Below are 57,671 nucleotides of genomic sequence, written 5' to 3' on the forward strand. Positions count from 1 at the left end.
GCTGAAGAAGTCGATTTGTTGTATGAGGCAGTTGCAACAATTGGTAAGCAAATGACCAATTTTGCATTCACCTATGTGAAGGATTGGGGGCTGGCTGAAGATCTCGTGCAAGAAGCGTTTATCAAAGCGTATAAAAATTTTCACACGTTCAATGGTGAATCTGCTTTAAAGACTTGGCTCTACAGCATCCTTGCGAATCAATGTAAGGATTATCTTAGATCCTCTTATTTTAAGAATGTTTTTTTATCAAATATTTTCCCCATACGTAAAAGTGGTGACGAGTATGACAAGATCGGCACTAATGAAGAGTTATCCCAAAATGTTTTAAAACTTCCAGTAAAATATCGTGAAGTCATTATCCTACATTATTATGAAGAATTAAAAATTAGTGAGATTTCCAGCTTGTTAGATTTAAAGGAATCAACTGTGAAGACAAGACTGCAAAGGGCGAGAGCGAAATTGAAATACGAAATGGGAGGAGGCTCTCTTCATGCATGACGAGTTTGAACAACTAAAACCTAATCTTGATAATTCACTGTTCAACAAAAATCCTTTCAACAAAGATAGCGAACAAAAAATTATTAACAAATTGAATGAACTTCACAATCAAAAACATCAAAAAAGGAAAAGAATTGCTTTTAAACCAACCATCGCTCTTGTAGCACTGTTATCAATCTGTTCCTTCCTTATCTTTTTAGTGATACAGGGAGAGGGAGGGAGTAATCAACCCACATCCACAAAGCAGCCACAATCAGAACAATACCAAGCTCCGACGACTAATGACGAAGATTCTGATGACCAATCAGTTGAAAGTGTTGTTAAGAAAATAGATGAGGAAGAAGTTGTGGATGAAGAACCTCCACCTGAGAAAGGTCTAAATGGCAAAGAAGAATTATATCAATTGATGCTAAATAATCAAAGTGTATTCAAAACGGTTAATGCAACTTATAAAATTCAACACAATGGAACAGTGAACCCCATAACCTACCATTTAGCCGCCAGGGTTAGAGACAATCCCGCTTTCTATATCCATGAGCTGAGCAAGGATGGCTTAGATGAGGAACGTCTATATAAAGATAATCAAATTGTTTCGTTATACCATCTAACAAAGGAGTTCAGTGTAACCAAAAATATTGAATATTTACCTACTGAAATCTTGGATTTTGAATATGTATTCCCTAAAAATGAAGCGATTAGTTATTTAGAAGATTTCAGTCAATGGGCAATTAAGGAGCGTACTCAGTATTTGAATTTAGATACCGTAGTAATTGAAGGGGAGCTAGGGAGAAGTGGGCACCTATTCAATATATGGGTGCATGAACCATCGGGTATCTGGTTGAAATTTAGAATTTCTGATGAACAAGGTACAATTTTAAGAGACATGGAGATGGAAAAGTTAAAATTAAATACACAACTAGAACACGATACATTTACACTGTCCATACCTTCCGATTACTTTGGGGAAGGACAAGAGCATAACGGGGATGAAAGCGTAAAGGATTTATACAAAGCATATGAAAAAATAGGGGACCAATATCAAGACAAAAATGAAGTACAGGATGTAGAGATGTTTGGTGAATTTAAATATGTAAGATTGACGTTAAAAGCAGACTCGGAATTCGTGACCATAGATCAGTATCATAAATATGGTGCAGATATCCTGGATCAATTAGATGAATTGGATCCACCATATGTCGATGATCACCGCTTAGGATTAGTTTTGAAAACGAAAGACGGTAGTAAAAAGATTGATGGTTATTATGACTCTGATAAGGAAGAATTCATCATCGTTGAATCCAATGAATGAACCTTTTTAAACAAGCGTTTGATTTAAATTGAAACCCTACTATTTTCAACCACTAACAGGATTCAATCAAACGCTTGATTGACATATTGAAATAAATGTCGAAGTCAAAATCAAAGTTAAATAGGCTCCTTTCACTCCCTGTAATGTTTTTGTAACAATTGAAACAAAAGTGAAACTTTTCAAGTTAATGATTCGTCTAATTTATATAAGGAATTTTTTGGAGGGATTTTCTTGAAATCATTGTTTCTAAGTTTCGTAATTCTTACATTGGGATGGAACATTGGATCGGGTGTAGATCTCCATCAAGAAAAACTTGAACATTCTACGAAAGACGATTTGTTACAAGTTCATACGCTACAAAAAAATATTAATACCACAACAATTTCGGCTGAAAAGAGATTTGAAAATCCAGAAGTAGTAGTTGAAGAGAATACAGGTGAAGTAGAAACAAAAATAGTAGAAAATGAACCAAAAGAAGAAAAGAAAACAGAAGTAAAAGTTATTAAGAAACAAGAAAAGGTTAAGTCAGAAACCAAGGAAGACAAGATTAAGAACCAAGAAGTGGCCGAACCGAGTAAAGAAGAACTTATCCATACCGCTCGTACCTTTATGGATGAACTGCTTCAACCTTATGACGAAAGCAATAATAAGGTGAAGAACTTCAATACGAAACAAGAATTAGTGAGTCATGTGAGTAGTTATGCGACAGAAGCTGTAGCTGTACCGTATGTAAATATGTATTTTGAGGAAAAGGAAGATGGTCTCTATATCATACCGATGTGTCTTAATCCTTGGATTACGGATCAACAACCATTTACGATGACAAAAATTGATGATAAGCAATATAAGCTTAGTCAGTCCAATTCATCCGATATGCATGGTAGTTACACGATACACTTAACATTCAAACAAATGAATGAAAAATGGATCATGGTCTCAGAAGATGTTAAATATTAACCGTATATGATTCAGGATAAAGGGCTTAATCAAACACAATTTGATTAAGCTTTTTCTATTGGTTGTACATTAGTTTGTCCTCATCACCTTACAATTCGGCTAATGAGTTTGACCCATCCAAAGATAGAGATCCAAAGAGGAACGCTTAGCGAAATACCCCATAAAAGCCCGGTAAAGAGATTTCCTTCTTCTTTCATAGAATACACATCCTCAAGTAGCATATTAGAAACCAGTATATCCACACTCAATAAGAAATATCCCAGAAATGAAGTGTACCCGGTACCGATTACAACTGCAGTCATACCAAGGGTTTAAAATCGGTACATGGTACGACAATCAAATATTTCCATGTGATAAGTTTTCTGAATTCACTAGAAATTACATTCGATATGCGTTATCCTCTTTATTAACGGAATAAAAAAGGACATTGTCCGTAAATATAATTCAAGCCTTTAATATTCATCACCCGCACACGTAACAATGTCCTGAAACTTAAGAGGAGGAATTGCATTGCCGTCAACTAACCCAAACCATGCAAACGAAAATGAAACCGCTAACAAAGGGTTCATGCTTCGCTTTCTGGATCGGGTGGAAGTGCTCGGAAACAAACTTCCACACCCGTTCATGCTATTTGTTTACTTAGCACTTGGAATCATCGTCCTTTCCGGTGTCATCAGTCTGTTCGACGTGACGGTCGACCACCCGGGTACAGGGGAAACAGTCGCCATCAAGAGTCTGTTGACCGGTGAAGGACTGAAATACATTCTCACATCTATGCTCACGAACTTTACCGAATTCAAACCACTCGGACTCGTTCTCGGTATGATGCTCGGTATTGGACTTGCCCAAAAAGTAGGGCTTATCCAAACGTTCATGAAAAAGACGATCATCAATGCACCGCCTAAGCTGGTCACATATGCGATCGTCCTAACGGGTATCTTAGGAAATCTGGCCTCCGACGCAGCATTTATTATTGTGCCACCCATTGCAGCAATGGTCTTCCTAACACTTGGTAGACACCCGATTGCAGGACTAGCTGCTGGTTTCGCCGGTGTTGGTGCTGGTTTTACCGCAAACTTCCTGATTACAGGTACAGATGCCCTGCTTTCTGGTATTTCAACTGAAGTATCCAAAAACATCGGGGATGGAATCACTGTAACACCTGTCGATAACTATATTTTCATGTGTTTCTCAGTTTTGATGCTCATGTCAGTGGGTACCTGGGTAACGGAAAAAATCGTAGAGCCGAAGCTTGGAAAATATGAAGGTCCTGCGAATGGAAAAGAGCTTGAAAAAATCCAACCCATTGAATCCCGTGGTCTACGAAATGCTGGTATTGTTGCCCTAATCTATATAGGACTACTCGCATTGGCGATCTTTTTACCAGGGTCAGCACTTCGTAATGAAGAAGGCGGACTGATCCCGTCACCATTCTTAGATGGAATCGTCCCGATTATTCTATTCTTTTTCATAGCATTATCGGTTGCGTATGGCGTTACAGTTAAGAAGATCCAATCGGCAAATGATGTGCCGAAGTACATGGGTGAATCCATGAAAGACATGTCCGGTTTCATCATCCTGATCTTTGCAGCTGCCCAATTCATCGCTTACTTCGACTGGACGAATATCGGTGTCTGGATTGCCGTTTCAGGTGCCGAATTCCTACAAAGCATCAATATGACAGGATTACCAGTTATCATCGGATTCATCTTCCTGACAGCCATCCTGAATCTATTAATTTTCAGTGGTTCAGCTCAATGGGCATTGATGGCGCCAGTATTCATTCCGATGTTTGCGCTGCTTGACTATCATCCAGCGTTCACGCAAATGGCGTATCGTATAGCCGATTCATCTACAAACATCATTACGCCATTGAACCCATATGTACCGATGATCCTGGCATTTATGAAGGATTATGACAAGAAAGCAGGATTCGGAACATTGTTTTCTGTCATGCTTCCGTACACGGTCGTATTCTTGACAATCTGGACAATCTTATTCGTTATCTGGAATCTACTTGGATTGCCAATCGGACCTGGCATCCACATGAAACTATAGTCACAAGACATGGGGGTAATATCATATGATTGATTTTAAAAGACAAGGTGAGCGAGTGGAGGAAGAGATCATCTCAATGCGCCGTCACCTGCATGAAAATCCGGAACTGAGCGAAGAGGAATTCGAAACCTCTCAGTTCATCCAACGAAAGCTTGATGAATACGGAATCCCATATAAAAAAGGTTATGCCAAAACTGGTGTACTCGGCATCATTAAAGGCGGTAAACCAGGAGGTGTCGTCGCTCTCCGTGCTGATATTGACGCGCTGCCGATCCATGAAAAAACCGAATCATCCTATGTTTCGAAAAAGGAGGGCGTCATGCACGCCTGTGGACACGATGCCCATACTTCAATGCTCCTCGGGACTGGAAAACTCCTGAACGAACAAAAAGCAGACATCAAAGGAACGATTTTATTAGTCTTCCAACCCGCAGAGGAAAATGCACCGACGGGAGGCTCCCAGCCAATGATGGACGATGGTATTTTCGATGAATACAAACCAGACGTTATTTTCGGACAGCACGTATGGCCAGACCTTCCGAAAGGCCAAATCGGAATCCGTGATGGTGCGATGATGGGTGCATCGGATCGCTTCATCGTGACCATCAATGGGACAGGCGGACATGCGAGTATGCCACACCAAACGAATGATGCGATTACGATGGCATCCGCAGTGGTCAGTCAATTACAGACAGTCGTCAGTCGGAACGTTGATCCTCTAGAAGCGGCTGTATTGACCGTTGGAAAAATTGAAGGTGGATATCGTTACAACGTCGTCGCTGATAAAGTGACGATCGATGGCACAATTCGGACCCTGAATCCAGAAGTGCGAAGTAGAGTACAAGAGCGATTCAATAAAATAGTTGAAGGAGTTACTGCTGGAATGGGCGGTTCAGCTGAAATCGAGCATATAGAAGGCTATCCTGCGACTGTCAATACACCGGAATGGGCACAACAAGTCCGTGCGACGGCGCAAAACCTGTTAGGGGAAGAGTCAACTCCAGTACTCAATTCCTCCCTTGGCGGAGAAGATTTCAGCCGGTTTCTTCTGAAGTATCCGGGAGCGTTCTTCTGGTTAGGAACAATGCCGAAGAACGGCCAACCAAAACCGTTGCACGATCCTTACTTCGAGCTTGATGAAGACGCACTTGCTGGTGGAGCGGAAATGATGGCACAAGTGGCAACTGATACATTGGAAAAGTTGGAGAAATGAATATGAAAATGGAATCTTTCATTGAACAGAATAAGGATCAATGGATTGATTGGAGACGTCAATTCCACCAATACCCGGAAGTCGGCTGGACCGAATACGTGACCACCTATCGGATCGCCAAAGTATTAACAGAACTCGGCTATATCACTCATATCGGAAAAGAGGCACTTGTCAGTGATGAAAGGATGGGAGTCCCTTCTGAAGATGTCCTTCGAAAGGAAGAAGAGCGGGCACGAGCTGAAGGGGTTCCCGAATCCTTTATGGAAAGAATGAAAGGCGGTCACACTGGAGTGGTCGCTACATTCGATACAGGTAAAAAGGGGCCTCATATCGCCATGCGATATGACATCGATGCCCTGCCAATCAAGGAATCTGACAAAAAGCAGCATCAGCCGGCTCAAAAAGGTTTCAACTCTCAAAGAGAAGGTCAAATGCATGCCTGTGGTCACGACGGCCATACAACAATCGGCCTTGGAATCGCAACATTTTTAAAGCAGAATTCAGAAGGACTTACCGGGCGATACACGCTATTGTTCCAACCTGCTGAGGAAGGCTCACGTGGAGCAAAATCAATGGTAGAAATGGGCTGGCTGGACGATGTCGACTACTTCTTATCCGGTCATATTGGCATCCATAGCGGCCGATCCATCGGTCAAGTCTCCGCAACGACAAGTGAATTTTTAGCAACGACCAAATGCGATGTCACCTTCAAAGGACTTTCTGCACATGCGGGAAAAGAGCCTGAAAAAGGTCGCAACGCTCTACTTGCTGCTTCAAGCGCAGCACTACATCTACATGGCATCCCTAGGCATGGAGATGGAAAGACCAGAATCAATGTCGGGACATTGAACGCTGGGACGGGTCGAAATATCGTTCCAGATCATGCCGCTATGCAACTCGAAACACGAGGCGCTATAACGGAATTGAACGAGTATATGATGAAGGAAGCTGAGCGAATCATCCTTGCAAGTTCCGCGATGTATGGTGTGGAAGCAAACATCCAAATTGTCGGACAAGGAATCGATGCCGCAAGTGACGAATCTTTTATCCCGATATTGGAGCATATCGTTAAAGAAAGTCCGATAATCCAGTCGGTGATTCCTCGTGACGTGATTGGAGCATCAGAAGACGTCGCCTACATGATGGAACGTGTACAACAAATAGGGGGACAAGCGACATATCTCATTTTCGGAACGCCCCTTGCGAATGGACATCATCATTCAGAATTCGACTACCTAGAGGATGTTCTTGCCGTAGCGGTCGATACGCTCGCAAGAACCATCGTCCATTTACAAGAAAAAGAGGTGTAACATATGGAGAAAGAATCGTGGCTGATGACCACATTGAAACAACTCAATCTGACAGACAGCATGGAACAGGAAGAAGGCTTCAGCCGCCTCGGCTACAGTGAAGAGGAATGGAAATCAATCGCTGTGTTCGAAGAAAAAGCGATATCGATCGGGCTTGAGGTCCGACGTGATGAAGCCGGCAACAGTATCGCACGTTGGAACGCTAACGATGATAAACCTGCCCTTGCCATGGGATCCCATTTGGATACAGTGAAAAATGGGGGAGGATACGACGGAGTTGCGGGTGTGCTTTGCGGATTGGCAGCTGTCAAAGAACTGAAGGAAGAAGGCTTCCAGCCCGCATTCCCAATAGAAGTGATCTGCTTCGCTTCAGAAGAATCTTCTCGATTCGGCGTCTCTACAATCGGCAGTAAAGCGATGACCGGTCAGTTAAATAAGGGTCAGCTTGCTGAGGTAAAAGATGACGATGGAATTTCAATAAAAGAAGCGGTTGAAAGTTGCGGTCTTTCATGGAAAAATATCACCGACGCTGAACGTCCGAAAGAGGCGCTTCGTCAATTTATTGAGCTTCATATCGAACAAGGTACGCGTGTTGAAGAAGCAGGCAAGTCCTTTGGAATTGCAACTGCCATCGCATGTCCAACACGTTTGATGATTGAAATCGAAGGACAATCCAGCCACACTGGATCGACCCCGATGGATAAACGAAAAGACGCTCTGGTAGCTGCTGCCCCAATCATCTCGTTCATCTCGCAACGAGCTCGTCAGCTTTCAGATGAAAACGAAGTACCCGTCGTTGCAACGGCTAGTATGGCGAATGTCTATCCGAACAAAATGACCAGTATACCCGGTCGGGTTGAACTTGGCGTAGACATCCGTAGTGTCAGTGATGAATTGAAAAGAGGCCTGGCTGATGAAATACAGCTCGAACTTGAAAAAATGACTACGCAATACCAGGTGAAAATCAATACACGCACACTTGTAGACGATGACTCCGTATTCCTTAATCCATCTGTAACGGAATCAATAAAGGAAACCGGTGAACAAATCGGTTATCATGGTTTGATGATGGAAAGCGGTGCCGGTCATGATGTTATGAACATGGCATCCCGTTGGCCGACTGGACTCGTATTCATCCCTTGCCGAGACGGTCTGAGTCATCATCCAGATGAATTCGCTTCAGAAAGTGACTTGAACATGGGTGTCGAGATATTAAAACAATACATGAAGAATGAAGCGAGTAACCCTTCTTGATGAAGGGTTTTTTCGTACATCCATAAATTTTTGGTATAGTTAGAAGTAGAGATTGTGAGACGGAGGATATTTATGAAATTACGGTTAGGCATTCTAGGTCCAGAGGATTCAATAGGACGGATTAAAGAATTTGCAGAACAAATGAATGAATTTGAAATCGCCTATTTTCCTTACGAGCACGCTTCGGAATCAGCTGGTCTGATTGAAGGAAATGAAAAGGAGATCGACCATTGGTTTCTTTCTGGACCCGCATTGTACCGATATTTGATTCGGAATGAACTTCTCAATGCTGATAATACGAGCTATCCAGATTTGTATGGTGCCAGCTTGATGGGGACAATTGTTGAGGCAATCACCACGTTGGACAAGCCGATTCGAAGGGTGAGTCTGGATACGATCCGTGTTTCAGAACTGGAGAGTGTCAAAACGGATTTCAATCTATCCAATTTAGAATTCCACCTTTACCAGGGAGAAGAATTTTTACCGGCAACAGAGGTCATTGAATACCACGAAAGCCTATATAGAGAAGGGAAGATTGATGCAGTTCTCACTTGTATCAAAACCGTTTACCTATCCATGAAAGATAAGGGCATACCATGCTTCCGCGTCATCCCATCAAGATTAGGAATCGAACTCGAACTCCGATTTGTAAAAGAGCACGCACAAGCCATTTGGTACCGCAAATCGTCTCTCGGAATCGTCGGTGTTGAAGTAGGTACATCTGATGAGCAGCAGAACAATCAATTTTATTCCTATAAACTGAAGCAGCAGATGCTGGATTTGAAGCGCCTCATGCTCGATTATTCGGAAAAAGTTCAAGGTTCATTCGTGGAAGTCGGTGATGCACTGTATTTCATTTATACGACAAGAGGCGAACTGGAACTAAAGTTGAATGAATACAACCCATCGCAGGTTGTACAAAACCTGAAAGAACAATCAGGATTGAACCTTCAAATGGGGATTGGGTATGGAATGACCGCGTGGGAAGCGGAACAGAATGTACGCCATGCACTTCACCTATCAGGAGACCATGAAAATCAAACAGTTGTCCTCGTGAACGAAGAGAAGGAAATCACATTGCTTCAAAATGAAGAACGGCTTTCGTATCAGCAACGATTATCCGGGTCAGTTTGGGAGGAGAAGTTGAAGGACGCGAAAATCAGTCCGTCCGTCATCTCGAAGATTGCTTCCTACTACAAGTATTATGAAAAAGATTTCGTGACGGCAAACGAAATCGCCCAATGGCTCAAAAGCACCGACCGGAATGCCCGCCGGATCCTCGCTGAACTAGAACGGCTAAAACTTGCTACTATTAAAGGCGAAGAACAAGTCGGACGAGGACGCCCTAGAAAAGTGTATGAACTGAACATTTAGAAAAGCCCTTACTAGAGGGCTTTTCTTATATCAATCAAACGTTTGATTGACAAAACGTAAAATATGTCGTCTGTCTTTTCTTAGATCATTGACTCATAGAGATTTCTTGGTCTGCATAAGTGAGTACAATTCCATCTGGGTTTAATGTTATTTTGAAATTCCCGCTGTTACCCCATCCATCTTCGTCATAGCTATGAGAAACGCTGTTTTTATCGAAGTTAAGAGTAACAGGACCAATTGATGCCAACCGCACACATTTGCTTGAACATATATCTAATGAAATATCTGCAGAAATCCCCCTGACATTTTCTACTTTCAAAAAGAAAATACCATTAGAATCTTTCCATTGCCCGCTATAATCTTTAAGGCTAGAATAATTGGTTTTCACAGGCTTACTTGTGCTTTCTGTGTTATCTTCAACACTATCATTTTCTGCATGGCTCCCTGTGTTTTCTTGTTCAGGAACAGATACAAAACTTACTAAACCATTGCTTCTATCAATTTTGAGAACACTACCTTTTATGTACATTTGGTTATTGTTGATAACAGAGAACTCAAAATAACGAGGGTCTATCTGTTCATCTGCTTTTTTAATCTCTACACCATTTAATTTGGTATATTTTTCAACTTCTTCCCAAGTCAGTTCGAATGGTTCATTTGCAGCTTCTTCAATTTCAATATCGTCCAGATACCATTGTGCCTCTTTACTGTTATATAAAGCTGTCAAACGGATTAATCTACCCGTCTTATATGCTTCGTTTGCAAACTCTAGAGTTTCTACTTTAAACCTTGATCTGCCTTCCTCAAATGTTTTAAGTCTTACTTTAGGTTGTAATTCATTAGGTGGACCGTTTTCTCCTAATGTATTTTTTGACTTTTCAATAAGTGGACCCATTTTTTCTCTAAATTTTTCGGTCACCTTATTGCTATTAGGATTTTCAAGGGCTTCAAGATACAGTGCCATAACTTCATCAGGTGTAATTTGTTTTTGCTCAATCTGATTGATTTTCTCACTTTTTACATTTTTGCTTTTCGTTAAATCTTCGCTTTCGATAGTATTTGCTTCCTTTTGTTCACATGCGCCTATGATCATGATTGAGGATAATAGTAGTGCAAAAATTCTTTTCATGTTTTTCTCCCTTTGTTGGTTTATGATCATAGAAAATAATACCATAAATATTGTATTTATAGTAAAATATGTAATTCTGTTTATTGTGTTTTTATGTGATCAACTATAAAATAAATATCTTTTTTGATATGAAATTATAGTAAAATTTCAAAACCTCTATTAATGAAAAAAGAATCACGTCGATAATAATACTATGATTCCTATTTACTATAAATTATATAATTTTTCCCAAATAATTATAGTTTTATAGGATTAATATAGTGTTCGGGGGTGGTTAATTAGTCTGCTTTCTACGTAAACCAATTCATTACCGTAAAAAGAAAGGAGAAAGTATCTAATGAGATACTGTACTGAATGCGGGTCAGAATTAAATGAGGAAAGTACATTTTGTACGGAGTGTGGGACCAATCAAACGACTTCTAAAAGCACAAAGAATGTAGTTGAAAAACCATTGCATTCTAAGACCTCAAATGTAAAGACATTTAAGCCTCTATCTAAGAAAAATAAGATTCTAATTGCTTCAATAGCTATCATTTTTATTGCAGTTTTTGCGACACATAAGATTTTTTCTAATTATTATGATCCGATGGCTCAACTTAAAGAAATAGATCAAGCTGTCAATAATGGAGATAGCGAGTTATTGTTTTCTCATATTGATTATGATGAGGATGCTTTGTTGGATAAGGACCAGTTTATTAACCACCTTCAGGAATCTGACTGGGAATTTATTCGAACAAGCCTCACAAACACCATAATGAATGAAGAGAATAATAGCTTCCATCAAACAGTAAAGGACTTTTCAGGAAATAAGGTATTTGTAGTAAAAGTCGAGGAAGAGTTACTTGGACTTTATCAAAAATATATTTTTGAGGCAGTTCCAAATAATTTGTATGCTATATCCAATTATTCAGCGACCAAACTAAATCTATTAAAGAAAGATTATGAAATTGAATCTGCTGATGAACCAACTGAGATTGTTAAAGCTTATCCAGGTACTTATAATTTCAAAGCCATCCTAGATAACGAATTTGGTTCCATAACCCTAGACGAGCAAGTAGTGGTTATGGGTGATGGTAACAATCAAGATAATTTATACATAGACTTTCCGGTTAGACAGTACCATGCGAGTTCAAATATGGAAGATGCAATTCTATACATTAATGGAGTGAGCACAGGTAAAACATTAGAAGAATACGAAATTCTGGGACCATTTCCAGATGGTGAAAAAGTTGAAATGTATGCTGAATGGTCTGCACCTAATGGAAAGAAAGTTAAATCAGAAACTATTACGCAAGAAGATGTATCTTGGGGAGGATTGTTTTTTGACTTTGACTTAGAAGTGATAGAATCATTAGCTACCCTAGAAATACATGATGAGCGAAATATTGAAAATGCTAGTGAAAATGCTAGTAATGAAGATATTGTGGCTAACCACATCTTATCATTTAGAGATGCCTATGAGGTTTCATTAAATACGAGAGATTTCTCCCATATCGAGGGTTTCATGCTTAGTGATAGCCATGCCTATGATGAACTTAAGACTTATATTGGAAAGTTAAAAGATCAGGGATATAAATATGATTTTATAGAAAATTCCATCTTGGAGACTAATGAAATAGCTGATGGGAAATTCGAAGTATCTACAAACGAACATTTTATATTTACTAATCATGAAGGAAAACAAACGGAATACAACCGCTCAAAGATTTATACGGTAATAGAAGTTGATGGAACTTACAAGATTCAAAAAATAGATATAAACGATACAGATCGAAATAAAATTTAATACATTATGGAAGGAAAGTGAATTATGATTTGTCCAGTTTGTAAGCATGAACAGGAAAACGGAAAATTTTGTGGCAGCTGTGGTGCATCCATGATTGTTACAACAACTGAAAATGAGATAGCGGCAACCTCAGAAAGTGTAAATGTAACAACAAGCACTGTAAGTACCCCAAATGAAAATCTAGACAAAGCAAAGAACATTTCTAGAATGTATGGGAATTACGTATTAGCTTTATTGAAACGTCCAAGTCTTGCATTTACATTAAATGAGCAACAATTTGTAAATGGAATTATAACGATCATTCTGTATGCTTTAACTTTTGCGCTCAGCTTATATTTCTTAGCCAATAGCATATTTAAGGCTGCGATGGATGGAATTGGAGAATTGTTCATGGAAACTACTCCAGCCGCATCATTACCTTTTTTCGATATTACGTTTAAACTTTTATTAATTGGTGTGGTCTTTGTTGCAATTGGTATGGTTTCTACGTTACTAGTAGCAAAACTGATGGGTAACAAACTACCAGTTAAAGAATCCCTATCTCAATATTCGAGTGTATTGGTTCCATTTACTGCGTTGAACATGGTTGCTATGATTTTGGGATTACTCGGTTCTGTTTGGGGAACAATTATCATCATTGTACTATCACTTCTTTTTGTTATTCTATTTATACCAGGATTTGTTGTCTATGAATATTCTAAGGATACGAAAGGAACTGTTGACCGATTTTATTGGAGCTTCGGAGCGATTCTAGGTGCAATGTTATTCACTTATTTGGTTGGCAAGATGTTCGTATGGGAAGCGTTCTCTTCACTAATGGAATTAATGGAAAGATTTTAACTGAAAAATATTATTTAGTCTAAATAAAGCAAGCCAGGCCAAGTAGTAATTCTACTTAGCCTGGCTATTTAGTTGGGACTAAATAAATTCCAACAAAATTAAATTTTTTTCGGTGAATCCGGAACAATAGTTTCACGATCCGCTAACAATTTTTTCTTTGAGTCAGGAACAATGGTTTCTCTGTCAACAAATGCTGGATTTTCAATATCAGGGACGATTTCTTCTCTTTGACTTAAGCTTGTGTCAGTCGATAAGAGCGGTGTCACAACCAAACTAAGACACATGAATAGAAAGGCTAACCTTTTCTTCAATTTCTTTCCTCCTTAAAAGTTAAAGATGTCTTTTTGCAAGTATAACTCTTTGCGATGTTTTACTCGATTTTTCGAACTGGTGTTGGTCATGATAATACCTGGTCAATAATTCACCAATATGAATAACATCGTTCCACATTTCATTCTCTTCAAAATATGATAATCCTTCTTGTATTTCAGATTCATGTTCCTCAATCTTTTTATCAGAGTAGACATACAATGTCTTGAACCTCTGTAAGAAAATCTGATTATCTTGTTCCTCCGATAGCACCTGCCCTTCATTTTGATATTCAGTTGCAGTTCCGAAGTCTCTATTCAGATAATATAATTTTGCCAATTGGTAAGTAGCTTTTATAGCATAATCTGATTGATTCTGTTCTAAGAAATACTCTCTGGATCTGTTGAAATATTGAACCGCTTCGTCTTTATAATTTTGAGAATGATAGAAGGTCCCTAAGTTGAAAATTACAGCATGCTTGTACTCTAAATCATTAAAATGATCACAGTAACGAAGGGCATTATGATAGTGAAGCTCTGCATCTTCATAATCTCTAAGATCTGTCAGGTTAAGTGCAAGAAGAAGTTCACAATCTGCGCTTCTCTTGTAGAGATAATTCTTTTGGAAAACCTTTAATGCATTGTGCAGGTGTTTTATAGATAATGCATTTTGATAATGTTCATAATACGAAGCAGCCATCTTATAATGGAATTCACCAATCTCATCCTGATGCTCAGAGAAAATGATATGTGGTTGAGCCTTTTTGAAACTATCAATTGAATCCTGATAACGATTCAGTATGTAATAATAAATCCCTTTGAAGCTATGATAATAATATTGTAAAATCTCACTCGACTCATGAAATGGTTCAATATCTTTTAAGACTTGAGTAGCCGATTCAACATCCTTAAACATTAATTGATACCGAAATAAAATCAATTGATAATAATTATAAGCGAATGAATCCGCTGATGATTGCTTATATAATTGATCAAGTTCTGTAGCTAACTCTCTAGCTTTAGTTATGTTTAACTCCTTAATAGCTTTATACCAACTGTCAATTTTCTCATTAACAATTATTGTATCTAAAGATACCGTCATGAAACCCCTCCTAAATTTTAAATTGTATAAAAAAACAAAAATTTCAAATAATTTATTTTCTACTACATATGATACTATATATTTCCAAATTATGAGTTGGGAAAATTGTACCGAATAACCGTTTTTAAAGTATGATAATAAAGTTGTATTTTCCCAACAATGAAAAAAACACCTCTTCCTTAAGAAAAGGTGTTTTATAGGGCATGTTCCGTTGTCAGATACATTTCACAAATCATCTCAATAAAAGGTCCAACATATTCAGGATCAAATTGTGATCCGGAACATTTGCGTAGTTCCTCAATCGCTTCTTCAAAAGTTCGAGTGGCTTGATAGGGTCGTTCAGTTGTCATGGCATCAAAAAAATCAATGATACAAAGGATCCTTGCTAGTTTCGGAATCGATTTTCCACTTAACCCGTATGGATAACCTTTCCCATCAAAGCGTTCATGGTGTAATTCGACAAGGGGAACAATCTCTTGAAGTCCATCTATAGATTCTATCCATTCCTTGCCCCAAACTACATGCTTTTTTATTGTACTCCACTCATACTCAGTCAGCTTTTCAGTTTTAGTAAGCATATCTCTTGGTATTTCTACTTTTCCAATATCATGGATGAGAGCGCCCAAGATCAGTTGCTCGCGTTCGATATCTGTTAGATTGAGTCGTTCAGCCATTTGCTTACTATATTTATAAACTTGCATAGAATGGCGGAATGTAGTCAAATCCTTCTTTAAAAAGATACCAATTTGTTGTTTTAATATTGCGAGCTTTTCATCAAATACTTCATCACTTGTCTTGTTTTCTTCCAGCATTTTTGAAGGAGGGATTATGATGTTTTTTCCTCGACTTTTAGCGATATACATAGCCTTATCAGCTTTTTGTAAGAAGTCCTGAACGGTTCCATTTTCGTATTCGATAACCCCACCTGAGTAGGAGATACATCCAAATGGCAAGACCTCTACACCTTCATAATGTGAATCATTTACTTTTTTTCGAAGTCGATTCATACGTTGATAGGCTTCATGGCCAGGAGTGTTCGGCATTAGAACGACATACTCTTCGCCGCCATATCGAGCGACGATATCATGAGGACATTCCTTTTTAATGAGCTCCCCGATGAACTTTAAGAGGTTATCTCCTTGTATATGACCAAAAGTGTCATTATATTTTTTGAAATCATCTAAATCGAGCATCGCGAGACTGAGTGGTTTACCTGTTCTAGTAGATTCATTCACTTTTTCTTCTAACAACTCTTTAAAATAACCATGATTATACAAACCGGTAAGATGATCTGTATTCGCCTTTTCGGTTATTTGCTGATACAAGTTAAAGTACTGTTTAAAAGCGATAGAAAGAAGTAATGTAATAGTTGAAAAAAGAATAATACCAATATAAATATTAGTCTTTAGTAAAAACACAAGTACCAACGACAAAATTAACATAATTAAATAGCTGAATAGGGAATCCTCTAAAATAGAACGATAGATTCCGGAAAATTCATCTTTTGAATATAGGTAAAAGTAGCCACCAATGATAAAAACATTTAATAGGTAATAAACACTCAAAGCGATGACATAAATAAAAATATTTTTTGGTGTTATAGCGCCATGTACACCTTCAAATAGCTGAAACGTAAAATTTGCTCCAAACAACATTAGAGAATAATTGGATAAATTGAATAAGTGCTTCCACCAGGCAACATTTTTTGTTGTTATTAAACCGTATGCAATTGTTGTAATAACAAGAAGTTCAATGGTTGTGGACAAACCGAATAATAGCAAACATCCCAGGTATACTGCTGAGTCCATGGATAATGAGTTACCTTTAGGTGGTAATAGAATCATATTATGGGTTAGTAAAAGTAATGCAATAGTGAATATGCCAAGTAAATCTAAAGGTAGTTGAAGTAGGTTGGAACCCCATAATGTCAAAGAGGCAGTCAATATACCAGTAGTAATAATACCTGTAAGATATAAGTTAACCGGCTTAATACGTTTAGTAACTTGCAAGAGGCGCACCTCCTTTATTAAATATGGGGAAGCGTACATGCTCCCCCGTGTTTGTCCATTAAACTAGCTTGTAACCAGAAGTCAATGCAATTACAGCGGAACCAATGATGAACAAGTTGATAAGGACATTCTTCGTTTTTGCAGACATTTATTTCACCTCCTTCACTATGCTGGTAACATTGAAGAACGTTTTCGTGCTACCATCAATTTCTGTATAAAGAGGAAGATTCCTATGTTCATAATAATGTCTCCAATACTAATAACCTGATCTCTTGGGTAAGGATCGCTAATAGGAATGATGTCACCCAAAAACCCTATATGGGTTTCACTATTAAGAGCTGTATGTTTACCGTAATTATCTTGTGTTAGTGCTTGGGAGTATGAAGGAGCTAACACTTTGGCAGCATCTAATGAAACAGGCATCCGGCCATCGTTCGCAATCATTACAATGAAATTGAGTACAACACCTATAAGAATAAGTTGAACACCTATTCCTAATTTGCGATTTAACCATAGAAGGAAAATGCCAATTATGTATACCATTATGAATAAAAACCCACTAATTCTGTTTATCAAATCTACTTGACCTTGATAAAGAAAGATGAGGATCTGAAACACTAATAAAAGAGGGAAAACCCATCCAAATTTAATATTCAGATCAGCAATTCCTTTGAAGTTTCCTTTTCGTAACAACCCGACAATAATAGATAAGAGAATGCCGTCATATACCATGTAAGTGCTCCTTTATTTACATAGAATGCTTGTTATCGTTTATATCGGTAATTATGTTAAAGGATTATGAGTATTTGTAACTAAACACGCAATAGTACAATAGAACTATAAGCTTCTACTACCTTGGTTTAATGAAAATACTTCAAAAAGCACAAATAAAAAAACCTTCGTTAGATCAACTAACGAAGGTTTTAATGTAAGTTGTTATTTGAAGAGAGAAAACAATCCCCGCTTTTTTCCGCTTTTGTTTTTCTTTTCTCGTAAGACTTTCTTGATTTCTTCCGCTTCATCAACAGTCATAGGAACAAAATCGGTATCATATTTAGCGATGAAGTATGTACCTTCTGGTAAACCATGCTCTCCAATGCTATAACCATCATCTACATTACAAATGAGTCGAAATCCGCTATAAGCAAATTTATTAATGTCTACTGGACCCTCCAATATTTTCTCAAAATAATTTATGTCGTTAGGGATATTGGTCGTGACAGGGTTCTTATTAGACTGTTTTAGTACCACTAGAATATCACTCATTATATAACACCGACCCTTCCTGTCTTTTTTCCTATATTATCAGTCAATTCAGAACAAGTAAACATAAGAATTAGTCGTTATTTAGTCATATGGTAACAAATTCACAGCCGCATTTCTTGGTTGAACATTACTTAATGCCCGATTCATTCGACAAACTTTTTAGTTTTACGACTGAGAAAAGTTAATATAGATATATAATAAATACTTTTTTGACAAAATCCACTTTTTTCTGCATTCTAGTAGTAGAAGAAAAAATTTCTAGTTATGGGTGAAAAACATGAAAAAGTTACTATACATATTCGTCGTTGTTTTATCAATTTCGGCTGTCATCTTCGGTCACCTGCATTGGCAGTCAAAGCTAGCAAGTAAAGTAGAGGCTGCAAAAGATAATGTGATAGATTCTGATCGTGGAACTGAACGGGATAAAGAAAAAGCTCCAGCTCAAAAGGAAACAAATACTGCGACTGATTCAACTCAGACTATTGAGCAACTCACTTCAAACTTACCTAGTTCCCTCCAAGAACGAATAATGTCAGCCAAGGAAAACAATGAGAAGGTTAAATTTGCTATTATCGGTTCTGGTGAGCTTACAACAGATAACGGATGGACTGGCCAATTTGTAAATGGTATGAAGCAAGCTTATGGTGAAGAACTATTTGATATAGTTGCTATTGGATTTGGTGATACTTCATCCACAGAAATACATAGTAGCGAAAAATATATTAAGATTTCTCAATCACAACCTGATATAGCATTAATTGAACCATTTATATTAAATGATAATAAAGGGATTAACATTGATGATTCCATGGATAGTATCAAGATCATGGAACGTAGACTTAAGGATGAAAACCCTGAAGTATCTATCTTTTTACAACCGCCACACCCCATTTATCAACCAGGTCACTACATGACTCAAATTAATTCTGTTAAAGAACTTGCTGACGAGACAGAAATGATTTACTTGAATCATTGGGATGCTTGGCCGGATGTTCAAGATGAAGAAATTAATAATTTCGTAAATGGTGTTAGCGGTCCGAAAGAAGAAGGTAATACACTTTGGGCTGAATATTTAATCAACTATTTTACAGGTAAGTAAAAAGGATGGGCTCCTGCCCATCCTTTTATATTCCCTAATAGAAAAAATGCAAACCGAAAGTGGTGGAATTCTGGATACTTTAGCGCATTTCTTCTATAGTCCATATGAGGCTGCAATCATAAAAAAACTAGATTTACCTGTTAGCTACTCATCAAAAGGAATGTTTACAATGAACTTTTTTAAAATGTTCATCTACCCGATTATGACGTTCTTAGGAATTGTGCTCTTTATATTTGGGCTTAAATAAAGGAAACGACTTAGGATAAATGTTTAATGATGGTTGAAAGAAAGTTAATTTAAGGATGTGTTTTTATTGCAAGCTAAAGTTTATCCAATAATGATGCCTACCCGTTCTAGTTTGAAGTCATTCAATTTTTATCTACTTCAAAAAGAGCAGGGGTTTTCGTTGATTGATGCAGGTATTCATTCTGAAAAATGTTGGGATTACTTTCAATCTACTTTAAAAGAGTATCAGCTTTCCCTTAAAGATATTAAAGAAATTATACTCACACACAATCATGAAGATCATGTTGGATTAGTGGATCGGATTGTTGGCCGTCATGATATACCGGTATTCGCCCCGAAGAATTCTATTCATCGATTAAAAAGAGACCGGAGCTTTTTTGAAATGAGAATCGAGTTTTTCCGAAACCTATATCAACAAATGGATTGCGGAGAGCGAGGGGATTTGCAAGTCGAAAAACTTGAGGAAGCTCTTCAACAACATGAAAAGAAAAAACTGCATGCGGACATCATACCCATTACAAAGCTACCTAATTTAGAGCCGATTGAAACGCCGGGGCATTCACCAGACCATATGGTATTTTATCACCCCCACAACCGTTCCCTATTTGCAGGTGATCTGTTCCTTAAGCACATCTCCAGCAATGCACTCGTTGAACCTGATCAAGATGGGAATCGCATGTTTACTTTGCTAGATCATGAAAAATCATTGGAAAGATGCTTATCGTTGGATGTAGATATTGCTTATCCAGGTCATGGAGACATTATTGATAACCATAAAGATCTCATTAATAGAAGATTAGACGGAATCAAAAGAAAAGCTGATAAAGTTTATAGAAAAGTGAAGGAAGGGCACCAAACAGGCAGTCAGATCGCCCAAGAGATGTATGATGAAAAATACGAGAGTCAGTTTTCGCTTGTCATGTCAGAAATTATCGGTCATTTAGATTATCTTGAAGCACATGATAAAGTCAAAAAGGAACGAATCAACGGTGTTATTCATTATGAACATTTGTAAAAAAGCGAGTTCTGTTTGCTCTTAATTATTATTGGAATTTGAGCATTTCCCATAAAAATTGCGTTATTTCCCATAAAAATGAGAATTTATAGATCAGTTTTTCGAATTTGCCATTAAAATAAAAAAATATAGACGAGTTTCAGAAATTATAGATTAAAACACATCTTACCACACCATATTAAAAAGGGACTGGCTCAATAGAATGAATACTTCAGATTCTATTTGAGGCAGCCCCTTTTTAAGTAATCATTTTGAGCGTCGGATGGATTTTATCCCTTTCATAAATACGATCCAAAGTGGCAAACTTAATGAGATTCCCCACACAAGACCAGTGAAAATGTTTTTATCCTGTTCTTGTTTCATAAAGCCTCAGCTCCTTAGGAAGCAGGGAAGATTCTTCTGCTTCCTTTTTCTTTCAATTCCCCAGATTGTCTGTTAAATAACTCCGTTTGATAGCAGACTTCCTAATTCGTAACCCAGTCTTTCAAGGAATTTAGAAATTCCTCTTTTTCCATCCCGATCGTTACGTTAGGGTGATACAAGATTTCTAGCGTTTTGAGGTCTTTTTCATTCCAGGTTTGTACGTTGGAATTTACATCAGGATAGAGGATGCTTGAGCGATCGGTTTCAAAGTGGCTATGTAATCCAAGTGCATGCATCAATTCATGTGTGATGGTTGGAAGACGTTCCTGTTGATCTGTTTCGGTACCGATTAATATGGTGGATGCTTTGATTCCAAAGCTACGATAAGCCTCATCTATAACAGCTACCCCGATAATTTTGCGGTTCCCATCAATGATTTTTCCGTCAAACCCCATCTGATTAAATTCATATGTCGGCATAAAGTGGACATCAATACGTCGGTCAGGGAGTCCAGTAATTTTTTCTTCGTATTTCAAGTTAAAGGGTAAGAGATTATTCAGGTTTTGTATATCAGACTTTAACCTGGATACATCTTCAGGCTTAGGGTTGCCATGGACAAACACGACGGTGTCCGATTTATACTTCCATATCTCTGGTGAGTTTTTGAAATAAAAATCAGAGAATGTATCCACTTCCTGTTGTGAGTAGGTCCGATTGTCAATTTTGAACGTATAATCATTTTTAGCCACAAGGCCGTTATCTTTTTCAGCAACCAAATACAATGTATGTTTGCCTTCAGTTGTAATTTCATCACCAAATAGATACGGATCCTTACCGAGGGTTGCTTTATATTTCACACCAGGTTCTTCCTTTACTTGAAAGGAGGCTGATTGAAAGTACGCATTTTTAGGTTCTTCCAGTAATACAGGTTTTAAAGGTGGTTCATCGTCTCTTTTGAAAGTCATAGACTCCCTTTTCTCTTTCCAAAGAAAACGAGATTTTACCTTTAATGTATAGGAACCATTTTGGTTGATGGTTTTTTTAGTATGGATCTCTTTACCATTTAGCGTTATCGATGGTTGGATAAGACCCGTTTCAACATGAAGATTAACATCTTCAGCATACACGTCTCCATCTTTAACACCCTTGACTACAAATTCATGGGGTTCAAGAAAGTATAGAGACCCTATTCCAAATGAAAAGATGACCACTAACAAGATGTATTTTTTCAAGATGAATATTCCTTTCTAATGCGTCAAAATAAACCATTATTAAACAATGGAGGAAAATGAGTCAAACAAACGTTTGATTAATTCCCTATTGGTGTTAACCTCTAAGAACAAAGCCAATAAATTTATTTTAAACAAACGTTTGATGGAACCCTTTAAACACGTATGATTTGGAGATGCTTAAGTAACTCTTGTGTCGGATTTTGCGTGGAAGGTAAGTCGTTTATGGAGCCGAAATGTCGTAAAACTCCGTCCTCCAACACTAATACATAGTGACAGAGCATCTCAATTTCCTGCAGATCGTGGGAAGAAAAGAGAATCGTCTTATCGTGCCCCAATGCTTTCAAGAAAGCGACGATATCAGTTTTAGAAGGTATATCGATCCCGACAGTCGGTTCATCCATAATGAGCAGTTCTGGATTATGCAACAAGGCGATAATGATATTCAGTTTACGTTGCATACCACCTGATAGTCGATCGACTCGTTCGTTCAATTTCTCGTTCAGACCAACCATATCTAATAATTGCAAAACCCATTGATCAGAGACTGAGCCAGGCGCCATTCCAGCCCAGAATTTCAAATTGTCTTTTACAGTTATAGTTGGGTGAAGGGCAATTTCTTGAGGCACATAACCAATGCGTCTTCTCAGTTGTTTTTTCTTTTTCGTAACAGATTGTCCATCTACAAATATTTCACCACTTGTAGGTTTTACAAGGGTAGCGATCATCTTCATCAAAGTTGATTTTCCGGCGCCGTTTGAACCGACAAAGCCAACACGAGCCCCACGGGGGATCATCACGTCGATCCCTTTAACGACTTCTTTCCGCTGATAGCTTTTATGGACATTTCTAATTTCGATCATGCCGAACAACCCCGATTCCTAATCCAAATATGATCAATCCTAATCCGATAAAGAATAAAATATACAAATTGGTACCACTGTCAGAACTTATAAGACCACTTAATAACCAGTGTTGTGGCGTATACTCGGCTGCAAGCATTAGCCTTCCGGAAAATTCTTCTAGCTTGATGAAGCTCCCTCCAAGAATGCCCGTTACAATTGTAAAAGCTACAGCTGTGAGGTGGTAAAACATCTTCTCGGTAAAAAGGTTTGCTATGAAAAAGCTGATTCCTATACAGGCAAATAGATAACCGGCAATCATCCATCCTTTTTGAAAGAAATCAGTGAAACCAATGAGAAGATAAAGACTCACCGGCAATAATGTCAAAAGGAGCAAGAAGGATGTTCCAACCAAGTTAGAAATATATCTGGTCAGTTTGCTCACACCTAACATCCTTGTTCTGGATGCAATCCCGCTTCTTCGTTCAGTCAACACCCAATCCTGCAAATAAAAGTTAATTAAGAGGATATAAATACTAAGTAAACCGAATAGAAGAGTGGAGCCATCTGAGCTTTGTTTTTCTGCTGCTACGCTCTGACCGTCTAATTCGTAGCTTACAGTCATCAGTGGCTGAGGCTCCCATTGTTGATCAGTATACTTCCATGCATACTCATACAACTTGTCGCCATTAAACTCCTCATCCAGGTAGGTCGCTGCTTTTCCATTGCTGGCAAGACGAATGACTTCACTTGCGACGAATTCCTCAATCAGTCCGGTTGATATGGCATTTGGTGCTTCATACAAGTGAATGACATTTTTAATCTTTCCTTGTTTCAACTGTTCTGCTAGATTTTTTGTAAAAAGTACCGCTGCTTCAGCCTGGTTCCGCTCGAGCATTTCCAACGCAGTAGTTTTAGAATGTTCCATGACCCTCAACGTTTTATTTTGCTTCACTCGCTCAATAATGGTTTGTACCGTCTCATCATTCTCTTCATTGACCATAATGACAGGTACTTTCAATTCATCTGATCCTTGTTTCAAGAGCTGTTCAGCTGTCCAAAACACGACTAACGGTAAAATGAGCATGAAAACGAACTGCCAGCGGTTACTGAGTATCAGTTTCCATCTTGTAAGAATGATATGCCACATTCTCATGCTTGTTTCACCTGCCTTAACAGAAATGCAGAGAAGAGCATGATTCCACCCATTCCCCCAAGTACACCTAAGCATGCAAAAAGGATCTCCTCATTTTCGATAAAGAAGGAATGGACTAATAAACTATGAATCCAGTGGGAAAGCGTGGACAGGTTCACCCATTCAAGTATTCCAGTAAAATAGGACTCCGGTAAGCTTAAGCTTCCTAGAGTAGTGAAGATAACGAGGAAAACAAAAGCCACAAAAAAACGGATCCCTTCACCTAGAGGAAGGTTACTCAGAAACGTATACCAAATACTGATGATCAACACTGCACATAGTGTTGTTAAAGTACTCCAACCTAGGTGACCCGTTATTTTCAGATCGGTCAGAATCCACAAACTACCGAGAATGATAAGGGCTTGCATCATTAAAATGACAGCCTGTGTTAGAAAAGTACTCACTACGTGAGAACCAGCTGATACGCCGAAAGTACGAAGGCGTTCATCAACTTGACGATTTGAGGAGGTAATCAAGCTCATGGTAAGAAGTCCAGTGAACAACAAAAGGAATAGAAAACCAGAGATGCTGTAATATTCAAGAGGTTCAACCCCCTGTAAAGACTCAACTTTCTCCTTTTCAAACATGTTCTGCCGTCCAAAAGCAAATAGAGTGAAATCCGTTATGGTTTCATTTGCGACTCTATTGATGTAATCCTCGCTATATCCGATCTCAACCATATAGTCGTATATCGTGTTCACTCCACTCTGTGCAGCGCTGACCAAATCCGCAGCACTTTTCATCATTTCGAGAAATAATGAAGCCTGGAACGGTCGTTGCTCATTTCCAATCACTGTAACAGGTTTGTTCTCACCATAGCGTATTCCATCTGTAAAGCCTTCAGGGACCTTCAAGATTGCTGCAATCTTATTTGCCTCGAGTAAAGATTGGGCTTTCTCCTCATCCATGTTTCGAAATGTAATCAATTCGCTTAATTCATCGTCATCTTGGAACTGTTGAATCAAGATCTTTGTTTCCTTTGTATTGTCATCATCTACGATGGCAACATCGAAAGGAGGGAGGAGGGATTCAGTTTTTATAATATGTTCGAGTCCATACAGTAAAAAGCCGACAAGCGCAATTGGCATGACGAATAAAACGACCCATGAAACAGGCTGTTTCAAGATCTGTTTCAGCTGTGTGGTTCCTAGTGTAATCGCCCTCATGTCCTATCCCCTAAACATAGTATGTAAAAAGAAGGCAAGTGCAGAGGTTACTCAGGCACTTGCCAATAAGAATCATCCATTAGAATGGAAGTTGTGGTCCATTCATCATAAGACCTTCTATGCGTGTTTGAATGTCCATCATGAGTTGTTCTTTCTCCTGCTGGTTCAATTCTGCTACATTGACACCATCTTCCTGGACATTCGGGAACTTCAGTTGTTCCTTGAATGCTGTTGTTGCTTCGTAATCGAATACAACATTAATTGGTGAACCGAGACCAGGGTCCATTTCTAAAGCAAACTCTCCATTTGTGGAGTAGTTTCCGTTATCGAGATCATCTTCCACTTTACGAGTAAAATGTCCCTTTACTGGCGGAATCGGTTGCATCGCATTTTCAACGGATAGTTCGAATTGAACTTCCATGTCTTCAGGCGTTCCTGTCAAGCTCGCATCCACATTAGCTCCGGTTACTTGACCGGCTTCTGCAACAGCGAACGTTCCTTTTATATCACGTACCATTTCGTTTTCGCCCTTGTTTTCACCCTTCATTTCGAGAAGGAATTTCACATATTCCTGCTTCTCGCTACCGTCCGGGAACATGTTCAATTCCCATTTACCATCTGTTACGACGTTATCAGTGCGTAATGAATGGCTGGAGACTTCAGCATTAATAACTTCTCGTTCAGATCCAAATTTAAAAGAAACATCCCGCTTTACAATGAGGTCATCATCATTAATAAGGATGACACTTTTTAGTCCATCTGGAAACTTCATATCGTCAATATCTGTTTCCAGGTTTTCTAACATTTTCTTAAACTCTTCCTTAAAATCAACGTCATCCATATTCGAATTCATATAGCTTGTCATCATATCTTGACCGATGTAAAGGTCTAGAAGTTCATCATCATTGCGGACTTTGTTCAATAATTCTTTCAGTAGTCCTTTTGTTTCTTTTTCTGAAAGCTCGAGTGTTACTTGACGGTAATTTTCACCTTCAAATTCGACTCCGTCTTTCATCGTAACATTTTCATCTTTCACTTGATCAAAGATGAATGTTCCGTATTCTTCTGCATTTTCTTTCATCTTTTCACGGTTCTGCATCGCTTCTAATTGCAGCTTGACGAAGTTATCCAATTTTTCCGGTCCATCATAAGCAGGGTCCATTTCACTCATCACTTTACCGAAATCTTCATTGTTCATATACATGTACTGATTATAGAGCAACGGTACATTTACGCCGACGACTTCATCGGATTGATAGGCCTCCGCTTTAACAAGCTCTGTTCCGCCCATCCCAGCTTTCACCTCTGCAAGACCTATGTTTTGTTTCGGATCAAGTTTTGTGGACATGTTTAATTGTACCTGATTTAAAAATGAACTGAACATTGCAATGTTCGGGTCGATAGCTTCTAGCCCTTCAACACTCTTAACACTCAGATTCACAGATGAATCAGATGGTTCCTCCAACGTTTTTGTTGCAAGGTCTTTATTTACGGCGAACATTTGATTGAAGTCTTCAGACGTTTGTTCCATCGTCTTCTTCTCAGCTAAGAAATAGGTTTCTTTTGCACTTAAATCAAAAAAGAGTGCGTACACCGTTGCGCTGATTCCGAGTAGAACGATGACAGCCAGAGATATAATAAGCGGTTTTTTGCTTTTTTTAGACTGTTGAGATGGTTCAATTGTTGCAGACATTTTTCTCCCCCTAATATGTATGTATTATCAATTTATGAATCTCCTAATTTATTCATGCGAACAAGCTCTCGATATGAAATTTGTAACATTCGACATATTTAAGGAAATTCTTTGAAAATGCTTTACCTTCTAATCCTACACCCTCAATATAAGGGTTTCAACCATCATTTTAGCAATATAATGGTTTAGTAATAATTTACTAATTCACTATTTATTTAACTTTATTACTAACTTAGCCGATAAGGTACAATAGAATACTAGTTATTTAGATGGTTGGGAGTTGGATAATTTGAAATACAAATGGTATACCAATTTATTGAGCATAGTGTTGTTAACAATCTTCTTTTTTCCACCGCCGAATGGTTATGCGACAGGCTCGAATCAAGCGACTTGTGAAATGACAATCATATCGAGCCTACATACTCCTCAGAATCCAGCCCGGCCCAGCAAACCATGTACAAATGTCATTCAAGGATACTATGTAAAAGAATTAAATAAGTTTGGAATTTCCGGTCTAGCGACCCATACAGTAAGATACAGTGGACAACAATTCGAGGTTTCACTTCCAAGTGGTGAATATTCTACAGCACTGATTACAGTATACACGGTAGTTCAAGAGAATAAGACTCCTGATCCAGTGCCTACACCTGAACCTACACCAGAGCCAGAACCAACACCTGAACCTGAACCAGATCCACCAGAGACTACACCTGAACCTACGGAACCACCAGATGAAGGATCTGAACCACCTGTGGTCACAAACCCAGAATCTGAACAACAAAATTCTGATCGAGATACAAGTACTGAGGAAGATCAAGAATCAAATGAACAGTCAACCAGCGACGAAGAAGATGAAGAAACGGAAGAAAGCGAAGATCGAGATTTAAGTCAGGATGAAGATGAAAACGGAGACGAAATGAATGGGGATTCCATCTTCACAAGCTCAAATGCAGGCGATGTGGAGATCCAAAGTAATACAACAAATGAGACCACTCAAAAGAAACTTGCTTCTTCGAACGTAAAGGGGAAACAAATTCCTTTAATGGTTTATGTATTCTTCTCGTTTTTAATCGTCATCGCAGCTATCAGTGTCGTATTCATGCTTCGTTCCAGGACAAGATAATTTCCTATCTTTTTTTATGATAAAAGTAGGATGTTGTGATAATTGGGTGCTAAACGGCATAAGTTGAGTTAGACCGAGCAATAGAGGGCTTTTCCGACACAGACAGGCATAAAGCAACCGAGTCCAAGTCGTATATCCGTCGAAAAAACAACAGGAGGGATTCGGATGAAAAAGGTTTTGCCGAGTGCGTTGGCAGCGGGGTTTGTCATGAGCGTCGGGAGTGAAGCATATGCACATGCTGGTGAGGAAGTGGTGAATCAAGCCAAGAGGTATCTTGGAACACCTTATCGGTATGGCTCAGCAGTCGGAAATACCTCAAGCTTTGATTGTTCGTCATTCACAGCATTCCTATTTAAGCAGTACGGCATCAACTTGCCGAGAACGAGTCGAGCCCAAGCGACGATTGGAAAAAAAGTTCGTAGCGGGGATCTACAAGCGGGTGATCTAGTTTTTTTCGATACGGATTTTGATGGGCGAATCAATCATGTGGCCATTTATGCGGGGAATGGAAAGATGATTGGTGCGCAGAGCTCTGGAGTCGGGTATGCCAATCCTTTTTCACCTTATTACTGGAGCAGTCGTTATGTTACAGCAAGAAGAGTGTTACCTGATTCAGCAAGTGTGAACAAAGCTCCTCAATTAAAAGTGATCAATGGTGGAGGTCAAACGCAAGCCAATCACTCAGACTCGAACGTATCTGTAAGGTCTGTTAAGTTTCATACCGTAGCCAAAGGGGATACGCTATGGGACATCAGCCGTCAATACGGGACAAATGTCCAAACGTTGAAAAAGCTCAATGATATTAAATCCCATTGGATATACCCGGGGCAAACAATCCTACTACCTGGAGCTGAAAAGCATAAGGATGTCAGTGTTCATTCCTACAGCGTTTATACCATTCAGAAAGGTAACACCCTATGGGGAATCGGGAAGAAATACGGTGTATCTGTCGAGACATTAATGAAAGTGAACAAACTGACCTCATCACTCATCCACCCTGGACAACAATTAGTGATACCTAAATAATTATATAACTAGATTATCTCATAGAGGGTTAAGGCGTTAGGATCTTAACCCTTTTTACATACTTTTAATATAGGTATAAATGATTATAAAAATAGTATTTAATTACAAAAATATCTAAAATAAACAAATTGCAGGTCGATAATAACGGTGTAAAAGTTCTATAAAAGAAAATAAGGGGGAATTGGGTTTGAAGTGTTACATGCATAATGACCTAGATGTCATTGTACAATGCCATGGTTGCGGGAAAGGGTTATGTAAAGAATGCGCGGATCGTTTTGAAGCAATACTTTGTGAGCAGTGTTTATTATCAAATAATGTTTCAGCAAAGTCATCCGCTAAAAAGAGCTTGATCATTGCAGGAGTATTGTTTATTTTAGGTTTTAATTTTGGTTTAAGTTCATCATTCATGGCAGCTGTCATATGGGGGTACATACTTGCTGGAGTTCCTTTAGGTTGGAAGGCTGTCAACAAAATTACACCGAACTTCATATTAATACTTCCAATTATGGGGTGGGTAATTTTCTTTGTGTATAAATTTGTCGTATCTGCTGCAATTGGTATTTTCATGACACCGTTCCATATAAAGAGAATGATTAATGAAATAAAAATTTCAAAGACTACAAACGAACAAGTAGCTGCGGGAAAAATGTAAGTATATTAAAGATGACCTTGAACTCATTTCATGGTCATCTTTTTTAACATATAAATCTCCTTATATTAAACTACTGCAAAAAATAGTGTAAACCGAAGCCGAAATTATGTATCCTATAATTATCAGAATATTTGGGGGCATCGAGAATGAAGATACGTACGGTTTCTATTTTAGTAGGTTTATGTCTTTTGTTTTTCTTACATAACAATGTTTCTGCTGAAGAAGAGGTCAAGATACTCGTAAAATATAAAAATCCAGATACTTTTATTACGCAATCAATTGGAAAACCGGACTTAAAAAAGTTGGAAGTAAAAAAGTCGGAAGCTCAAAAAAGACTGCAAGAACTCAACAACAGCTCACTTGTTGAATACGCGGAATTGGACCAGCCAGTTTATACAATGGGAAATGTTTCAAATGACCCGTACTTCTCTTATCAAGAATCATACTTTAATCAAATCAATGTAATGAACGCATGGGGCGTCTTCTCACCAAAACAGAATGTCACAGTAGCGGTGCTAGACACAGGTGTTGATCACACCCATGAAGATTTGGAAGTATTATCTGGTAAAAATATTCTTAATCCAGAAACTATCCCTGATGATACAGATGGACATGGCACCCATGTTGCTGGAATTGTGGGTGCAAAAACGAATAATGAAGTTGGTGGCGCAGCGATCTCCCAACAAGTGAACATTTTACCTGTAAAAGTCTTGGAAGGAGAAAAAGGGGACATGTCTGACGTAATAGAGGGCATCTATTACGCAGTTGATCAGGATGTGGATATCATTAATCTGAGCTTAGGAATGTACAATAACAGCCAAGCTCTAAATGAAGCTATCCAATATGCAACTTCCAAGGATATATTGGTAGTGGCTGCAGCTGGAAATGACAATGTGGATCGAACCGTCTATCCAGCTGCCTACCCAGAAGTATTGGCTGTTTCGTCAGTTAAAACGGGGACAGAAGAAAAGGCGCATTTTGCCAATTATGGGTCCGGAGTTGATGTCGTTACCCCAGGTACAGAAATTTTCAGTACTTTCCCAGGTGGATACGGTTATATGGAAGGAACCAGTATGTCGACGCCGATGGTCTCTTCATTAGCCGCGATGCTCATACGACACCAGCCTACACTACATAATGATCAACTTAGAGACATTATAAAAAGTACCGCAAAACCAATCAGTCCTGAGTTAGGAAGAGGACTGATTCAAACTGATCAAGCTTTAGCTTACCTAAAGGAAAAGAATCGGATCTATGGAGCTAATGCAACAGAAACAAGTATACAAATTTCTAAATCACATTGGACGGAGCTTGAAAATAAAGTAATCGAAATTGAAGGGGATAAGCATAGTGGAAAGTTTATCATCCTTGCCACACGGAACGACTTTCCAGATAGTCTAGCTGCATCTCAACTATCTACTAAACTTGAAGCACCTGTATTATTGATTCGTAATGAAAACCAGGTGGGGAAAATAGTAGATGAAGCTAAACGGTTATCTGCCAATCAAGTTCTGATACTAGGAGGATCGGGTGCGGTTTCAGATTCTATTAAGAATAAAATTGAAAATAGCGGGTTAAAGACAGTAAGGTTAAAGGGAGTGAACCGTTACGAAACAGCTGTAAAAATTGCTGAAACGTCTACAAGCGCTTCTAAAAAAGCGTTTATCGTTTCAGGTCAACAGTTCCCTGATGCTTTATCAATCGCTCCTATAGCAGGAAAATTAGGAATCCCTGTGCTTTACGTCAATTCAAACAAAATACCAGACGCTACCCAACAGTATTTGAAAAAGCATAAGATTCAAGAAACGATTATCGTTGGAGGGTACAGTGTGATTAGTAATGATGTAGCGAAGAAGCTACCATCTCCTATTCGATTGAGAGGTAAGGATCGCTATGAAACAAATTATGAGGTCTTGAAATACTTTAAACAGTTTAATAGTGAGATTTATATAGCTTCTGCAAACGACTTCCCGGATGCATTGGCGGGAAGTGCACTAGCTTCTACTAAAGGGACGTCTCTGCTTTTGACGAATTCTCCTACCATTTCGACAACAACCAAGTCTTCCATCAATTTCATGAAAGGATATAACGTTTCTGATTACAGAATCTTAGGCGGATCTGCCGCTATCTCTATTCCGACAGCATGGGAGATTGACTCAAAGTTTATATCAAAATAATAATTCTGAAAGGTCCATCTAGGAGTATAGGCTAATGGACCTTTTTAATTCAATGAAAATTTTGTCGTTTTAAGTAATCTGAAAAATAGTTTTATTTAGAATTTTCAATTGACCTGGCAAGTTATAGGAGATAAAATAGAATCGTGCTAATTTTTACTATTTTTTGAAGAAAGGGGGGTAATTAGTAATATTTTGCGGTCAGAAACATTAATATAGGGGGAAAACGAATGACATTCAAAAGAAAGTTTCTTTCGGTTGTTGCGAGTGCTTCAATTGTGGCTTCTTCTTTTGCTGGATTCAGTGCAACAGAAGCCGATGCTGCATTAGACGCAACAAAAAAGTTCAAACCTGGAATTTCACAAGAAATTTCCTCGTTAGCACTTAGTCAAAATGAAACCCAAGAACTAGTTATCGTCACTAAAGGGAAGAAAGATATTTCTTCTGATTTGAAAAAATTAGGAGTAGAAGTTCTTTATAACCACAAGAACTATGTATATCTTGCAAATGTACCTACTGCCAAAGTGTTGGATGTCTATCACTTGGATGCAGTAGCTTCATTAGGTAAAAATGGCGAAGTAAAACTTGAAAAAGTGGACGATGCCGATCTTAAACCTGTGAATAAACCTGCTGAAGAAGTTGTGGTTCCTGCAACGGAGGAAACTCACGACGCAACAGGTGTTGATAACTTCCACGATAAATATGATGGATCTGGAATCCGCGTAGCGATTATTGACTCAGGTCCAGACCCAGGTCATGAAGCTTTCACCGAAGAATTAGGTGAAGATGGTAAATATGGAGAATCAAAGATTGTGGGAGTAAGAGATTACACAATCGGCGATCAAAGTAATGAGTTCCAAGTGCCTATTGGTGAAGGTGACGTACTCTTTGGAGAAGCGATTACAGAAGCGGACTCAATTGATGTTGACGGAACTACATACAATACAACTGGACTCGATTCAAATGATGACGAGTACCATTTCGGTATGCTAATGCCTGATGTGTACGCTGGAGATCTAAATGCAGACGGTGTTACGGATGCTAAAGAAGTAAAGAACTCGAAAGGTGAAATGGAAGGCACAACTGATGAATTTGGTGTATTGCTTGTAGACGATAAAGTATATATCGATACAGACAATGACCAAGATTTCACTGACGAAGTCGCTTTCGGTAATAACGAAGCGGGTACGTTTGACGTAGATACTTCAGATGATGAAGTTGGTGCGAATTTCCGAGTAAATTCACTAGGTTCTGAGAATCCTGTTAACCCAGACAATCCATTCGTTAACATCTTCTTCGATGTAAACGGACATGGTACCCACGTTTCTGGTATTACTGCAGCGAATGGACCAGCTGTTGATAACGGTATGGGTGCTGTGGCAATGCAAGGTGTTGCTCCTGGGGCTGAGCTTGTAGGACTTAAAGTATTTAAAGCTACTGGTGGAGCATCTACTTTTAGTATCATGAGTTCTATGGTTGATGCAGCCTTGCCTGAGTCTGAAGGTGGATTTGGTGCAGACGTAGCAAATATGAGTTTAGGTTCTCAACCTGACTTGAATGATGGAACAGACGCTGATGACCAACTCGTAAACATCTTATCTGAAGATCATGGAATTGTATTTGTTATCTCAGCTGGAAACAGCGGTCCTGGGGCAGATACAGTAGGATCTCCAGGAACAAGTTCAGATGCGATTTCAGTTGGTGCACACATCAACAGTACGATGTGGGCAACAGAGTATGGAGCGTATCCATACGGAAAAGACAAGGATGGTAACCCGAATCCTGCGGATGGTTTATGGTACTTCTCTTCTAACGGTCCTCGTGAGGATGGAATGCAAAAACCTGATATCGTAGCTCCAGGGGCATCTTTTGCAGCATACCCTGCACACTTAGGGAACTATGATGTTCTTCAAGGAACGAGTATGTCAGCTCCTTACGTAGCGGGTGTCGTTGCAGCTTTAAAGGATGCAGCAGAAACAGACCGTGTACCATTTAATTACGAAACAGTTCGGGAAGCATTGATTCAAACAGCAAACCCAATGGAAGGGTACACTCGTACTCAACAAGGTGCTGGTTTAATTGATGTACCAGCTGCATTTGATTACTTGAAATCCAACTTCATCAACGAGTTGAAAGAAGTAGATGTAACAGTTTACCACGGAGAAAAAGTATCCGGTGGTGAAGGCCTGTATGTAAGAAACGGTGAAACGCCTGAAGAAGTAGAAGTCCTTGTGACGAACACTTCTGATGAGAAAAAGAACCTTACATTAAAAGCAAGTGAAGGTTGGTTTACGCCATCCAAATCTTCAATGACACTTGAACCAGGTAAGAGTGAAGTTGTAAAGGTGAATTATGACACAGATGCACTAAAAGTCGGTAGAAACGAAGGTACTCTAGTAATTGATGATGCTTCTACTCCATATGTTGAAGCACGTTCTTACCAAACCATTGTGCATGGTGATCAATTCACTGCTGAAAACCACTTCCGTCATAGCTATGAAGGTGAAGTACAAGCTTCACGTTCTAAGAGCTATTACTTTGATGTAAAACCAGGTGCTGACAAAGTTCGTTTTGCATTAAGTGCATTAAAGGAAAGTGGAGAATACCAAGGTAGAGTACGTATGATCGTATTCAACCCAGACGGTTACGAAGTGAGTAGTTACCAGGGTTATGCTGGTTATGGCAACGGCGGACTTGGTGTAGAAGAAAATGTATTTGAATCTCCTAAGCCAGGCGTTTGGGAAGTAGCGGTATACGGTTCATTTGCGCCACAACCTGGAAAAGAAATGAACAAGTTCTCCCTTGATGCTTTCGTACAAGGAGTAGCGAAAACTCCGGGTAAAATTACAATGAACCAGCCGAAAGCTGGAGAAAAAGTAACGGAATCTGTTACTTTCCATAACTACCTTAAAGATGCTCGTAATGTAAAGGTAGAAGGTGCTGCATTCAGTAATCCTGAAAGCATGAAGACTCGTGAAACTGTTCCAAACAAAGGTTACTTTACTAAGTCACTAACACTTAAGAATAATGTTTCCTTGACTGTGAAGACTTCTAATCCTACAAATCCAAGTGATGATGTAGATTTAGAGTTCTACAAAATGGTTGATGGAAAGCCAGTAATGATTGGTTCTTCCGGATCTGCTTCCTCTGATGAAGAGGTATCCTTCAAGAGCCTAGAAGACGGTGAATATCTAGTTGCAGTCTACGGTTACTCTACAGTATCAGGTGGTCCAACGGATATTGACTTTACATTGACAGAAGCAAGAGTGCTTGATCCAGGTGAGAAAGGCAAAGGATCCGTTGAAACTTCTGATGAAGTTGTAAAACTTGGCGTAAGTGAAAAGCTGACAACTGACGTTAAGATTACGGCTCCTAAAGAAAGCGGAGATTTCTATTCTGGAGTATTCTTGAAAGATGCTGATACGGATGAAGTGTTGACATTGTTACCAGTAGAAATCGTCGGGGATATGATCAATGTCATCAAAGGGCAAGATCGTATTCTAACATCTGTTGAAACATCTAAAACGATGTATCCAGACGGATTTGTAGCAGAGGATAGTAAAACGATTATACTTGCTACTGCATGGAACTTCCCTGATGCGTTATCTGCTGGTCCACTCGCAGCTCATTACGATGCACCAATCCTATTGGTTGGTAGCAAAGGGCTTACAAAAGACGTGAAGGATGAAATCACTCGTCTTGGAGCAGAAAACGTCATCATCGTCGGTGGTGAAGGTGTTGTATCGAAAGACGTTGTAAAAACACTTACTGACGAATTGAAGATTGACGAAAACAACATTGAGCGTCTTGCTGGTACAGGTGATCAAAAGAACCGTTACGGTACCAACATGGCAATCGTTGAAAAACTTCAAGATGAAGGATTTATGTCAGGTAACGGTGTATTCCTTGCAACCGGTAAGAACTTTGCTGATGCACTAAGTGCGGGAGCGGTTGCTGGTGAATATCACATGCCGATCGTCCTTACTGATGGTGAATCTCTGACTAAAGAAGCGGAAGCAGTTCTTACGAACGAAGATGTATACGTTCTTGGAGGAACTGCAGCGGTGAAAGATTCTGCTTACCAGGCTGCTGAAGAAGTAGCAGGTATGGTAGAGCGACTTAAAGGAGCTAACCGCTACGGTACATTAGTTGCGATCTTAGAGCAATTTGCTTTAGATTCCAACAAGCTGTTTGTAGCAAGTGGAGATAACTTCCCAGATGCATTGTCTGCGACTCCACTAGTAACAATGAATGACAGCTCGCTAGTACTAGTGAAATCAAAAGAACTTCCAAAAGAAGTGAAAGCTTTCTTGACGAAGTATGACACAACAAATGATATCCAAACGGTTCACGTTCTTGGTGGAGACAGTGCGGTATCAGAAGAAGTTAAGAACCAACTTCGTAAAGCGTTACAAGATTAATAGAAAAAGAGCGAGGGAAATCCCTCGCTCTTTTTTTCTATGAAAAAACATACCTTATGTTAGTAACGGGTTTACTTGTGAGGTTCAAAATGAAACACAGTAATTCTTTTAAAATACTCAAAGCCGGGTCGCATATATTGAATAACCAAATTCTATTTAAAAAGGATTCAAAATAAGGTCATTACAAAAATTATATAGGATACAACCATGATGGTTTTATATTGTTTTAAGCTTATTCGATTAAACAGTAACTCTTCAATTACAAAAAATAAACATGCTACCACAATTGAAAAAAAGCTCAGCCCCAATAGTGAAAACATAAATAAAACTGCTACTACAATTGCAAAGAAAATATAAATAATAAATTTAAAACTACTTTTTCCTGCTGGTATTTTTCTCAGTATCAATTCTGCAACTATTCCAACCGGATATGCATATAAAAATACACCCAAAAAAATCACATAGGAAAATAGCGAGAAACTATTTATAACACTATTCATATCTTGGAAGTCTGTGAGAACAAATTCAGTTGGACTTAACATCAAGAACACAACAATACATGAAATCCAATATGTTACAATTGAAGCATTAAGCTTCTTTAATATCATGCTGACCTCCAAAAACCTATAAATTTTCATAATAAATAAAGGCTTCTTCCTACTTAGATCAATGCCACTGGTTATGAAGAAGACTAAAATATACATCAGATAGATGGTTAGGTGCTAGCTGAAAAGTACCGCTTGTATAACATTAAAAACTATGAGAACAGTATAAATAAAAGTCCCATGTAAAAGACTTTTAATCATAAATTCTTTTCCATTTGTAAATCTCCTAAAGTAAAACGCAAACCAAATTGCACTAACTATTCCGATGGCCAACCATATATAATAAAAAATAATACTAAAGAAACCCCAAACAGCAAAGAGTGCTATTACTGTTAAAAACAGAACATTAATTATAAATACCATTAGATTAAGTAATGTGTTAGAGTTCATTACTTCCTCCTTAAATCTTCGGTAGTTTTTGTAACCTTCTCATTCTTAAAAAAACATTATGAAGATTTTTGTCAAAAAAACTTATTGTGAAATATAAGTGTAATTAAAGACTCTTTATTATAAAAAACACCTGTTTAATACTATCCTTCGCACCTACATTTTAACATAATTTTCAAGTTTCCTTTGAAATCTCATACACATTACAACACAAATTCGTAATCCATTAAGTCGGTGTTAGTTGGTGAATACATATGGATTTTGAACTGAAAATATTGAAATCGTTTAATATAAGAATAAAAAACGCACTGTGAATTCATTGTGAAATCCAGTGCGTTTTACTTTGATATTTTTTCATTTGCACCTCTGCATTAACCGGATATTAGGTTTAGGTAGAGAGGTTCTTTGTCATTAGACTTTAAAATACCATTCTTTCCGGTGTAAATACAGGGCTAGAATTGTCCATAAGCCTAGAATGCCTAATGCATAAATGAGGTGTCCGTGTGGTACAGCTTCAGGAATGAAGTCTCTTAACCACATTTGAATGGATTGAGTATCAACCTTGAGATTCTGTAATACAGAAGTAACAAGGTCTTTACCGAAATAAATTAATAGACTGTTTCTCCCCAATGCCATTAGAAATGTAGGTGCTTTTACTTGGTCAGCAAACTTTTGATCATAAATATAATATATAATGGCCAAAACTAGAATGGTAATGCCAGAGGTTAAGGTTACAAATGATGGAGTCCATATCTTTTTTGCAATTGGTACAAATAGAGAAAAGACCGGTGTGATTGCAATCAATCCTAATGCATAGACCGTCAACAACCTCACTTTATAGCGTTTTGCAGCCAGTATGATTCTGGATGCACCATAACCTAATAGGATGTTTGCTACTGCAGAAATCATTGAGAGGGTCCCTTCAGGGTCATATCCCTTAGTTCCATTATGATAAGTATGTTCATTTCCATAGATCATAGCATCTATCTTATGTAATGGATTACAGTCAGGTTGTACAAGTTGATCTGTACAGCTTTGCCCCCCAAAGCTTAGCAAGATTGAATAACCAATTAATATGACCAATGCTGTAGATGTAACGTACAACCAAGTTCGGCTAACAATGGTAAGAATTACAGCAATTAAACCAGAGATTGCAAAAAGCTGTAATACACCTGTAATTCTTAAAGTACTTAAATCATTATTCCAAGTGACGACAGCATTATAAGCAAGTCCGATTACCCAAAACCAGAAAGTCCTTTTAAACACTTTTTTCCACCGGATACTATTTCGATACGCTACAGCCAATCCTGCTCCAAATAACGTCAAAAATCCCGGGAACAATACATCGGAAATGGTTAATCCATACCATGGAGCGTGTCGTAACGATTCATAACCACCTGGTGGGATATTACTCACAAACAAAGCTAAAATAACCAAAATACCTCGTGCAATATCCAGCGCATCAATTCTTCTACTTAATTTGATTTCTTTCATTATTAAAAGCCCCACTATTTCTCTAATTTATGCCATTTATTTTTTGGATCTTTTTCCATTAACTTAAATGATTCAGTGACTGAAATCTTCCCTATACTATAAAAACCGTTCTCAGGATTCCATATACCATAGGCATCCAATGCAGGTTTTACATCCTTCAAATAACGGAATTCAAACGGTGCAATCTCACCAACATTCACATCTACATATCGGGGAACAAAGAACATCCCTTCGTTCACACGCCCTGATTGAAGAAGGTCCCGCAACGCTTTTCCTGTTGCTGCATGGTCAGGATGTGGATCATAATAACTGAAGGCGAAATGTTGAGCTTTTGGATATCTTTCGTCAAAGTTTGCCATGACCGAATTGACATTATCGATCTTCAGATTCCCGTCTGTGAAACCATATATATGGACATTTTCCTCATCTGCACCTAATTCACTGACAGCAAGTTTAAATTCTTTCACTCTAGCTTTCTTGAATTCTTCTACCGTTAGAGGAGCTTTCTTCTCGTTTTGTAATTTTTCATTTATCTTTCCTTTAACTGCGGATCCTCCGCCTTCGGTCAAAAGGACAACATGCACGTCATACCCTTGCTTTATGTAATGCACAATGGTAGAACCCATAGATAAGGTTTCATCATCTGGATGAGGTGAATAGAATATCGCTACCCCTTTAGGTTTTGAAGCAGTAAATATCATAAAGCCTATAAAGAAAATGATGAGTAATAAAACTGTAAAGCTTTTAACTCTCATTATAAAACCGTCCTTTAATTGTTCTAAAGAAATATTATATCACACCATAAAATACTGTTCTCGAGGGTAAAGAAATGTTATGTCTACCAAATTGTTATAAGGAAGAGACCCTTAAGAATTTTTATGTGGGAGAAAAGTTAGAAAAGAAAAGATGCATATCCTTTTGAAAAGGATGCATCTGTAGTTCGGAATCATTGCTTGTGAATTTTTAAGGTCTGTTCCCATTTCTGATTCCAAAAGCGAAAGTGAACTTTTGTGTATCTTTCATTTCTACAGTTACTTTAACAACTTGTTCAGGTATGGTTGAAGGTAAGGTAAATGAAGATCTTTGGATTGTTTTATCATGTATTTCATCATTCTCTATGTACATATACCGAATAGATTTATAATCTCTCTCTGTTTGATTTAAATTGATTTCAATATGTGCTTTACCCTGAATATCAAACTCCGCTATACCTATCGGATCAATGGGAAGTACATATGGCCCAGGGTGTCCTTCCATACAATCAATCCCCCAGCACATTCTTTCAACTTTTCCAATTAAAGAAGCTTCATCATTGATTTTGACAACGGGTACAGGAATCTCAGTAGTGTCCATTTTTCTTACAATAATTTCGTGCTGGATAGTTTCATGAAAAATGGGAATGAAAGCGGCGAAGAAAGAGATCAGTAGGATGAAAGATACGAATATTCTAGCAGTAGACTTCTTCTGGAACGAAAACCGTAAACAAAATATGATCACCACCAAGTTCCATAGGGCTAAGAGGTAAAGGGCAGATTCGAGCGGAATTTTCATAAGAGCAATCGACATTGGGAGATAGAAGAGGAGTGAAACAATCATAAACTTCCAAGATTTTATCCGATAGGCATATATGAACCAACCAATTGACATTAAAGAAAGGATTATAAAACATCCCATAATAAAATAAACCAAAAACCATCCCATACTAGACCTCCCTGATTTAGACTTTTTTGTTATGATTTAATATCTATTTTAGCATCAGTCACATAAAAAAAGAGGTGTGAATTAACGTACTAATTCCACCTCAATACTTTATGCAATTTGCTTTAGCGTTATTTTATGAATCGAATCGTTAGTGGATAGCGATAATAATTTCCTTCACTCGCTTTAATGGTGCCGATGATCATGAAGATTAAATGAAGAATCACCACTATAGGGAGAAGGACCATTCCAATAAGGACCAACATCAGTGCACCAGCAATCAATCCATATAAGAAAAAGCTGATTTGGAAATTCACCGCTTCTTTTCCATGATAGTCAATATAAGATGACTCATCTTTTTTAATTAACCATAAGACTAGGGGACCCAGAATAAACCCGAGTGCAGCTGTAAGATAGCCAATAAATGCAGCTAAATGAACATACATGCCCCAATTCTTTTCATTCTTTGTTAGTGTATCGTGATTTGTTTCCATGTTTCATCACTCCTTTATTAATATTTAGGCAACTAATCAATCGCTTTGACTTTTGTTTTCTCTTTATCACTGAATATAGCACTGATGAGAAGTACAATTGCTGTAAGGCTGTGCATGAACCAACCGATAAACGGAATCCAGGCTATGGCGGAGGTGATGATGCCCAAAATGCTTCCTGCACGCTGGAACCCAATGCTCGCTTCTTTACTCGCATAAATCAGAGTCAGGATGTGCAACCCAAGCATCACGAATAATGGTACATAGCCATTGCCGATTACAAATGCCCCTCCAAGAACAGGAATTGCTAATAGTGCTTCACAACCACCCGTAATCCATTGTAATATTTTATATGTCTTCATTTGAATTCTTCCTTTCAAGTTGAAAGCTCTAACATTAATGTATACGCACAAAAAAGAAAAAGGTCTCAAAATTATACTAGTGCCAAGTACTTCCGTACATATCCATTATATCAAGGGTTTCTAATCGGTGTCAGGCACTGAAGTTTAACATAGATATACCAAGGGTTCTGAAAAGGTACCAGGTACATAAAGGAGTTCGGTTATGAAGAAGTTTATCGTCTATTGGTTGCCGGTTCTACTCTGGGCTGGGGTTATCTTTTATTCTTCCTCGCAACCGTATGAGGATCAGGATATCAAGCCGTTTCTAAGTGGAAAGATTCCATTGGAGTGGGTGAATACATTCAGCTTTGTGAACTTTGACTATGCAGGTGAAGAAGTGAGCATAGAAGCTCTTGGGGAAGCTCGTTTTTTGGAATTCTTCATTCGTAAAGGTGCACACCTCACAGTCTATTTCATATTGGGTGTATTGCTATTTAGAGCGCAATACCGCACTAAGACATTAAATTACAGTTTATGGCTTGCGATAATATTGGGTGTGTTATACGCAGCATCAGATGAAATCCACCAGGGATTTACGCCGAACAGAAGTCCGCATGTTGAAGATGTCCTCATTGACACGGTTGGCATCATACTAGGTACCATCTTCATAAAAAACATACACAAAAAAAGAGCGGAGTAAAATCCGCTCTAGCTCAATTCCAAGTGACTTTTCAGTTTGTTCGTAATTTGATTACGTTCCTCGTCAGAAACGATATAATACCAAAGTTTATCAATGGTTTGTCCATGTCCTTTTACTTCAAAAGTCTCGATGTTATGTCGAACATCTTTATAGTTTTTCTGAACCTCTTTCATCTCATCAAACGTCATGTTGGTCTTAATGTTTTTACCAAGAACATTTAAGATGTCATCAAACTTCGTGATAGTGGATACTTGAGCACCTTCGTTAATGACCGCTGTAATGATTTGACGCTGACGATCGTTTCTACCTAAATCACCACGAGGGTCTTTCTTACGCATTCTGGCATAAGCCAGGGCTTCATCTCCATTCAAATGAATATTCCCCTCAGAGAAACTATATCTTCCAGCTGAGAAGCCGAAGCTATTATTGACACTAACTCCACCCATCGTATTTACGATGTCTTTAAAAGATTCCATGTTCACTTTGAAATAATAGTTAATAGGAATATCTAAGAAATTTTCTACAGTGTCAATTGTCATCTGAGTTCCGCCGTACGCATATGCATGGTTGATTTTCTCAATTGTTCCTCTTCCAACAATTTCAGTTCTTGTATCTCTCGGTATACTGAACATATACATGGAATTATCTTGGGGATTCAATGTCATAATGACCATGGTATCCGAACGACCTTGATCATTTTTCCTTTCATCCACTCCCATTAAGAGGATCGAAATAGGCTCCAGTTCATCTTTATTCCCATCTACTTTTGGTGGAGGCGTTTGTCTGCTGGATTCAATGGGTTCATGCATCTCATTTACTGTATCCTTTGCAGAGTCATATAGATAATATCCATATCCACCTAACGCTAAAATCCCAATACCTACTAAACTACCTAATATCAATAGGATTTTTTTTATCATTCAAATACCATTCCCAACTCTAAAAATTAGTAAATCTGATAGAGATTATAACCCTTCCAGAAGGAATAGGCAATACTACCAAAAATTATTAAATATGGAAAATTAAATGGTAATAGATTGGTAAATTTGATAGAATGAATGAGAAAAAAAGAGGAGGGATCATTTGTATAAAAAATTTGTAGCTTTAATACTTTGTTTTGCACTCACGTCATTTTACATACCTCAGGATAGTTTAGCAGCAGAATCCTATGAAAATCCATCCTATTCAGAGATTAATAAATTGCTAACTGAAAAAGCGATAGAAAAGGGAATTCCACCTGAAATCGTAAAAGCGGTAGCATATGCGGAAAGTGCATGGGATCAGTTTAAAAATGGTCAACCCCATATTACTTCAGACGGTGGAATCGGAATCATGCAAGTAACCGATAAAAGCCAGTTTAACGAAGAAAAGTTGAAATCCGATATCGAGTACAATATCGATGCAGGTCTTCAAATACTATTAGAAAAATGGAATATGTCTGGTAAAAGAATTCCAAACATCAACGACCAAACAAAAGACAAATTAGAAAATTGGTATTTTGCCGTAATGGCATATAACGGATTGGTTCCTGCAAACAGCCCGGTCAAAAAAGCAGACGGAACAATCAATAAAGACGCGTATCAATACAAAGTCTTTGGGTTCCTTGAAGCGTATAACCCTGGAATCAACCTTGCAGAAATAAAGTTTAATCCTTCAGAATTCCGTTATGAAAATGATCTACTATACTTTGAAAAGCAGCTATACAAAACAGAAAAACCAGCTCAAACGACAAAGCATCAGTTTAATGATACGAGTATCACCAAAACAGTATATGGAGCAAATATCAGAAGCGGACCATACCGTGATTCTAGAGATGTTGGTAACATCGAGAATGATGAATTTCAAACAGTAACCATCTTGGATTCTTTTGTATATGATCAATCACACAAACATGGGACTTCTGATAGTGGCATGAGATACAAACATTATGTATGGTACAAAGTTCAACTGAAAGATGGAACCATTGGTTATGCCGCCTCTAGTACATTAAGAGATTTTGCAGAAAGGTTATCAGGTAAAGAGCGGTATGAAACAGCTGTTGAAATTTCGAAGGAAGGCTGGAAGACAGCGGATACAGTTGTGTTAGCTCGAGCTTTCGACTTCCCGGATGCATTGGCTGGTGCCCCACTTGCCTATCATCTGAATGCACCAATCTTGTTAACGAATACAGGCAAGCTGAATGATGCAACCAAGAATGAAATCAAACGGTTAGGTGCTAAAAAAGTGGTCATTTTAGGCAGTGGATCTGCGGTAAGTGACAAAGTCAAAAATTCGATTAAAACTGAATTGGGTATTACAAACATACAACGTATCGGTGGGAAAAACCGTTATCATACTGCAGCTCTTATTGCAGAAGAAATGAAGAAATTGGGCGTCAACTACGATCAAGCAGTAGTCGCCTACGGATGGAAGTTCCCGGATGCCTTAGCCATTGCACCATATGCGGCGCGAAACGGAATCCCGATTTTATTAACCAACAACAATGAATTACCAGGTTATACATCTACAGCTCTGAAAGGCGTTAAGAAATCAATTGTCGTAGGTGGAACTAGCATGGTATCGAATAACATACTGAAAAATCTTCCTGATGCCAATCGGATTTCTGGAGCAGAGCGTTGGGACACGAATGCAGAGGTTGTAAAAAAATATCATAGTACCGCGAAAGAAGCTTTCGTCGCTACAGGTTACAAGTTTGCGGATGCACTTACAGGTTCTGTTTTAGCCGCCAAACGAAATACCCCAATATTGCTGGTGAAAACGGATTCTGTACCAAATGCAATTCAAAAGAATGTTACAAGCAACCAAATGACACACTTTAAGTTGTTAGGCGGTTCGGACGTCGTTAATGTTCAATATCAACTTAGTGATTTAACTGAATAAACAAAATTAGGGAATCAGTAACGGATTACTGGTTCCTTTTTTGTGCCAAAATTATTCTAGAATGATAGTGCAAATGTCATATTTGGACTAATATTTACAAAACTAACAAAAAATTTCCCGATTTATGCCAGTTAAATGTGCTATAATACGGGATGAAATATAGAACTTATCATTTAGTGGGGGAAATTATGGAAGAAACAATCAGTCTCAAAGAAATATTTGCAACGTTACAGAAGCGGATCTGGATGATTATCCTGGTCACCGTCATTGCAATGGGGATGAGTGGGGTCATTAGTTACTTCTTTCTAACTCCAATCTATCAATCTTCAACACAAATTCTTGTCAATCAATCAAATGAAGGACAACAATCTTTGGACATAAATCAAGTGCGAACAAATGTCGAAATGATTAATACATACCGAGTGATCATCAAAAGTCCAACGATTCTTCAAAAAGTCCAAGAAGAATTGGGGTTGGACTCAGTCGGTTCATTGACCGAAAAAGTGACAGTAAACAGCGAGCAGAATTCACAGGTGTTTTCAGTGGTTGTAAAGGACCCTGATCCAGAAATGGCTGTTAATATTGCCAACACCGTATCGGAAACATTCCAAGCGGAAATCACATCGATTATGAATGTTGATAATGTGAAAATTCTATCAAAAGCAGAATTGAAAGAAAATGCATCTCCTGTAAGCCCGAATCCACCTCTTAACATTGCTATTGCAATGGTTGTCGGATTAATGGTTGGTGTAGGTTTAGCATTCTTACTAGAATATTTGGATAATACAATTAAGACTGAACAAGATTTAGAAAAGTTACTAGACCTTCCTGTATTGGGAGTAATTGCTGAAATGGATGAAGAACAAACCAATCCACACCGCAATCAATTAAAGCATCGAGTAGGAAGTGAAAGCATTGAAGCGTAATCAACGAAAAACGATACGGGACTTTAAAGAAAGAAGCCTAATTACACATTTCAACTCAAAGTCACCAATTTCAGAGCAATATAGAACCATTCGTACAAACATTCAATTTTCTGCCATCGATCAAGAATATCGAACAATCATGGTGACTTCTTCAGGACCTGGGGAAGGGAAATCGACAACTGCAGCAAACCTGGCTGTCGTCATGGCTCAACAAGGAAAAAGAGTACTACTTATTGATGCAGATATGAGAAAACCAACAGCCCACTACACATTCCGTGTAAGTAATGTCCGTGGCTTGTCGAATGTGTTGACTCGCCAAGCTAATCTTTCCGAATGTATTAATTCATCTGAAATCGATCGCCTAGATATATTAGCAAGTGGTCCGGTTCCGCCAAACCCAGCTGAACTTCTAGGGTCACGTGCATTGAAAGCACTAGTGGAAGAAGCGAAAGAGAGTTATGATCTTATTCTCTTCGATTCGCCACCGGTATTGGCTGTAACGGACGGTCAAGTACTTGCTAACCTATGTGATGGTGTAGTGCTCGTCGTTTCAAGCGGCAAAACGGAAAATGAGATGGCACTAAAGTCAAAAGAACTCCTAAATTCTGCAAAAGCAAAGGTCTTAGGTGTCGTATTGAACCGAAAAAAGATGAAAAAAGGCAACTATTATTATTACTATGGTAGTAATTGATAAAAAATGGGGGATTCGACAAAATTCCCCCCTTTCCATTCGTGGGATATTTTGTTAAGATAACATTCGTAAACAGGAAAAATGTACTAGTTAACCTAAAAATAGGTGTGATTAAACATGATTGATATACATTGCCACATCCTACCTGGAATCGATGATGGAGCCCAGACAATTGAACAAAGTCTATTGATGGCAAATGCGGCTGTTGATGAGGGGATTACACAAATCATCGCCACTCCCCACCATAAAAACGGTAGATATGATAATTACAAAACTGATATACATACACATGTTACACAATTGAATGAAAAGCTAAATGAAGCGCAAATTCCACTAACGATCCTACCAGGACAAGAAAACCGAATCTATGGAGAAATGGTACAGGATTATGAAAAAGGTGAACTATTATCCCTGAATAATGGCGGGAAATACATCTTTTTAGAATTTCCATCTAATCATGTCCCTCGCTACGCCAAGCAATTAATATTTGAACTTCAACTCGTTGGGCTAATCCCGGTAATCGTTCACCCTGAACGAAACCAGGAGTTGATTGAGCGCCCTGAAAAGTTGTATGAACTGGTAAGTGATGGCGCTTTAACTCAAGTCACAGCATCTAGTGTAATTGGAAAATTCGGGAAATCAATCAGGAAATTCTCCTACCAACTTATAGAACACAATCTAACACATTTTGTAGCCTCAGATGCACATAATACAACATCGCGTGGATTTAATTTACGACCTGCTTATGAGGAAATTGAAAAGAAGTTTGGTATTAGCCAAAGATATATGATGATGGAAAACGCAGAACTACTTATTCAAGGGGAAACCATACATCTAGAATCACCATTACAGATTAAGAAAAGGTTTCTTGGGATTTTCTAAATAGGTTCATCTTCCCAAGGGGTAATGTCTCCTCACCACTATCAATGGAGGCACTCGGCTATACTGTGGGTAGAAACACACCTTAGACACTTCGTTGTCACGAGTATAGCGTGAGGGCGGGTTAGATGCCTAAATACATAATTATCTTATATTCGCCATTTATAACTTTCGTAGTATATATGTTTTTTTGAGGGTTATTTTATTGGATGATCCTCATTTAGGAGAGGTAGATGTTTTTGAGAAATAATGAATCATTTCCGAAATCCATTAATAAAGCCATACGATACATAAAACAAGATGCACCCTTAGAACAAATAGAAGAAATCAGGATCCAAATCAATCATGCCATTGAACAAAGAATAAAAAATGAATCGAGGTGTAAGTAAGTGACATATCGAAAAAGAATTTCCTTTTTGATTTTCGTAGATTCCATTATTGTGCTATCTGCAATCTATGTAAGTAGCTATCTATTAAGTTACCATAAGGTGTTATTTTCAGAGTCGATTCTTGCAAGCTCGATCGTGCTATTAATCAGTCATCATATTTTATCCTATTATTATAAGTTGTACAAGCGAGTATGGCAGTATGCAAGTATTGGAGAATTGGTTGTCATCTTTAAGACCGTAACGTTTTCAATTGTAGGTGCAGGGTTAGCGCAACTTTTGATTGTACAAGATATCTTTTTTAAAGCACTCATCATAACCTGGATGCTGCACATGCTATTAATTGGAGGTTCAAGATTTATTTGGCGCATCTATAGAGATACATACATAAGTCCAAAACATAAACAAAAACGAACATTAATCATCGGCGCTGGTTCAGCTGGAACGATGGTATTACGACAATTAAGACAAAATAACATAACGGAATTAAATCCGGTTGCTTTTGTGGATGACGATGTAAAAAAGCAACAACTTGAAATTCTCGGTGTACCGGTTCTAGGAACTTCCAAAGACATAAGTAAAGTTGCAAATAAACTAGAAGTGGATCATATTATTATAGCCATTCCTTCTTTAAAGAAATCAGAATTAAATCGAATTTATCAGGAATGTATGAAGACAAACGTTAAGACACAGATCCTTCCAAAGATAGAAGATCTTATGCTCGGCAATGTTTCCATCAACCAATTTAGGGATGTGAAAGTCGAGGATCTATTAGGAAGAGATCCTGTAGAACTGGATATACAAAGTATCTCTAATGAATTATTCGGACAAACCATCCTTGTAACTGGTGCAGGAGGATCCATCGGATCGGAAATTTGCCGGCAAGTATGTAAATTCAAACCGAAAAAGGTTTTACTATTAGGTCATGGAGAAAATTCAATCTATCAAATTGATATGGAACTAAAACAAAAATACGGTAAGCAACTTGAAATCATCCCGATTATTGCCGATATCCAGGATCGAGACCGTATCTTTGAAGTGATGAACACACATAGACCGGATGTCGTATATCATGCAGCCGCTCATAAACATGTTCCACTAATGGAATACAATCCACAAGAAGCTGTGAAAAACAATGTCATCGGAACAAAGAATGTTGCAGATGCTTCTGATGTATTTGGTGTAGGTACATTTGTTCTTGTTTCATCCGATAAAGCGGTAAACCCGACAAATGTAATGGGATCCACAAAACGCATTGCTGAGATGGTTATTCAAGACTTAGATTGTAAGAGCCATACCAATTTTGTGGCAGTACGCTTTGGAAATGTATTAGGAAGTCGAGGTAGCGTCATTCCATTATTCAAAAAGCAAATTGAAGCTGGGGGACCGGTAACCGTTACACATCCAGAGATGACAAGATACTTTATGACGATACCAGAAGCATCTCGTTTGGTCATTCAAGCTGGAGCTTTAGCAAGTGGAGGAGAAATATTTGTATTGGATATGGGAGAACCAGTAAAAATCGTAGATCTTGCTAAGAACCTTATCCAGCTATCAGGCTATGCTGTTGATGAAATTGGAATAAAGTTTTCAGGGATTCGACCAGGAGAAAAGATGTATGAGGAGCTTCTTGGTGAAAATGAAGTCCATCCTGAAGCAGTATTCCCTAAAATCTTCATTGGGAAGTCAGTTGAGATTGAATATGACAGAGTATCTTATTTAGTTGAAAATCACTGGAGTTTCAATAAAGAAGATTTATCAAAATATGTGTTGGAACTAGCTAACAAGAAACAAGAAGAGTTGTTAGTGAGTAACCTTAATTAATACTTATAGCATTACAATGGAAAACCCATCTATCAAGATGGGTTTTCCATTGTGAGAATCACTTAGTGCTTTAGTAGTTATTTAGGGATACATAGGAACTAAAGAATTCAAATAAGTACTAAACTACTAAGATAAATAAGCAATAATTTATGGAAGGAAGACTCCTAAAATGAAAGATAGAATATACCTCTCTTCACCACATATGAGTGATGAAGGTTTTGAGATGGAATATGTAAAAGACGCTTTTGAAACAAACTGGATAGCTCCATTAGGAAAGAATGTGAACGAGTTTGAAAATGAATTTTCAACTATAGTTGGTTCCAATGCTGCAGCTGCACTTTCCTCAGGTACTGGAGCCATTCACCTGGCACTAAGAGCAGCTGGTATTGGTGAAGGGGACATTGTTTTTTGTCCAACTTTAACCTTCTCAGCAACTGCAAACCCAATTATCTATCAAAATGCAACTCCTGTTTTTATAGATAGTGATTTTAAAACCTGGAATATGTGTCCTGAAGCTTTAGAAGAGGCTTTCAAAAAATTCCCGGAAGTAAAAGCAGTTATTGTCGTCCATCTGTATGGTCTCTCTGCAGACATGGATAAGATCATGGAAATCTGCAAAAAACATAATGTAGTAGTCATTGAAGATGCCGCAGAGTCCTTGGGTACTTATTATAAAGGAAAACATACGGGTACTTTTGGTGACTATGGAATCTTCTCTTTTAATGGCAATAAAATTATTACAACTTCTGGCGGAGGTATGCTCGTTTCTGATAATGAAGAGCGTATTGCAAAGGTTAGATTTTGGGCTACTCAATCTAGAGATCCTGCAAGACACTATCAGCATAGTGAGCTAGGGTTTAATTATAGAATGAGTAATGTTGTTGCCGGTATCGGACGAGGGCAGCTTAAAGTTTTGGATAAGAGAGTAACTAAGAAGAGAGAGATTTTTAATTTTTATAAAAGAGAACTTAGTGACCTGGAAGGCGTTGAGTTTATGCCAGTTAATGAATGGGATTACCCTAACTTCTGGCTAAGTTCAATGACCTTAAAAGGAAATGTTAGACCAATAGATATCATGGAAGCTCTTGAAAAAGAGAATATAGAATCAAGACCAATTTGGAAGCCGATGCATATTCAGCCATATTTTAAAAAATATAATTTTGTTGGTACTGGTATAGCAGAGGAATTGTTTGAAAATGGAGTATGTTTGCCATCTGATACGAAAATAACAGATGAGGATTTAGAAAGAGTTGTTAAGATTATTAAAGGGTTGTGGTTAGATTAATGAATGTTTCAAATGTTGGTCCATATCAAAAATTTATTAAACGGCCCTTGGACTTAATATTATCAGGATTGGCTTTAATAATTCTTAGTCCAGTCCTGGTGGTTGTTTCCTTTTTTGTGAGAATTAACTTGGGAAGCCCAGTTTTATTTAAACAAAAAAGACCGGGACTTAATGAAAAGATCTTTTTAATGTATAAGTTTAGAACGATGACAGATGCAAGAGATGAAAAAGGTCAACTATTACCAGATAGTGTAAGGTTAACGAAATTCGGTAAACTACTGAGAGCTACTTCCTTAGATGAACTCCCAGAACTAATTAATATATTTAAAGGTGATATGTCTATTGTGGGACCCAGACCTCAACTAGTACGAGATATGGTATTCATGAGTCAAGAACAAAGAAGGAGACATAGTGTTTTACCTGGTCTTACTGGATGGGCTCAAGTTAATGGCCGAAACGGTATAACTTGGGAAGAGAAACTATCACTAGATCTTGAATATATTCACAATATTTCATTTCTAAAAGATTGCAAAATCATTTTAATGACATTAGTGAAAGTATTTAAGAGTGACGGTATAAGTGCAGATGGATTGGATACTGCTGAAGATTTTGGTGATTATTTATTAAGAGAGAAGAAAATTAGCAAATATGAGTACCAGGCTACTATGGAAAAGAGTAAGGGGTTATTGAATACGAAACCTTAACGCTTTCTTGTGAACTATCACTTAAGTGGAAAATAATAATAAATGAGGTTTTTTTATGAATGTTTTATTTCTAATGCTGAACTATCCTTTTGAACAAGAAAGAGAACATATGTATAAAGAATTAAGTAGAAAGTATGCTGAAGAAGGTCACAATGTTTATGTTGCTGCTCTATTAGAAAACAAACATGGTAAAGAAACCTTCCTACAAAGTGAAGATAACCATCATATATTGTGGATTAAAGCAGGTAATTATTTTGGGGTTAACAAAGTAATGAAAGGCATTACAGCATTGTTATTACCACAATATTTTAATAACAATATAAATAAGTATTTTAAAGGCGTAAAGTTTGATCTAGTTGTCTATCCAACACCCGCAATTACACTTTACTATACAGTCAAATTGATAAAAAAGAACAATCCGTCAGCTAAATATCTATTAGTAGTTAAAGATATCTTCCCTCAAAATGCCTTAGACATAGGTTTAATGAAGAAAGGTATAGTATTTAATTTATTTAGAAATATTGAAAGGAAAATCTATAACATATCGGATTATTTGGGATGCATGTCCCCTAGAAATATAGAGTTTATTTCTAAATTTAATAATGTACCAAAAGATAAGTTCTTTATTTTAGAAAATTGGTTAACCCCTTCAAAACAACAGAAAATACCAGAATCTGACTTAATTGAAATTAGAAATAAGTACAATTTGACCGATAAATTTGTATGTACATTTGGTGGTAATATTAGTCCGGCAAATGAACTAGAATTTTTAATTCAGTTAGCCGAAAAAGTTGAAGACAACAGTATAAAGGATTTAGTTTTCATCGTCATTGGTAAAGGCACTGCAAAAAAGAAGATTCTAAATGAGATTAAAAATAAGAAATTATCTTGTATTAAAATTTATGATTTTGTACCAACCCAGGAATACGACCAATTAATTCATGCAAGTGATGTCGGATTAATTAATTTAAATAGAAGATATACGATACCGAACATACCATCAAAAACATTGAATCTAATGAGAATTGGCAAACCAATACTAGCAGCAACAGATAAAAATACAGATTATAAAGAATTAATTACTGAAACAGCTAACTGTGGGTTGTGGTGTGAGACAGGCGATTTAGATTCATATTTCAGAAACCTAATAAAAATAAAAGAATCTAAAGAACTAAGACAATTGTTTTCAAAAAATGCAAGAAAATACTTCATAAACAATTTGACAACAGATAATGCGTACAAAAGTATCCAAGAAAAAATGGGTGAGTAAATGAATGTTATAATTATTGGAGCTGCAAGATCAGGAACAAACATGCTAAGAGATACCTTAGTTAAATTCGATGATTTTGCTACATGGCCGTGTGATGAAATTAATTATATTTGGCGATACGGATTAAGAAATGAGATTGACGACCAGTTTGCCCCCTCACAAGTTACCAAAGAGAAAAAAGAGTTTATTAAAAATAAGTTTGATTGGGTTAGAAACAAATATCATGTAAAAAATGTAATTGAAAAAACTTGTGCTAACTCTTTAAGGGTCGATTATGTTAACGAACTAGTAGATGATGCAAAATATCTTTTTATTTTTAGAGATCCAATAGATGTTGTATCTAGTGCTGAAATTAGATGGAAAGCAAAATTGGATATCAAATACATTATGGACAAAGCTAGATTCGTACCAACAAAAGACATACCTTATTATGCAGGTAGTTATCTAACAAATAGAATAAAAAAATATTTTAATAATGAAAAAAGATTGAGTTATTGGGGACCGAAATATAAAGGATTTGAAGAAGATGCTATCAACTTATCTGCACTAGAAATTTCTGCAGTTCAGTGGAGAAAATCCATCGAAGCATCTGAGAGTAGTTTTCTAAAAATGGATAAATCAAAATATCTCTCAATTGACTATAACGATTTCGTTATAACTCCAAAAGAAGAATTAAAAAGAATATTGACATTCTTAAACTATGAAATTGATGAAGCGGATATTTCAGAAAGTATTTGTAAAGTATCCACAAGAAGCATAGGAAAAGGATACAAAGTTTTGTCTGAAAAAGAGCTAGAAATAGTAAATTCGATAGTCGGTAATAAATATGAAATACTAAAAAAAACTTTTGATAGGTAATGGTGATAATTTATGTTTAATGGTAAAACTTTATTGATTACTGGTGGTACAGGTTCATTTGGAAATGCAGTTATGAGAAGATTTCTTAATACAGATATTAAAGAAATTCGAATTTTTTCAAGAGATGAGAAAAAACAAGAGGACATGCGCAAGCTTTATAAGAATGACAAACTAAAGTTTTATATAGGGGATATAAGAGATTTAGGGAGTGTAAAAAATGCAATGCATGGTGTGGATTATATATTTCATGCAGCAGCACTTAAACAAGTACCTTCGTGTGAATTTTTTCCTTTAGAAGCAGTTAAAACTAATGTGATTGGTACAGATAATATTCTCACTGGGGCAATTGAAAGCGGAGTAAAAAAAGTGATTTGCTTATCAACAGATAAGGCTGCATATCCTATTAATGCCATGGGAATTTCAAAAGCTATGATGGAAAAAGTGTTTGTAGCTAAAGGAAAAACTGTTGACCCTGAAAGAACATTAATCTGCGGGACGAGGTACGGTAATGTAATGGCTTCCAGAGGATCTGTAATACCACTATTTATTGAACAAATCAAAAATGGGCAACCATTAACTGTTACAGACCCAAACATGACTAGATTTTTAATGAGTCTTGAAGAAGCAGTAGAACTTGTAGTATTTGCCTTTAAAAAAGCTGAAGCTGGTGACATTATGGTTCAAAAAGCACCTGCATCTACTATTGGTGATCTCGCACAAGCGATAAAAGAACTATTCGAAGTGGATAATGAAATAAAAGTGATTGGTACTCGGCATGGGGAGAAACTTTATGAAACACTTCTTACACGTGAAGAGCATGTAGTTGCTGAAGATTTAGGCGGATTTTATCGAGTTCCTGCAGACAAGAGAGACTTGAACTATGATAAGTATTTTGTAGAAGGTGATAAAAATTTATCATCTGAAGAAGAATACAACTCTCATAATACAGAAAGATTGAATATTGAACAAATTAAAGATCGATTATTAACACTTAATTATGTTCAGGAAGAGTTAAAAAATATGAAAAGGAAAGTATTTGTATGAAAATATTAGTTACTGGTGCTAATGGATTTATAGGCAAAAATTTAATTGCAGAACTTCGTAACAGAAATTATACAGATATCTTTGAATACACTAAGGAAACTGAACAATCCCTCCTGAATGAGTATTGTAAAGAAGCAGATTTTGTATTTCATCTTGCTGGTGTAAATCGTCCAAAAGATGAAACAGAATTCATGAAAGGTAATTTTGGTTTTACCTCTACCCTTCTTGCAACACTTAAAGAGTACGATAACAAATGTCCGGTAATGATTTCATCCTCTATACAAGCCGAATTTAATAACCCATATGGTAAGAGTAAAAAAGCTGGGGAGGCTATATTATTTGAATATGAACGGGAAACTGGTGCCAAAGCTCTAGTTTACCGCTTTCCAAACGTTTTCGGTAAGTGGTGTAAACCGAACTATAATAGCGTAATTGCAACATTTTGCTATAATATCGCAAATGATCTACCTATTACTGTAAACGACCCTAGTGTTACAATGAATTTGGTTTATATTGATGATGTAATAGAGGAACTAATCAATGCATTAAACAGTAATATGAATTCAGTTGGGGAGTTTTGTGAAGTCCCCACCGTTTATAGAGTTACTCTTGGTGAAATTGCAGATTTAATTTATTCTTTCAAAAGTAGTCGCGATGAGCGCTTAATTTTGGATATGTCTAATCCATTCACCAAGAAATTATATAGTACATATTTAAGTTATTTGCCAAAAAATCAATTCAGTTATGACCTGAAAATGAATATTGATCAAAGAGGTTCTTTTACAGAGTTTATTAAAACTCCAGATCGAGGACAAGTATCTGTTAATATTTCAAAACCTGGTATTACAAAAGGGAACCATTGGCATCATACCAAAAATGAAAAATTCCTTGTTGTGAGTGGTAAGGGAGTTATTCGTTTTAGAAAAATAGATTCCAATGAGGTCATTGAGTATTTTGTTAGTGGAGAAAAAATGGAAGTTGTAGATATCCCAACAGGCTATACTCACAATATTGAAAACCTTGGTGATACAGATATGGTAACTATAATGTGGGCAAATGAGCTTTTTGATTCAGAAAAACCAGATACTTACTACCTGGAGGTTTAAAATGAAAAAGTTAAAAGTGATGACAGTTGTAGGAACAAGACCAGAAATTATTAGACTGTCTGCAGTAATAAACAAATTAGACGAATCAGATGCTATTGAACATACACTTGTCCATACTGGTCAAAATTATGATTATGAACTCAATGAAGTTTTCTTTAACAATTTTAATTTAAAAAAACCTGACTATTTTCTTGAAGCAGCAAACGGAACAGCAGTTGAAACTATAGGGAATATTCTTGTGAAAATTGATCCTATCTTAGATGAAGTTAAACCTGATGCACTTTTAGTACTTGGAGATACAAATAGTTGTTTATGTGCAATCGCTGCGAAAAGAAAACAAATCCCAATCTTTCACATGGAAGCAGGGAACAGATGCTTTGATCAAAGAGTTCCAGAAGAAACAAACAGAAAAATTGTGGATCATATTGCAGATATTAATTTAACATATAGTGATATTGCAAGGGAGTACTTACTTAAAGAAGGATTACCGGCAGACCGTATTATTAAAACGGGTAGTCCAATGTTTGAAGTTCTTAAATCTAGAAAAAATGATATTGAAGAATCAGATGTACTAGAGAGGTTGGAACTTCAAAAGAGTGAGTACTTTGTAGTATCAGCTCATCGGGAAGAAAATATTAATTCAGAAATTAATTTTCAAGACTTGGTTGATAGTTTAAATGGGATAGCAGAAAAATACAATATGCCTATTATTGTAAGCACCCATCCTAGGACTAGAAATATGATAAATAATAAAGGGATTGAATTTAATCCATTAGTAAAGACATTAAAGCCACTAGGTTTTAATGATTATGTAAAACTTCAAATGAATGCAAAGTCAGTACTGAGTGACAGTGGAACAATAAGCGAAGAGTCCTCTATACTTAATTTTAAAGCGCTAAATATTAGACAAGCTCATGAGAGACCAGAAGCGATGGAAGAGGCATCTGTCATGATGGTTGGGCTGAAAAGAGAAAGAATTTTACAAGGATTAGAAGTATTAGAAACCCAAAGAAATGACACATTAAGGAATGTATATGATTATAGTATGCCTAATGTTTCAGATAAGGTTCTAAGAATAATCCTGTCTTATACTGATTATGTAAATAGGATTGTATGGAGGAAGGAAAAGTGATAAGCGTAATTATCCCATTATATAATGTTGAAAATTATATTTTAAAATGCTTACACTCATTTGAAAAACAATGTTATTCTGATTTCGAATTAATCATTGTAGATGATGGCTCAATAGATAATTCTTCTACAATTGTTGAAAAGTTCCAGTTAGACAGCAGTTTAAAAATTAAACTTTTAAAACAAAATAACGCTGGGGTAAGTGTTGCAAGAAATGTGGGACTGGATAATGCAAGTGGAGATTATATTTGCTTTGTAGATGCTGATGATATTGTGGCTCCCGAATATTTATCCGAAATGATAAAACAAATTAA

General features: G+C 37.5%; 49 protein-coding genes (2 of these 49 running past the window's edge). 31 read left to right on the top strand and 18 right to left on the bottom strand.

Annotated elements, in window-relative coordinates; all coding sequences use genetic code 11:
- From ACXQIQ_RS14525 to ACXQIQ_RS14560, 8 genes are all read left to right on the top strand, one after another.
- Positions 1-498 carry the 3' portion of a sigma-70 family RNA polymerase sigma factor gene (locus tag ACXQIQ_RS14525; protein ID WP_439302017.1) on the top strand. The gene continues 30 nt to the left of window position 1, outside the view, so only the last 498 of its 528 coding nucleotides appear in the window; its start codon lies beyond the left edge, outside the window; its stop codon occupies positions 496-498.
- Complete coding sequence (locus ACXQIQ_RS14530) at positions 491-1,807, top strand: hypothetical protein (RefSeq protein WP_439301649.1); 1,317 nt, start codon at positions 491-493, stop codon at positions 1,805-1,807. Before ACXQIQ_RS14525 ends, ACXQIQ_RS14530 begins: the two co-directional genes overlap by 8 nt.
- 231 nt (positions 1,808-2,038) lie before the next feature.
- Positions 2,039-2,764, top strand: coding sequence for a hypothetical protein (locus tag ACXQIQ_RS14535; RefSeq protein WP_439301648.1), 726 nt, complete (start codon positions 2,039-2,041; stop codon positions 2,762-2,764).
- A gap of 567 nt (positions 2,765-3,331) precedes the next feature.
- Positions 3,332-4,822: an AbgT family transporter gene (locus tag ACXQIQ_RS14540; protein ID WP_439302016.1), complete on the top strand. Its 1,491-nt coding sequence runs from the start codon at positions 3,332-3,334 to the stop codon at positions 4,820-4,822.
- A 25-nt stretch (positions 4,823-4,847) separates the two neighbouring features.
- Entirely contained in the window at positions 4,848-6,035 is a 1,188-nt protein-coding gene (locus ACXQIQ_RS14545; RefSeq protein ID WP_439301647.1) for a M20 metallopeptidase family protein, read from the top strand.
- A 2-nt stretch (positions 6,036-6,037) separates the two neighbouring features.
- Entirely contained in the window at positions 6,038-7,345 is a 1,308-nt protein-coding gene (locus ACXQIQ_RS14550; protein WP_439301646.1) for an amidohydrolase, read from the top strand.
- Positions 7,346-7,348: 3 nt separating this feature from the next.
- Complete coding sequence (locus tag ACXQIQ_RS14555) at positions 7,349-8,599, top strand: M20 family metallo-hydrolase (protein WP_439301645.1); 1,251 nt, start codon at positions 7,349-7,351, stop codon at positions 8,597-8,599.
- Between the two features lie 72 nt (positions 8,600-8,671).
- Positions 8,672-9,973, top strand: coding sequence for a helix-turn-helix domain-containing protein (locus tag ACXQIQ_RS14560; protein WP_439301644.1), 1,302 nt, complete (start codon positions 8,672-8,674; stop codon positions 9,971-9,973).
- 85 nt (positions 9,974-10,058) lie between these two features.
- Here ACXQIQ_RS14560 and ACXQIQ_RS14565 read toward each other — a convergent pair whose 3' ends face one another.
- Complete coding sequence (locus ACXQIQ_RS14565; RefSeq protein WP_439301643.1) at positions 10,059-11,102, bottom strand: hypothetical protein; 1,044 nt, start codon at positions 11,100-11,102, stop codon at positions 10,059-10,061.
- A gap of 337 nt (positions 11,103-11,439) precedes the next feature.
- On the opposite strand from ACXQIQ_RS14565, the gene ACXQIQ_RS14570 reads away from it, so the two are divergent.
- Positions 11,440-12,888 (top strand): TcaA NTF2-like domain-containing protein, encoded by a 1,449-nt coding sequence (locus ACXQIQ_RS14570; RefSeq protein WP_439301642.1) that lies wholly within the window; start codon positions 11,440-11,442, stop codon positions 12,886-12,888.
- A gap of 24 nt (positions 12,889-12,912) precedes the next feature.
- The gene (locus tag ACXQIQ_RS14575) at positions 12,913-13,728 is read left to right on the top strand and encodes a hypothetical protein (protein WP_439301641.1); all 816 of its coding nucleotides are present in this window, start codon (positions 12,913-12,915) and stop codon (positions 13,726-13,728) included.
- Positions 13,729-13,826: 98 nt separating this feature from the next.
- Here ACXQIQ_RS14575 and ACXQIQ_RS14580 read toward each other — a convergent pair whose 3' ends face one another.
- The 5 genes from ACXQIQ_RS14580 to ACXQIQ_RS14600 all read right to left on the bottom strand — a co-directional run bounded on the left by ACXQIQ_RS14580 (position 13,827) and on the right by ACXQIQ_RS14600 (position 18,413).
- Positions 13,827-14,039 (bottom strand): hypothetical protein, encoded by a 213-nt coding sequence (locus tag ACXQIQ_RS14580; protein WP_439301640.1) that lies wholly within the window; start codon positions 14,037-14,039, stop codon positions 13,827-13,829.
- Between the two features lie 19 nt (positions 14,040-14,058).
- Entirely contained in the window at positions 14,059-15,138 is a 1,080-nt protein-coding gene (locus ACXQIQ_RS14585; RefSeq protein WP_439301639.1) for a response regulator aspartate phosphatase, read from the bottom strand.
- Positions 15,139-15,332: 194 nt separating this feature from the next.
- A complete protein-coding gene (locus tag ACXQIQ_RS14590) occupies positions 15,333-17,147 on the bottom strand; it encodes a bifunctional diguanylate cyclase/phosphohydrolase (protein WP_439301638.1) in 1,815 nt (604 codons plus the stop codon).
- A gap of 165 nt (positions 17,148-17,312) precedes the next feature.
- Positions 17,313-17,879 carry a DUF5317 domain-containing protein gene (locus tag ACXQIQ_RS14595; RefSeq protein WP_439301637.1) on the bottom strand — a complete coding sequence of 189 codons (567 nt, stop codon included), beginning with the start codon at positions 17,877-17,879 and terminating at the stop codon, positions 17,313-17,315.
- A gap of 204 nt (positions 17,880-18,083) precedes the next feature.
- Positions 18,084-18,413: a hypothetical protein gene (locus tag ACXQIQ_RS14600; RefSeq protein WP_439301636.1), complete on the bottom strand. Its 330-nt coding sequence runs from the start codon at positions 18,411-18,413 to the stop codon at positions 18,084-18,086.
- A gap of 277 nt (positions 18,414-18,690) precedes the next feature.
- Here ACXQIQ_RS14600 and ACXQIQ_RS14605 point away from each other — a divergent pair, with 277 nt between their 5' ends.
- Positions 18,691-19,512 carry an SGNH/GDSL hydrolase family protein gene (locus ACXQIQ_RS14605; RefSeq protein ID WP_439301635.1) on the top strand — a complete coding sequence of 274 codons (822 nt, stop codon included), beginning with the start codon at positions 18,691-18,693 and terminating at the stop codon, positions 19,510-19,512.
- A 304-nt stretch (positions 19,513-19,816) separates the two neighbouring features.
- A complete protein-coding gene (locus ACXQIQ_RS14610; protein WP_439301634.1) occupies positions 19,817-20,773 on the top strand; it encodes an MBL fold metallo-hydrolase in 957 nt (318 codons plus the stop codon).
- Positions 20,774-21,237: 464 nt separating this feature from the next.
- On the opposite strand, the gene ACXQIQ_RS14615 is transcribed toward ACXQIQ_RS14610, so the two are convergent.
- From ACXQIQ_RS14615 to ACXQIQ_RS14635, 5 genes are all read right to left on the bottom strand, one after another.
- Positions 21,238-22,368: a DUF2927 domain-containing protein gene (locus ACXQIQ_RS14615; protein WP_439301633.1), complete on the bottom strand. Its 1,131-nt coding sequence runs from the start codon at positions 22,366-22,368 to the stop codon at positions 21,238-21,240.
- A gap of 152 nt (positions 22,369-22,520) precedes the next feature.
- Positions 22,521-23,228 carry an ABC transporter ATP-binding protein gene (locus ACXQIQ_RS14620; RefSeq protein WP_439301632.1) on the bottom strand — a complete coding sequence of 236 codons (708 nt, stop codon included), beginning with the start codon at positions 23,226-23,228 and terminating at the stop codon, positions 22,521-22,523.
- Positions 23,215-24,363: an ABC transporter permease gene (locus tag ACXQIQ_RS14625; RefSeq protein WP_439301631.1), complete on the bottom strand. Its 1,149-nt coding sequence runs from the start codon at positions 24,361-24,363 to the stop codon at positions 23,215-23,217. The genes ACXQIQ_RS14620 and ACXQIQ_RS14625 overlap by 14 nt, the downstream gene beginning before the upstream one ends.
- Positions 24,360-25,568 (bottom strand): ABC transporter permease, encoded by a 1,209-nt coding sequence (locus ACXQIQ_RS14630; RefSeq protein WP_439301630.1) that lies wholly within the window; start codon positions 25,566-25,568, stop codon positions 24,360-24,362. The genes ACXQIQ_RS14625 and ACXQIQ_RS14630 overlap by 4 nt, the downstream gene beginning before the upstream one ends.
- 79 nt (positions 25,569-25,647) lie before the next feature.
- Positions 25,648-27,261 (bottom strand): hypothetical protein, encoded by a 1,614-nt coding sequence (locus ACXQIQ_RS14635; protein WP_439301629.1) that lies wholly within the window; start codon positions 27,259-27,261, stop codon positions 25,648-25,650.
- Positions 27,262-27,550: 289 nt separating this feature from the next.
- On the opposite strand from ACXQIQ_RS14635, the gene ACXQIQ_RS14640 reads away from it, so the two are divergent.
- From ACXQIQ_RS14640 to ACXQIQ_RS14660, 5 genes are all read left to right on the top strand, one after another.
- On the top strand, positions 27,551-28,384 hold the full coding sequence (locus ACXQIQ_RS14640; protein WP_439301628.1) for a hypothetical protein: 834 nt from the start codon (positions 27,551-27,553) through the stop codon (positions 28,382-28,384).
- A 165-nt stretch (positions 28,385-28,549) separates the two neighbouring features.
- A complete protein-coding gene (locus ACXQIQ_RS14645; protein ID WP_439301627.1) occupies positions 28,550-29,410 on the top strand; it encodes a C40 family peptidase in 861 nt (286 codons plus the stop codon).
- Between the two features lie 187 nt (positions 29,411-29,597).
- On the top strand, positions 29,598-30,062 hold the full coding sequence (locus tag ACXQIQ_RS14650) for a B-box zinc finger protein (protein WP_439301626.1): 465 nt from the start codon (positions 29,598-29,600) through the stop codon (positions 30,060-30,062).
- Positions 30,063-30,208: 146 nt separating this feature from the next.
- Entirely contained in the window at positions 30,209-32,239 is a 2,031-nt protein-coding gene (locus ACXQIQ_RS14655; protein ID WP_439301625.1) for a cell wall-binding repeat-containing protein, read from the top strand.
- Between the two features lie 227 nt (positions 32,240-32,466).
- Positions 32,467-36,657, top strand: a complete 4,191-nt coding sequence (locus ACXQIQ_RS14660) for a cell wall-binding repeat-containing protein (RefSeq protein WP_439301624.1) — start codon at positions 32,467-32,469, stop codon at positions 36,655-36,657.
- A 167-nt stretch (positions 36,658-36,824) separates the two neighbouring features.
- Here the strand turns inward: ACXQIQ_RS14660 and ACXQIQ_RS14665 are convergent, their stop codons facing one another.
- From ACXQIQ_RS14665 to ACXQIQ_RS14690, 6 genes are all read right to left on the bottom strand, one after another.
- Complete coding sequence (locus ACXQIQ_RS14665; RefSeq protein ID WP_439301623.1) at positions 36,825-37,265, bottom strand: hypothetical protein; 441 nt, start codon at positions 37,263-37,265, stop codon at positions 36,825-36,827.
- A 795-nt stretch (positions 37,266-38,060) separates the two neighbouring features.
- Positions 38,061-39,143, bottom strand: coding sequence for an acyltransferase family protein (locus tag ACXQIQ_RS14670; RefSeq protein ID WP_439301622.1), 1,083 nt, complete (start codon positions 39,141-39,143; stop codon positions 38,061-38,063).
- A gap of 14 nt (positions 39,144-39,157) precedes the next feature.
- A complete protein-coding gene (locus tag ACXQIQ_RS14675; RefSeq protein ID WP_439301621.1) occupies positions 39,158-39,898 on the bottom strand; it encodes a PIG-L deacetylase family protein in 741 nt (246 codons plus the stop codon).
- Positions 39,899-40,106: 208 nt separating this feature from the next.
- A complete protein-coding gene (locus ACXQIQ_RS14680) occupies positions 40,107-40,844 on the bottom strand; it encodes a hypothetical protein (RefSeq protein ID WP_439301620.1) in 738 nt (245 codons plus the stop codon).
- Positions 40,845-40,972: 128 nt separating this feature from the next.
- A complete protein-coding gene (locus tag ACXQIQ_RS14685) occupies positions 40,973-41,335 on the bottom strand; it encodes a DUF4870 domain-containing protein (RefSeq protein ID WP_439301619.1) in 363 nt (120 codons plus the stop codon).
- A 32-nt stretch (positions 41,336-41,367) separates the two neighbouring features.
- Positions 41,368-41,694, bottom strand: coding sequence for a hypothetical protein (locus tag ACXQIQ_RS14690; RefSeq protein WP_439301618.1), 327 nt, complete (start codon positions 41,692-41,694; stop codon positions 41,368-41,370).
- Positions 41,695-41,896: 202 nt separating this feature from the next.
- Here ACXQIQ_RS14690 and ACXQIQ_RS14695 point away from each other — a divergent pair, with 202 nt between their 5' ends.
- Positions 41,897-42,373, top strand: coding sequence for a VanZ family protein (locus ACXQIQ_RS14695; protein ID WP_439301617.1), 477 nt, complete (start codon positions 41,897-41,899; stop codon positions 42,371-42,373).
- 8 nt (positions 42,374-42,381) lie between these two features.
- On the opposite strand, the gene ACXQIQ_RS14700 is transcribed toward ACXQIQ_RS14695, so the two are convergent.
- Positions 42,382-43,293, bottom strand: coding sequence for an LCP family glycopolymer transferase (locus ACXQIQ_RS14700; protein WP_439301616.1), 912 nt, complete (start codon positions 43,291-43,293; stop codon positions 42,382-42,384).
- A 163-nt stretch (positions 43,294-43,456) separates the two neighbouring features.
- Here ACXQIQ_RS14700 and ACXQIQ_RS14705 point away from each other — a divergent pair, with 163 nt between their 5' ends.
- The 13 genes from ACXQIQ_RS14705 to ACXQIQ_RS14765 form a co-directional block, all read left to right on the top strand.
- Complete coding sequence (locus tag ACXQIQ_RS14705; protein ID WP_439301615.1) at positions 43,457-45,253, top strand: cell wall-binding repeat-containing protein; 1,797 nt, start codon at positions 43,457-43,459, stop codon at positions 45,251-45,253.
- 188 nt (positions 45,254-45,441) lie between these two features.
- Positions 45,442-46,179, top strand: a complete 738-nt coding sequence (locus ACXQIQ_RS14710) for a YveK family protein (RefSeq protein WP_439301614.1) — start codon at positions 45,442-45,444, stop codon at positions 46,177-46,179.
- Positions 46,169-46,870, top strand: a complete 702-nt coding sequence (locus ACXQIQ_RS14715) for a CpsD/CapB family tyrosine-protein kinase (protein ID WP_439301613.1) — start codon at positions 46,169-46,171, stop codon at positions 46,868-46,870. Before ACXQIQ_RS14710 ends, ACXQIQ_RS14715 begins: the two co-directional genes overlap by 11 nt.
- Positions 46,871-46,987: 117 nt before the next feature.
- Positions 46,988-47,752, top strand: coding sequence for a tyrosine-protein phosphatase (locus ACXQIQ_RS14720; RefSeq protein ID WP_439301612.1), 765 nt, complete (start codon positions 46,988-46,990; stop codon positions 47,750-47,752).
- 386 nt (positions 47,753-48,138) lie between these two features.
- Entirely contained in the window at positions 48,139-49,959 is a 1,821-nt protein-coding gene (locus ACXQIQ_RS14725; protein ID WP_439301611.1) for a polysaccharide biosynthesis protein, read from the top strand.
- A 169-nt stretch (positions 49,960-50,128) separates the two neighbouring features.
- Complete coding sequence (locus tag ACXQIQ_RS14730) at positions 50,129-51,244, top strand: DegT/DnrJ/EryC1/StrS family aminotransferase (RefSeq protein WP_439301610.1); 1,116 nt, start codon at positions 50,129-50,131, stop codon at positions 51,242-51,244.
- Positions 51,244-51,948 (top strand): sugar transferase, encoded by a 705-nt coding sequence (locus tag ACXQIQ_RS14735; RefSeq protein WP_439301609.1) that lies wholly within the window; start codon positions 51,244-51,246, stop codon positions 51,946-51,948. The genes ACXQIQ_RS14730 and ACXQIQ_RS14735 overlap by 1 nt, the downstream gene beginning before the upstream one ends.
- Positions 51,949-52,003: 55 nt before the next feature.
- Positions 52,004-53,218 carry a glycosyltransferase family 4 protein gene (locus ACXQIQ_RS14740; protein WP_439301608.1) on the top strand — a complete coding sequence of 405 codons (1,215 nt, stop codon included), beginning with the start codon at positions 52,004-52,006 and terminating at the stop codon, positions 53,216-53,218.
- A complete protein-coding gene (locus tag ACXQIQ_RS14745) occupies positions 53,219-54,076 on the top strand; it encodes a sulfotransferase (protein WP_439301607.1) in 858 nt (285 codons plus the stop codon).
- Positions 54,077-54,088: 12 nt separating this feature from the next.
- Positions 54,089-55,120, top strand: coding sequence for a polysaccharide biosynthesis protein (locus ACXQIQ_RS14750; protein ID WP_439301606.1), 1,032 nt, complete (start codon positions 54,089-54,091; stop codon positions 55,118-55,120).
- Positions 55,117-56,226 (top strand): capsular polysaccharide biosynthesis protein CapF, encoded by a 1,110-nt coding sequence (locus tag ACXQIQ_RS14755; RefSeq protein ID WP_439301605.1) that lies wholly within the window; start codon positions 55,117-55,119, stop codon positions 56,224-56,226. The genes ACXQIQ_RS14750 and ACXQIQ_RS14755 overlap by 4 nt, the downstream gene beginning before the upstream one ends.
- A 1-nt stretch (position 56,227) precedes the next feature.
- Positions 56,228-57,358, top strand: coding sequence for a non-hydrolyzing UDP-N-acetylglucosamine 2-epimerase (wecB, locus tag ACXQIQ_RS14760; protein WP_439301604.1), 1,131 nt, complete (start codon positions 56,228-56,230; stop codon positions 57,356-57,358).
- Positions 57,355-57,671, top strand: the 5' portion of a protein-coding gene (locus ACXQIQ_RS14765; protein WP_439301603.1) for a glycosyltransferase family 2 protein. It continues 682 nt past the right edge of the window; only the first 317 of its 999 coding nucleotides appear in the window; the start codon lies at positions 57,355-57,357; the stop codon falls past the right edge of the window. Before wecB ends, ACXQIQ_RS14765 begins: the two co-directional genes overlap by 4 nt.

It is taken from the genome of Pseudalkalibacillus sp. Hm43 (assembly GCF_054170705.1).

Excerpts from the sequence above, each read along its gene's own strand:
- ACXQIQ_RS14755 (WP_439301605.1), top strand. The coding sequence starts at position 55,117 with ATGAAAATATTAGTTACTGGTGCTAATGGATTTATAGGCAAAAATTTA.
- ACXQIQ_RS14645 (WP_439301627.1), top strand. The coding sequence starts at position 28,550 with ATGAAAAAGGTTTTGCCGAGTGCGTTGGCAGCGGGGTTTGTCATGAGC.
- ACXQIQ_RS14560 (WP_439301644.1), top strand. The coding sequence starts at position 8,672 with ATGAAATTACGGTTAGGCATTCTAGGTCCAGAGGATTCAATAGGACGG.
- ACXQIQ_RS14710 (WP_439301614.1), top strand. The coding sequence starts at position 45,442 with ATGGAAGAAACAATCAGTCTCAAAGAAATATTTGCAACGTTACAGAAG.
- ACXQIQ_RS14700 (WP_439301616.1), bottom strand. The coding sequence starts at position 43,293 with ATGATAAAAAAAATCCTATTGATATTAGGTAGTTTAGTAGGTATTGGG.
- ACXQIQ_RS14575 (WP_439301641.1), top strand. The coding sequence starts at position 12,913 with ATGATTTGTCCAGTTTGTAAGCATGAACAGGAAAACGGAAAATTTTGT.
- ACXQIQ_RS14665 (WP_439301623.1), bottom strand. The coding sequence starts at position 37,265 with ATGATATTAAAGAAGCTTAATGCTTCAATTGTAACATATTGGATTTCA.
- ACXQIQ_RS14530 (WP_439301649.1), top strand. The coding sequence starts at position 491 with ATGCATGACGAGTTTGAACAACTAAAACCTAATCTTGATAATTCACTG.
- wecB (WP_439301604.1), top strand. The coding sequence starts at position 56,228 with ATGAAAAAGTTAAAAGTGATGACAGTTGTAGGAACAAGACCAGAAATT.
- ACXQIQ_RS14630 (WP_439301630.1), bottom strand. The coding sequence starts at position 25,568 with ATGAGGGCGATTACACTAGGAACCACACAGCTGAAACAGATCTTGAAA.
- ACXQIQ_RS14655 (WP_439301625.1), top strand. The coding sequence starts at position 30,209 with ATGAAGATACGTACGGTTTCTATTTTAGTAGGTTTATGTCTTTTGTTT.
- ACXQIQ_RS14670 (WP_439301622.1), bottom strand. The coding sequence starts at position 39,143 with ATGAAAGAAATCAAATTAAGTAGAAGAATTGATGCGCTGGATATTGCA.
- ACXQIQ_RS14585 (WP_439301639.1), bottom strand. The coding sequence starts at position 15,138 with ATGACGGTATCTTTAGATACAATAATTGTTAATGAGAAAATTGACAGT.
- ACXQIQ_RS14635 (WP_439301629.1), bottom strand. The coding sequence starts at position 27,261 with ATGTCTGCAACAATTGAACCATCTCAACAGTCTAAAAAAAGCAAAAAA.
- ACXQIQ_RS14690 (WP_439301618.1), bottom strand. The coding sequence starts at position 41,694 with ATGAAGACATATAAAATATTACAATGGATTACGGGTGGTTGTGAAGCA.
- ACXQIQ_RS14680 (WP_439301620.1), bottom strand. The coding sequence starts at position 40,844 with ATGGGATGGTTTTTGGTTTATTTTATTATGGGATGTTTTATAATCCTT.
- ACXQIQ_RS14695 (WP_439301617.1), top strand. The coding sequence starts at position 41,897 with ATGAAGAAGTTTATCGTCTATTGGTTGCCGGTTCTACTCTGGGCTGGG.
- ACXQIQ_RS14685 (WP_439301619.1), bottom strand. The coding sequence starts at position 41,335 with ATGGAAACAAATCACGATACACTAACAAAGAATGAAAAGAATTGGGGC.
- ACXQIQ_RS14720 (WP_439301612.1), top strand. The coding sequence starts at position 46,988 with ATGATTGATATACATTGCCACATCCTACCTGGAATCGATGATGGAGCC.
- ACXQIQ_RS14735 (WP_439301609.1), top strand. The coding sequence starts at position 51,244 with ATGAATGTTTCAAATGTTGGTCCATATCAAAAATTTATTAAACGGCCC.
- ACXQIQ_RS14620 (WP_439301632.1), bottom strand. The coding sequence starts at position 23,228 with ATGATCGAAATTAGAAATGTCCATAAAAGCTATCAGCGGAAAGAAGTC.
- ACXQIQ_RS14600 (WP_439301636.1), bottom strand. The coding sequence starts at position 18,413 with ATGAGTGATATTCTAGTGGTACTAAAACAGTCTAATAAGAACCCTGTC.
- ACXQIQ_RS14750 (WP_439301606.1), top strand. The coding sequence starts at position 54,089 with ATGTTTAATGGTAAAACTTTATTGATTACTGGTGGTACAGGTTCATTT.
- ACXQIQ_RS14555 (WP_439301645.1), top strand. The coding sequence starts at position 7,349 with ATGGAGAAAGAATCGTGGCTGATGACCACATTGAAACAACTCAATCTG.
- ACXQIQ_RS14675 (WP_439301621.1), bottom strand. The coding sequence starts at position 39,898 with ATGAGAGTTAAAAGCTTTACAGTTTTATTACTCATCATTTTCTTTATA.
- ACXQIQ_RS14550 (WP_439301646.1), top strand. The coding sequence starts at position 6,038 with ATGAAAATGGAATCTTTCATTGAACAGAATAAGGATCAATGGATTGAT.
- ACXQIQ_RS14730 (WP_439301610.1), top strand. The coding sequence starts at position 50,129 with ATGAAAGATAGAATATACCTCTCTTCACCACATATGAGTGATGAAGGT.
- ACXQIQ_RS14745 (WP_439301607.1), top strand. The coding sequence starts at position 53,219 with ATGAATGTTATAATTATTGGAGCTGCAAGATCAGGAACAAACATGCTA.
- ACXQIQ_RS14570 (WP_439301642.1), top strand. The coding sequence starts at position 11,440 with ATGAGATACTGTACTGAATGCGGGTCAGAATTAAATGAGGAAAGTACA.
- ACXQIQ_RS14565 (WP_439301643.1), bottom strand. The coding sequence starts at position 11,102 with ATGAAAAGAATTTTTGCACTACTATTATCCTCAATCATGATCATAGGC.
- ACXQIQ_RS14625 (WP_439301631.1), bottom strand. The coding sequence starts at position 24,363 with ATGAGAATGTGGCATATCATTCTTACAAGATGGAAACTGATACTCAGT.
- ACXQIQ_RS14740 (WP_439301608.1), top strand. The coding sequence starts at position 52,004 with ATGAATGTTTTATTTCTAATGCTGAACTATCCTTTTGAACAAGAAAGA.
- ACXQIQ_RS14540 (WP_439302016.1), top strand. The coding sequence starts at position 3,332 with ATGCTTCGCTTTCTGGATCGGGTGGAAGTGCTCGGAAACAAACTTCCA.
- ACXQIQ_RS14595 (WP_439301637.1), bottom strand. The coding sequence starts at position 17,879 with ATGGTATATGACGGCATTCTCTTATCTATTATTGTCGGGTTGTTACGA.
- ACXQIQ_RS14545 (WP_439301647.1), top strand. The coding sequence starts at position 4,848 with ATGATTGATTTTAAAAGACAAGGTGAGCGAGTGGAGGAAGAGATCATC.
- ACXQIQ_RS14605 (WP_439301635.1), top strand. The coding sequence starts at position 18,691 with ATGAAAAAGTTACTATACATATTCGTCGTTGTTTTATCAATTTCGGCT.
- ACXQIQ_RS14660 (WP_439301624.1), top strand. The coding sequence starts at position 32,467 with ATGACATTCAAAAGAAAGTTTCTTTCGGTTGTTGCGAGTGCTTCAATT.